This is a genomic window from Spiroplasma platyhelix PALS-1, assembly GCF_021496725.1.
GTDB lineage: Bacteria > Bacillota_I > Bacilli_A > Mycoplasmatales > VBWQ01 > Spiroplasma_D > Spiroplasma_D platyhelix.
Genome location: NZ_CP051215.1, coordinates 57,672 through 115,342, shown reverse-complemented (window position 1 = coordinate 115,342; position 57,671 = coordinate 57,672). Strand labels below are relative to the sequence as shown.

Below are 57,671 nucleotides of genomic sequence, written 5' to 3'. Positions count from 1 at the left end.
ATTTTACTTAGCCTCCCTACGACGATTTACTGACTGAGAATTAGCATTACGACGATTTCTTGGGTTGAAGTTTGTTTCTCTTAAAAGTTTTTCTCCTGGAAGGATTTCACCTTTGTAAACTCAAACTTTAATCCCAATTTTACCTGAAACAGTATTTGCTTCTGCTTGAGCAAAATCAATATTACTTCTTAGAGTTGCTAAAGGTACGCTACCTTCAGAATATCCTTCGGTACGTGCCATATCAGCACCACCAAGTCTTCCTGAAACTTTTGTCTTGATTCCTTTTGCTCCAGATCTAAGAGCTCTACGAATTGCTAGTTTTTGTACTGCACGATGAGATAAACGATTTTCAATTTGTTGAGCAATTGTGTTTGCTAGTATCTGAGCATCTAGATCAGGGTTAGCAATCTCAACAACATTAATCTTTACATCCATCTTGCGATTTTTAATAGTTTTTTGTACTACTTTTTTTAATACTTCAAGGTTTGCTGCACCTTGACCTAGAACTGATCCAACACGAACACAGTGAATAAATAGAGTAATTTGTGTCTTTGTTCTTTCAATTTCAATCTTTGACACACCAGCATTTTTTAAATGACTAAGTAAAACTTTACGAATTTGATTATCTTCTAAGATTCATTTTGCCATTTCTTGATCATTTGCTGCGTATCAACGAGATTGTCAATCTTTATTCACGCCATATCTTAAGGCGTTTGGACTAACTTTATGACCCATATTTTCCTCCTACTTTTCATCACTAACAATAATAGTTACATTGCTTGATCTTTTTAAGATTTGAAATGCTCTACCATGTGCTCGTGGGCGATATCTTTTTAGTGTTGGATCTTCATTCACATAAATTGTTTTAATTCTTAACTTATCTGCTTCCATCCCGTGGTTGTTTGTTGCATTTGCGATTGCTGAATTTAATAAAGTGCTAATTGGTTTTGCAGCTTTTTTTGGTTCATGAGCTAAAATAGTAATTGCTCTAACAACAGTTTGATTACGAATTAAGTCTGTAACTAAACGTACTTTTCTTGGACTCATTCTTAGCTTAGATAGTTTTGCTTTTGCTTCCATACTTAACTCCTACTTCTTCTTCTTGTCGTTTCCATGGCCACCAAATTTTCTTGTTGGTGAGAATTCACCTAATTTGTGTCCAACCATGTCTTCTGTAACATAAACTGGTAAGTGAGTTTTTCCATTATAAACTCCAAATGTGTGACCAACAAATTCAGGAAAAATTGTTGAACGACGTGATCAAGTTTTAATGATTTGTTTTTTCTTTAATTGATTTAGGGCTTCTACTTTTTTGATCAATGATTGATCAGCAAAAGGACCTTTTTTTAATGATCTTGCCATAATTTATTCTCCTTTATTTCTTCTTGGCAGCATGTCTAGTTCTTACAATGAACTTGTTTGATGCTTTTTTCTTATCACGAGTTTTCAAGCCTAGGGCTTTCTTTCCTCATGGAGTTACTGGAGTTTTTCTTCCGATTGGTGCTTTTCCTTCACCACCACCATGTGGGTGATCGTTAGGATTCATAACACTACCACGAACAGTAGGTCTCACACCTTTTCAACGATTTCTTCCAGCCTTACCAATGTTTACTAAGTTAACATCTTCATTACCAACAACACCAATTGTTGCTCTACAAATGCTTAATACTTTTCTTACTTCTCCAGAAGGCATTTTTAGTAAGGTATACTTACCATCTTCATCTCTTCCTAAGATTTGTAAACTTGTTCCTGCACTTCTTGCTAATTGAGCACCTTTATTTGGTTTCAATTCAACATTATGTACAAGTGTTCCTTGTGGGATTTTTGCTAAAGGTAGACAGTTACCAACAAGAATATCAACCTTAACATTCTCATTGTCACCAGTACTACTGATAATTTTTTGTCCTACTTCAATACCTTTTGGTGCTAAGATGTAACGCTTTTCACCATCAGCATAATTAACAAGACAAATGTTGGCATTACGATTTGGATCGTATTCAACAGTCTTAATAGTTGCGAAGATATCGTCTTTATTTCTTTTGAAATCAACAACACGATACTTTCTTTTGTGTCCACTACCTTGATGTCTAACAGTAATTTTCCCTTGATTGTTTCTTCCTGACTTACGAACTAATTTTTCTAATAAAGCCTTTTCTGGTTTATTAGTAGTAATCGTACTTTTATAATCAAGTACTGTCATGTTTCTTTGCCCATTTGTAATGGGATTTTTTGATTTAATTGCCATGTCTTACTCCTTTATAAACCTATTTATCTTGACTTTCATCATTGAAAAGACTTAATTGTTCTCCAGCAGCTAACTTAATAACTGCCTTCTTCACTGCAGAAGTCTTACCAATAAAACGGCCAACTGCTTTAGTTTTTGGTTTGCTGTTGATGATAGAAACTTTTTCTACCTTAACTTCAAAAATTTGTTCGAAAGCTTTTTTGATATGAGTTTTGTTGGCTTTACGATTTACAGAAAATGTGTAAACACCATTTGCCATTTGAGCATATGTCTTTTCTGATAAGATCGGACCTTTAATTACTTCACTTAAATGCATTATCCTAAAGCCTCCTCAATATTTTTAATTGCTTCTAAAGTCACTAAAACTTTATTAGCATTCAACAAGTCATAAATGTTAACGCTCTTAGCATTAATACTTTGTGTTCTTGTTAAATTTCTTGCAGATTTGATTACTGTTTGATGATTTTCAACATCACTAATAATCAAAGTTTTGTTATTTGCTAATTCTAAATTTGTTAGTACTTCTAACATTGATTTTGTTGAAGGTTTTTCAAATTTTAATTGATCAATAACAATAATATTTTCATTCTGTAACTTAGCAGCAAGAGCTGATTTTAAAGCTAATTTACGAACTTTTTTGTTTAATTTAATTAAATAGTTCTTTTCAGGAGTCGGACCAAACACGATTCCCCCACCTTTTCATTGTGGAGCACGGATTGACCCTTGTCTTGCATTTCCAGTTCCTTTTTGTTTTCAAGGTTTTCTTCCCCCACCTGAGACTTCAGCACGAGTCTTAACTTTGTGAGTACCTTGTCTTTTTGTTGCATTGTAACTTAATAAACTATCAAACTGAGCTTGTTGATTAGGAGTTACTGCTCAAACTTTTTCGTTTAATGTAAACTCACTAACTTTCTTACCAGTACTATCTACGACATTAATTTTCATAATTTCCTCCATACTACTACTCAGTTTCTACACTTGCACTAGCAACACTAGTGTTTTCAGTGCTTTGTGCACTTGCTCATTTATGTAAGTTAGCTGCTGCAACTGTTTTAGGATTCTTTACTGCTTCTTTAATCACAACGAATCCTTTTTTTGGTCCTGGAACTGAACCCTTAACTAAAATATATTTTTCTTCAACCTTAATAATTTCTAAGTTACTAATTGTTCGCTTAGCATTACCCATTTGACCTGGCATTGGTTGATTTTTAAAGACACGATTGGCTGCAATTGATCCAGTTGATCCCATCTGACGATGTAATCCTGAACCATGACCCATCGGTCCACGAGTTTGATTAAATCTCTTAATTCTTCCTTGGAAACCTTTTCCTTTAGAAGTTCCCGTAACATCAACAAACTCTCCAGCTGTAAAAACATCACTGGCGTTGATGATATCACCAACGTTAAAGCCTGCCATATTACGAATTTCTTTTACGAAGCGCTTAGGTTGACTATCAACTTTTTTAAAATGACCTGCTACTGCTTTATTAGTTAAATTCAAACGTAAATCGAATGTTGAAAGTTGTAAACTGTTGTATTTTTCATTTTCTCCAGTTTTAACTTGACTAACAAGATTTGGTTGAATCTCAATAACTGTAACAGGAACTAGTTGTCCATTGCTTAAAAACACTTGTGACATTCCTAGTTTTTTTCCTAAGATTCCTTTCATTTCTCCTCCTTGAAGATTTTAAAATATTTTTCTTTTTTCTAATTTTATTCAATAGTATTGAATTATTTTGATTCAAGTACCAAAGAAACACTAACGCTGCTAGGCAACTTAATTCCACTTAAAGCGTTTAAAGCTTTTTGTGACAACTTAGCAGTAATAATTCTCTTGTGAATTCTTCTTTCAAATTGTTCACGTGAGTCTTTATGCTTATGCGGTGAACGTAAGATTGTATAAAGTTCTCTATGTGTTGGTAATGGGATTGGCCCAGACATTTCAACACCTTCTTCTTTTAAAGTAGTAGTGAACTTTTTTACAACGTTGTCAAGTGCTTCTTGATCATATCCTACTATACGAATTTTTACACGATCTTCAATGATTGCCATTGATTGTTTCCTCCTTATTAGAACAAATTCATAAATTTCTTTAAATCAAATTTATGAAATAATTTCAAAGTTAGTCTTAACGTTTCTGCTAACTTTTAAAAAGAACAAGACAAGGTTATTTAATGCTACAACTAGCATCAGTGTATCAGTAAAGACACAAAACAACCATGCCTAGTAAGTATAACATATAGAGTAATAAGAAAGGAAGAGGAAAAACCAATTTTTTTTATTTTTTTTAATATCTTTTTTATATTAAAATCTAGTCTTTTTAAAACTAAAATTAAAAAAATTCTAGATAGTTATCACCTTAGATCTCTATCTAGAATTCAATTTCTTTTTTGTTTGCTAAAGAAATTTTATTTTTTTAATTTATTTCACATAGCTATAAATCAATAGATCAAACAAATTGACATATTAAGAATACTAGTAACTGTTGTTACTACCGTAACATTATCATTTTTTCATACAAATCAATTAATAAATATAAAAATAATATTTAAAACTATTAAAGACACTAAAAAACTAAATATAAATAATCATTCTCTTTTTTCTCATTTGCTATCTGACTTTTCTTGAGTACTTATCACTATACACCTTCTCCTATTATTTTAATTAACAAAAATTGCTTCTCTATCATAGTTAAAGACTAACAAAAAAAAGAAAATTAATATAGTATTAAATTAACTTAAAATTTTTAGTATAATTAATTATTAGTATTAATTATTATACGAGGTAAAAATATGAATGAAGAACAAAAATATATCATTGTTAAAGGTGCAAGAGAACATAATTTAAAAAACATTAATATCAGTATTCCTAAAAACCAATTAGTAGTCATAACTGGTGTTTCAGGAAGTGGTAAATCTTCTTTAGCTTTTAATACAATTTATGCTGAAGGAAGAAGAAGATATGTTGAATCATTGTCAGCTTATGCTCGACAATTTTTAGGTAACAGTGAAAAACCTGATGTTGATTCAATTGATGGCCTATCGCCAGCAATTTCAATTGATCAAAAAACAACAAGTAATAATCCGCGATCAACTGTTGGAACAGTAACAGAGATTTATGACTACTTACGTTTATTATACGCAAGAGTAGGAACTCCTTATTGTAAGAATGGTCATGGTGAGATTAGTAATCAAACTTTAAAAGAAATGATTAAACAAATTCAAACTTTAAAAGACGAAACAAGAATTGAAATCTTAGCTCCAATTGTCACTAGTAAAAAAGGAACTTATCAAGATCTACTAGCACAATTGAAGAAAGAGAACTTTTTACGTGTCAAAGTTGACAATAAAATCTACACTTTAGATGAAGAAATTGAATTAAATAAAAATATGAGACATGATATTGATATTGTGATTGATAGAATTGTTTTCAAAAATGATGATGTCACAATCTCAAGAGTTCATGATGCTTTAGAAGTAGCTTTAGAACATAGTAATGAACTAGCAAAAGTAACAATTAATGATACTAATGAAACATGATTATTTTCTCAAAAATATGCTTGTAAGGTTTGTGGTTTTTCACTACCTAATTTAGAACCTCGTTTGTTTTCATTCAATGCTCCTGCAGGAGCTTGTCCAGAATGTAAGGGTGTTGGTGTTCGTTTAGAAGTTGATGAAGATTTACTAATGCCTGACATGAGTCTATCAATTAATCAAGGTGGAATTGAATATTATAAAAATATTGTCAACACAACAAATTTGGAGTGACAAAAATTACAAGTTCTATGTCATCACTATCTAATTGATTTGAATCTACCCTTAAATAAACTAACAAAAGAACAAATTCAATTTATTATGCGTGGTAGCAAAGAACCAATCAACTATAGTCTAACATCAGCTAATGGTAGAAAATATCCTAACTATGATTATATTGAAGGTGTAGCAACTTTAATTGAAAGACGCTATATTGAAACAACTAGTGATCTAGCACGAGAATACTATCGTAAATTTATGACACAAAGAATTTGTGTTACTTGTAAAGGTTCAAGACTAAATGAAGATGTTTTAAGTGTCAAAATTCATACAACTCTAAAAGATAAAAAACAATTATTAAATATTAGTGAACTAACAAAATTAGATATTGAAGAAAGTTTAGAAGCAATCAAACATATTCAATTGTTACCTCACCAACAAGAAATTGCTAAATTAGTTCTTGTAGAAATTAACAAACGTTTGAATTTTTTAATTAATGTTGGCTTAAATTATTTAAGTCTATCAAGAAATGCACAAACTCTTTCAGGAGGAGAATCACAAAGAATTCGTCTAGCAACACAAATCGGTGCTCAACTAACAGGTGTGCTATATGTTTTAGATGAACCTTCAATTGGTCTTCACCAAAGAGACAACAATAAATTGATTGCCACTTTAAAAACAATGCGTGATTTAGGAACAACACTATTAGTAGTTGAACATGATGAAGATACAATGCTAGCAGCAGATTGATTAATTGACATCGGCCCAAAAGCAGGAATTCATGGTGGCAAAGTTGTTGCAGAAGGTACACCAGAAGAAGTTATGGCAAACCCAAAATCAATCACTGGTCAGTATTTAATTGGAACTAAATATATTGAACTTCCCCATACAAGAAGAAGTGGTAATGGTCAAGTTTTAGAAATTAAAAATGCCACTGTCAATAATTTAAATAACTTATCAGCAAAATTCCCATTAGGAAAATTTATTTGTATCACCGGTGTTTCTGGTAGTGGAAAATCAAGTTTAATTAATGAAGTTCTATATAATGATTTGCATAAAATTTTAATGAAAAAAAATCAAAAACCAAATAGCATAATTAAAGGCTATGAAAATGTTGATAAAATCATCGCTATCTCACAAGAACCAATTGGCAGAACACCAAGAAGTAACCCAGCAACTTACACTTCTGTTTTTGATGACATTAGAGATTTATTTGCTAGTAGCCCTGAAGCTAAAATTCGTGGCTACACAAAAAGCCGTTTCTCTTTCAATGTTCCAGGTGGAAGATGTGAGCGATGTAATGGTGATGGTGTAATTAAAATTTCAATGCATTTCCTACCTGATGTTTATGTTGCTTGTGAAGTTTGCGAAGGCAAACGTTACAATAGTGAAACACTACAAGTAAAATGAAAAGGAAAAAATATTTTTGATGTTTTAGAAATGCCTGTCGAAACAGCATTAGAATTCTTTGCCAACCAAGCAAAAATTTATAAAAAACTATCAGTCTTAGAAGAAGTCGGATTAGGATACATCAAACTTGGTCAACAAGCTACTGAACTATCTGGTGGTGAAGCACAAAGAATTAAACTAGCTGCCTACTTACAAAAACGAGCAACAGGTAAAACAATGTATATCCTTGATGAACCAACAACAGGTCTTCATATCGACGATATTAAAAAATTAATCAAAGTCTTAAATAAAATTGTCGATAATGGTGATACAGTTATTGTTATCGAGCATAATTTAGAAGTTATTAAAGTAGCAGACTATATTATCGATTTAGGTCCTGAAGGTGGAAAATATGGTGGAAAAATTATCGCCACTGGTACACCTGAACAAGTAATTAAAAATGAAAATTCTTACACAGGAGAATTTTTAAAACCAATCATTGCTCGTGATCTAAAGAGACTTAAATAAAAAACGACCGATGACTACAAATAAAATTAACGAATTTCGCTAACGAATTGACAAGACTTTTTCGACATGCTATTATTAATGTACCTTAATATAATAAAGATATATTTCATAATATAATTTTATTATAAAAAGGTTTTTGCCTAAAGTTATTTAATTTTAGGAGTCAGATGTAACCCGTAAGGGATTGTCTTATCTTAAGTATTTAAGGTAAGAAGTTAAATAAATTAAAAATTTGGTTATATAACCAAATTTTTTTATGAAAAAATATTATTAAGTGAAGCTAAAATTTCTTTTTGTAACTCCAAATCTATTTTACTAACTACTTTTTCTTTTCTTCGATAGTATGGATTAATAATATCATTTTTATTAATACTTTGTATATTTCCAATCTGAATAATACTTGGATTATTCAATTCAATATCAAAATCTCATTTTTGTTTCTTATGAATTTTTGTTGATATTGGCAATATAACTAAATCATCACCAATAATACTTATAACTATAACAAGTCGTTCTTTATTTTTCGAAAAATTTGTTGTATATGGCACTTTAGCAGTATAAATATTTCATTTATAAATTTTTATTTTCTCCATTTAATAAACTCCTTTAATAACTTTATAAATCAATATTAACGCTAGTATCTAGATAGAACAAGTACTTAATTTATTTTTTTAAAACTATTAAAATTTTAAAAATAATCTTGTATTAAAAATATATCAGTCTAAAATTATTTATGAAAAATAATTATTAGAAGGGGGACTAATATGTCAGGAAATTGTGACAAACCTTGTTATGGGTGCAATTGTAATTGTACTCAAGCAGGTAATCATCCAGATTGTTCAAATTGTAGAAATTGCTCATCTTATGATAACCATACAAGAAAATAAACCTTATAAAAATAGTTAATAATAAAAATTACTCCCTAGGGAGTAATTTTTATTTGTGCTTTCAACTTTTCAACTAAATCTAAGTCACCAATACCTTGGCAGAAAGCAGTTGCTGCTCCTGCTGCCGAAGCTACTAGTAGACTTTCTCTAATATCTTTAGTTTTGCTGTATGTTCCAACAAACCCTGCAACCATTGAATCTCCAGCACCCACTGAGTTAACTAAAGTTCCTTTAGCTGCATTTGCTAGGTAACTTTGATCTTTTGTAACTAACAAACTACCTTGACCACCATTGCTGATCAAAACATTTTGGGCTCCTGAACTGAGTAACTTTTTTGCTAAGTTAGTCACTTCTTCAATGTTGTTAAAACTCGTACTAGCACTAAATATTTCATTTAATTCTGCTAGATTTGGTTTGATCAACAAAGGATGATACTGCAATGTTGACAGCAACACTTCTTTTGTTGCATCAATCGCAAATGTGATTTGATTTTCAGAACAAAATTGAGCAATTGTTTGATAGAGATTCTTACTACTGCCTGGTGCAATTGAACCAGACATGATCAAGATATCTTCTTTTGTTAGATATTTTTTAATGACATCCATTAGTGCTTTTTCATCAGTATCTGAGATACTAAAGCCTAAACAATTTAATTCTGTTTCTTGATTGTTAGATAAGTCTCTAATTTTTAAATTAAGTCTTGTGTGACCTGCAATTTTATGAAAATCACTCACAACTTCTTTTGTCTTCAAATATGATTCAAATTGTGCTGCTTCACCTTGAGCCATAAAACCTAAAGCCATATTTTTATGACCTAAGTTTTGTAACATCACTGAAACATTCACACCCTTACCACCAAGGATCTGATACTGATCCTTTGCTTTATTAGTTGCTCCTAATTGGAAATTAGGAACACTAATCATTTGATCAATTGCTGGATTTAATGTTAGTGTGTAAATCATTTTCTATCCTTTATTTTAAGATTAAAGTACCATCTTTAATGTTTTTCATTCTTCAGAAACCAAGAATTGCTGCTGAGATTAAAGCTCCTGCAAATAAAGCAACAAAAGCAATTAGAATTGCAATTCCCATTGAACCAGCTTGCGTTGGCATAGTGAATCAGTTACTTCCATTATCTTGAATTCCTAATAGTGGAAAGACAAAGACTCCACCATGAGGTGCACTTAATGTCACCCCAAATCCTGTAAGAATTGCTCCAGTTACTGCACTTCCTGCAACACAACTTGGAATCACTCTTTTTGGATCTTCTGCTGCATAAGGAATTGCTCCTTCTGTAATGAAACAAGCTGATAGGAATCAATTAGTGTTTCCACCTTCAACATCCTTTTTACTTCAATATCTTTTAAAAATTCTTGTTGATAACGCAATCGCTAATGGTGGTACCATTCCTGCAATCATTGCTGTTGCCATAAAAATTGTACCATTGTTAGTTGATCTAATTGAATCAAATGCTGTGTTAGATGCATCAATTGTTGCTGTACCAAAGACATAAGCGGCTTTGTTAATTGGACCACCCATATCAACAGCCATCATAACTCCAACAATTAATCCTGCTAGTGCACTTAGGTTATGCTTAGCCATTTCTGTTAGACCTAAACCTAAACCATAATTTAAATATCCTAACGGAATATTAATTACGAACATAATAACTCCTGCTGCTAGAGCACTAATCACAGGAATGAAAACGATATCTCTTACACCTTGTAGTGATTTTGGCATTTTTTTCATTCCTTTTGTTAGCCCATAGACAACAAAAGCTACTAAATAGGCACCGATAATAGCGCCAAAAAATCCCGAGTTGAAATTCTGAATACTAGGAAAAATTCTTCCTCAAGTATTAGTTCATCCAGTACCATCTGTTTTATAAAGCATTTCTGGTGCATTGGCAATTAACCCTGCCACCATCCCCGGTAGTAGACCTTGTGGACCAACAATAGCGTAACAGATATAAGCTCCTAAAATTGGAATCATCATTGAAAAGATAACTTTTCCTAATCCAGAGAATCATGCTGCAACTCCTCTAGTTACACCAAAATCTCCACCTGAATTTCCACTATCTAATAAGAAACCAATTCCTAGGATTATTCCTCCTGCAACCACAAAAGGTAGCATACGAGATACTCCTGCTAGTAGGTTACGAGTAATATATTTAAAGTTCTTAAATGAAAACTCAATATTTTCTCCGCCACCACCAGATTGATTAATCACTGTTAGTTTTGCTTTTCCTTCAGTTTTACCTTCAAGGTAATTGTTGATTAATTTTTTACTATCTAGGATAGCATCTTTTGTTCCTACTTCTAGTACTTGTTTACCATTAAATCGTTCTACACCAATTAAAGCCTTATCAGCAGCAAAAATAATCACTTTAGCATGATTAATTTCTTCAGCAGTCAGAACATCTTCATTTCCACTTCGGCCTTGTGTTTCAACTTTACATGTCATCTTTAATTCTTTTGCTGCTTCAAGAATTTTTTCTTTTGCCATGTAAGTATGAGCAATCCCAGTTGGACAAGCAGTAATCGCAATGACTTCAGGAAACTTTACATTTGTTTCTTCTTTATGATCTTGCTTCTTACTTGTTGCTTTGCTAGCCATACTTTCCTCCTTATAAATTATCAATTTAATACATTTACTAGTATAGTACTACTAAATCTCTTATTTTGTAAAGTTTTTTAAATTTTTCTTAACACTATTTTTGTTTAGTTAATATCTTTAATTCATTGATTAAATTTGCCAAATTCTCAACTAGTGGATTATAAACATTTATATCTTCTAAATTGACACCAGCTTTTTTTAGAATTTCTAATGGATAGTCACTTCCTCCAGATTTTAAAAACTTTAGTAAATTATCTTTTTTTCCTTGCTTGATATCTTCATAAAGTTTATAAGAAACTGTAATTGAAGTTGCATATTTATAAACATAAAAGGGTGAATGGAAAAAATGAGATACTCGTGGTCAACTATAACTCTTTTGCTTGTCATCAGCAAGATCCAAAACATCTTGTCCATACTTATCAGCAATCTTACGATACAAATCTGCTAGAACATCAGCATTCAATGGTTCTTCTTTTTCAACTAATTTATGAGCTTCTCATTCAAACTCAGCAAATTGAATTTGACGGAAAAAAGTTCCAATAATTGTTTCAATATGACTTTGTAACAAATAAATTTTTTCTTCATCACTTTTAGCTTTGTTATATAAATAGTCAAAAATTAAATGTTCATTAACAGTTGAAGCAACCTCAGCTAAAATAATCGGATAATTATTATTAGGGTAAGTTTGATACTTATCTGCTAGTAATGTGTGAACTGAATGACCTAACTCATGACCTAAAGTGTTGATAGCATTAATAGTATCATCTCAATTCATTAAAATAATTGGTTCAACACCATTTCCTCCAGAAGAATAAGCTCCTGTTCTTTTGTTAGTATCTTCAAAGTAATCAATTCTACCAGGTAGCAATGCTAAATTTAATTGTTCTAAATATTCATTTTCTAAAACACTCAAAACTAATTTAATAATGTTAATTCCTGTTTCAACATCATATTTTTGATTTGGTAATTTTGCCATTTGTAAACTAGTATCTGTTGGATAGAATTTTTTCAATTTAAAGAATGACTTTTTAATCTGATAGAACTCTCTAACTAAATCAGCATGCTTTTGTCCAACTTTAATTAAATTTTCATAGACTGGTAAACTAACATTGTCACCAAGCAAACTATATTCTAAAGAGCTAAGACTTTCTTTTGGGTCACGAATTTTTGTTTCTTCAATTCCCACTTCAATAATTCCTTGATAAATTTGTGCTAAGGAATGTTTTTTGTTTACGATGTCTTGATAGAATTTTTGATTTGTTTGAATTCTAAGTTCTTGATCTTTAGTTGGATGAGTATTTTCTAAAATATCTAAATATAAAGTTTGAGTTAATTCTTGCTCTTTCTTCTTATATTTAATTGAAACCTTTTCTTTGTCAGCATACACTAAAGTATCATACAAATCACCAACTGCACCACGAGACTTACTAACTTTACTTAATAAGTTTTCATCATGCTCACTTAAAATATATTTTTCAAATTGAAAAAATACTTTCATAGTATGTTGATAGTTTTTTAACTCAGGATTATCTGAAACTCATTTATCAATTGTTTTTGAACCAATTGCTTTGATTTCTGGTTCAATTCATGAAAGTTGTTGATTGATGTTAGTAATTTTAATAGCAAATAAATTATTTAATTTTTGAAAATTTAAATTAGTCTGATCTAAATCACTATAATGCAAGTATTGTCCTAATTTCATTAAATTTAAAGAAAGTTCCTTACTCAACTCTAAGTAATTTTTAAAGTTTTTTAATTCTTTTAATTTTCCTTTTAATTTTACTAACTTACTTGCAACTTGATCTAAATCATTTAAACCTTTAATTCAATGTTCATCATTTTTAAATAAATGAGAAAAGTCTCAACAATATTGTTTTTTTTGTGCTGACGTTAATTCACTACGTTTCACTGTTAATCATCCTCCATATGTCAAAGTTTCTTATATTATATATAATAACATCTATTAGAATTAGCAAAAGTATATTATAATAAAAGGCATACTCTAATCAAATATTAATCAAAGGAGAAAATAATATGGATAGTAACATTCAAATCAGTACTAATAACTCTTATCAATTAAAATTAGTTGCTGTAACAAAAAATAGTCTACCTAATGAACTGATTGCAAAAGTAAACAATAAAATTACTTTAATTAGCGAAGCAAAAACTTACTTCTTATACTTAGGTGAAAAAAATCAACTAACAAGAACAAGTTTAGCAAAAATGTTTATTAAAATTATTAGAAGTAAAGAAATTCAAAAAGACGTTGATATTGATGTTAAGTCATTTGTTAGTGAAAAGTTTAGTGAAGCCGAAGCTTTACAAACAATTTATGAAGCAATTCTTTATGCTGACCATACACCTTATACTTTAAAAACTAAGCAAGAAACTACTGAAGCAAAAATTAAATATAACTTAGTATCATCAAGTAAGTTACCAGAATATACTTCTGAAACACAAATTAAAACTCAAAGTGAGTTTCTAAACTTTGCTCGTGACCTACAAGATATGCCACCTAATATTTTATATCCTGAAATTTTTGCTAACCACATTAGTGAAAAAGCAAAAGGAATTCCTAACTTAAAAGTAACAATCTTAGATAAAAAAGCAATTCAAGATTTAGAAATGAATTTGCTACTAGCAGTTAACGCAGGAGCACACTACGAACCTCGTGTTGTTGTGCTTGAATATCATGGTGACGACAGCAGTAAAGAAATTCTAGGCTTAGTAGGAAAAGGAATCACTTTTGATAGTGGCGGCTACTCACTAAAACCTAGTCAGTTTATGAAAGGTATGAAATTTGATATGTCTGGAGCAGCAATTGTTTGCAATAGTGCTCTAGCAGCAGCTAAACTAGGATTGAAAACTAACTTCGTTGCTGTTGCCTGTCTAACAGAAAACCGTATTGGTGGTCATGCAACATTAGTTGAAACTGTTGTTAAGTCAATGAATGGTAAGACTGTTGAAATCAACAACACTGATGCCGAAGGTAGATTAGTGCTTGCTGACGGGATGACTTATGCTTTAAGAAAAGGAAATGCCACAAAGATTATTGAACTTTCAACACTAACTGGAGCAATCTTAATTGCTCTTGGTCACTACATGACTGGTGCCTTTAGTTACACTGATGAATTATTCAACGGCTTTAAAACTGCTGCCGATCAAGCAAATGAAGAAATTTGAAGAATGCCAATTCATGAAGAAAACGTTGCAGGAATCAAAAGTTCTCCTGTTGCAGATCTAAGCAACATCACTAAAGATAGCTATGGTGGTTCATCAAGTGCAGCAGCATTCCTACAAGAATTTGCTGAAGACAAACCTTACTTACATCTAGACATCGCAGGAACTGCTTACAACAACGACCGTGGTCAAGCTGTTCACGTTAAGTCACTTGTTCAGTACATGAAAAACAATTAATGAAAAAGAACTAGTTAACTAGTTCTTTTTTTGTTCTAAATTTTGCAAGAAAATTTTTCTTTCTTTGCCCCACCCAAATCTAATGATTTTAGATTTACCAGCTCGAACAACACGGTGACAAGGAATAATAATTGGAATTGGATTCTTGCCTACTGCTGTGCCAACTGCACGAAGTGCATTGGGGCGATTAATTCTTTTTGCTATTTCTTGATAACTAATTGCTTCACCATAAGGAATCTTAGCAACCTCATTTCAAACTAATTCTTGAAACTCTGTTCCTCTAATTACAAGTGGTATGTCAAATGTTTGCAGTTGCTCTTCAAAATACTGTTGCAATTGTTTAATACATTTGCTAACAATAGGATTATTTGATGAATCTAATGACAAATTTCTATTACCAACATTTTCAATCAATGATATTTTAATTATTTCTTGACCACCAATAACTTCAAGCAAACCAATTGGACTATGATAGTAACCATAATTTTTAGCCATTATTTTCCCTTATCATTCTTTGTGTCATCATCTGATTCAATATTTAAAATTAAATCTCGTAAGGCAGCAGCTTTCTCAAAGTTTAATGCTTTAGCTGCTTCTAGCATTTCTACTCTTAACTCAGCAATAATTTTAGCTTTTGCTGTTAGTCTTTCCTTGCCTTTTGTTGTTCGTAATTTTTTCAAGTCAGTATCTAATTCTTTAGTACTGATGATTTCACTTAATGGTTTCTTAACATTAACTGGAGTGATGTTGTGTTCTTTATTGTAAGCAATTTGAATATTTCTTCTTCTTTCTGTTTCACCAATTGCTTCTTTCATTGCAAGACTAATCTCATCAGCATACAAGATAACATGCCCATGAACATTTCTAGCAGCACGACCAATTGTTTGAACTAATGATCTGGTATTTCTTAAGAATCCACTCTTATCAGCATCTAAAATACAAATCAAAGAAACTTCTGGTACATCCAATCCTTCTCTTAATAAATTAATCCCAACAACAGCATCGTAGACACCTCGTCTTAAATCTAATAAAACTTTTGTTCGTTCTAATGTCTTTAATTCATTATGTAAGTAAGCAACTTTAATTTTTTGTTCTTGTAAGTATGCAGTTAGTTCTTCAGCCATTCTAATTGTTAGTGTAGTGATAAAAACACGTTCTTGTTGAGCAGCACGAGCTTTAATTTGTTCAATGATATCATTAATTTGATTTAAAGAAGGTTTAATTTCTACTGTTGGATCTAATAGTCCTGTTGGTCGAATTACTTGTTGAATTGTTTGATTGAAACCAGATTTTTCTTTTTTAATTAATTCTAATTCATAATCACCTGGTGTTGCAGAAGTATAAACTACATAATCTAATCGTGCTTTAAATTCTTCAAAATTTAAGGGACGATTATCTAAAGCACTTGGTAGACGAAAGCCATACTTAACTAAAGTTTCTTTTCTATGACGGTCAGTAAGATACATTCCTCTAACTTGTGGTAGAGTCATATGTGACTCATCAATAATTGTTAGAAAATCTTTTGGAAAGAAATCAAATAAAGTATAAGGAGCAGAACCTGGGCTACGTTTTTCTAAAAAACGAGCATAATTTTCCATGCCATTACAAATTCCAAATTCTCTTAGAGACTCTAAATCATTATTAGTTCGTTGCTCTAGTCTTTGTGCTTCTAATAAAAAATTGTTTTTTCTTAATTTAGCTAGCGTAACTTCTAGTTCTTTAGCAATTTCTTGAACAGCATAGTCAACTCTTTCTTTAGTACTAATGTAATCTTGCGCAGGAAAGAGTGTTAAGAAAGGATATCTTTCTAAAACATTAGCATTTAAAGTATCCACCTTAGCAATTTCTTCAATTTCATCACCAAATAAACTAACTCTTAAAAAATACTGATCAGTTCAAGAAGGCGCAATCTTAATCACATCACCTTTAGCACTAAATGTTCCTGGCTTCAATTCTAAATCATTACGCTCATAACCCATCAATACTAAACGATGCAATAAATCTTGACGATTAATTTTTGTATCTTTTCTTAACTCAAAAAATGTCTGTTTATACTGTTCTGGATCTTGAGCACCATAAATTGCTGCTACTGATGCAACAACAATCACATCTTTACTTGTTGATAAAGCATTTAATGTACTTAAACGTAACATTTCAATTTCTTGATTGATTTTTGAATTCTTATCAATATAAACATCAGTTTTAGGAAGATAAGCTTCTGGTTGATAGAAATCAAAATAAGAAACAAAATATTCAACACGATTTTCAGGAAAAAAAGTTTTTAGTTCCCCATAAAGTTGCATTGCTAGCGTTTTATTGTGAACTAAAATTAATGTTGGTTTTTGGACAGTTGTAATAACATTAGCCATAGTAAAAGTCTTACCAGTTCCAGTAGCACCTAGTAAAACTTGATTCTTAATATTATTTTCAATCCCACTAACAAGTTCTCGAATTGCTTGTGGTTGGTCACCTGTTGGTTGATAAGGCGCAACTAACTTAAACATAAATTCACCTTTTTAATTACTATTTTCTTTTTAATTATAGTACATTTTACTAATAAAAATGCGATTTTATTAAGATTAAATCTAAAAAAAGATTGTTTTTCTAAAAATTATCCGTTATCATTTAAAGATATACTTATTTAAGGAATGTGACTTATGAAAAATAAGCAAACAATCTCAGCTTGAGGATTTATCATGTCAGTTTTAGGTGCTGCTGTTGGTCTTGGTGGAATTTGGGGATTTCCAACAAAAATGAACCAATATGGTGGTACTTTTTTAATCCCATTTTTTATAGCGCTAATTATTTGCGCTGTTCCAATTTTATTAATTGAAATGAATCTTGGAAACAAATACCGTAAAAATCATGTCATGATTTTTGAAGAATTAGCTAATAAACCTGGTAAATTCTTTGGTTTCTTACAATCAGCAGTTGTTTGATTAATGGGAATCTTTTATAGTGTTCTAGTTGCTTGATCACTATTAGCTTTAATAATGGGTTTCTTACCAGGATTAACACAAAAAGATTATTTTCTTGATGTTATTATTGGGCAAACTAATCCTAATCCAACTAGTTTTTCACAATTAGGCAATATTAGTATTTGAGTTTTATTAAGTTTAATTGGTGTTTGAGTTCTAACTGGTGTAATTGTTTTAGGTGGTGTTACTAAAGGTGTTGATAAAGCAAATAAAATTTTTGTTCCAGGATTATTTTTAATTATCTTTGCTATGATGATCTACACTTTGACTTTAGATGGCGCAGGAGATGGACTAAAAAGAATGTTTAGTTTCCATGGTAGTGTCCTTGCTAAAACAAACATTTGAACAGATGCTTTTGGACAAGCTTTCTTTATGTTGTCTACTTGTGTGGGAGCAATTATTATCTTTTCAAGTCATGCACCAAAAAATCAAGACAACACTAATAAAACCTTAATCATTACAGCAGGAACAACTATTATTGCTTTAATTACAAGTTGTATTGTTTTTGCAACTATTTCTGCAATTGCTAAAAATCAAAATGTTGGAATTGATGAAGTATTCAAACCAGGTCCAACTTTAATTTTTCAAGTCTTTCCTCAAATTTTTGCTATCATTGGTCAAGGAACTGCTTTATTAGTTTTTAGTCATATTCTTGCAATCTTCTTTTTCCTATCAGTATTCTTTGCTGGAATCTCTTCACTAATTGCCATGCTTGAAGGAGTTGTTAATCCTTTAGAAACAGAATGAAAAATTAAACGTTATAAAATAATCATCGGAATTATTGTTCTTAGCATTCTAGTTGATATTGTATTTATTTTTAATAACAGTGCTGCTTTAATTGATGGTCTAGCTATTTGAGTCGCTGGAATTTGACAAATGATTATTGGAATTTTTGAATTAATTGGTGTTATGTGACTATGAAAGTGCTACCCTGAAATAGCACAACACAACAACGAAACTTCATGATTTAAATGAAATAAATATATCTTTAGAATTCTTTGTTTAGTTGTAATCCCAATTATCATTGCTGTAAATCTTGGTTTTGCTATCTATCAATTAATTCTTAATATTGAAGCCAATATGTTCATTTTCTTAACAGTTGGTACGACCATTGGTGCCTTTGTTACATTAGCAGTTACTTTCATCTTTACTTACTATCAAGAAATTAAATCTCACTCACAAAAACTAAAAGCACGAATAACAAAACAACCTTTAAAAGAAGCAGAAGAAATTGAAACAATTGAATAGTAATTAAAAACCTGCAAGATTAATTGCAGGTTTTTAATTTAAAATGTCATATTTGGATAAATTGGAAATTGTTTCAATAATTCTTCAACTTCAACTTTTAAAGCAACCAGTCCTGGATCTTCAATCCCTTTTGGTAGACTTCAAGCTTTGATGATGATTTGTCCTAATTTTTCAAAATCTTGTTCTTTAAATCCTCTTGTTGTCATGGCAGGAGAACCAAATCGTACACCACTAGTAATTTTTGGTGGCAACTTATCAAATGGAACAGCATTCTTGTTAGCAACGATATTAATTTTTTCTAAAATGTTGACAGCAGTCTCACCATTTAAACCATTAATTGCTAGAACATTAATTGTGAACAAATGAGTATCTGTTCCTTGTGCTACAACATTAAACCCTGCATCACTAAACACTTTAGCAAACGCCTTAGCATTCTTAATAATCTGCTTTTGATACTCAACAAATTCTGGTGTTAGCGCTTCATAAAAGGCTTGCGCCTTAGCAGCGATAATATGTTCTAATGGTCCACCTTGATTACCTGGGAAAACTGAACTATCAATTTTTTTTGCTAATTCAGCAGTTGATAGAATTGCTCCTCCTCTTGGTCCTCTTAAAGTTTTATGGGTTGTTGTTGTGATGATGTCGGCATGACAAACTGGTGTTGGATGTTGCTTTGCAGCAATTAGTCCAGCAATATGTGCCATATCAACCATTAAGTATGCCCCTACTTCTTCAGCAATGACACGAAACTTAGAAAAATCAATTGTTCTTGAATAAGCACTTGCTCCAGCAATAATAATTTTTGGTTGACATTGTTTTGCGAGTTCTAAGATTGCATCATAATCTAATTGTTCATCTTTTTCACTTACTCCGTAACCGAATCCATGATAAGTCTTGCCAGAAAAGTTGACACGATAACCATGAGTTAAATGCCCACCTGCGTCAAGTTGCATTCCTAAAATTGTATCTAAAGGTTTTAGAACTGCACCATAAGCTTCAGCATTTGCTTGACTACCTGAATGTGGTTGTACGTTAGCATGAGCATTTGCTTGCTTACAAGTTCATTCTCGGCCATTTTCATCTTTAAATTTTTCACCCGGCTTGTGACCACAAGCAAATAATTGTTTGAATCTGTCTCTTGCTAGTTCTTCGCTAACATCAACATACTCACAACCATTATAGTATCTTGCTTTTGGATAACCTTCAGCGTATTTATTTGTCAGTACTGTTCCTGCTAACTTCAAAACTGCTTCAGAAACATAATTTTCTGAAGCAATCAACTCAACATGATTTTGTTGGCGTACAATTTCATTTTGAACAACTTCAGTTAGTTGTGGATCCAACCCTTTATTAAAAGCAGCATCTTGTTTAGTTTTACTATTGATTATTGTTAAATCAGGTTTTTCATCTTTCATTAAAAATTGCTCCTTATCATAATTCATTTTGTTTCCTTCTTTCTTTAATCCAATTTTTTAATTCTATTTTGATGACGAGTTTCAGAACTAATTGGTGTATCTAAAAATATCTTTACTAACTCAACTGCTTTATAAGAAGAAATAATTCTTGCTCCTAACGCAATCACATTAGCATTATTATGTTGTCTTGCTAACCTTGTTGTTTCTTCTTCATACACTAAAGCACATCTAACGCCATGAAACCTGTTAGCTGCAATACTAATTCCAATTCCTGTTCCACAGATAGCAATCCCTAATTCAGCTTTCTGTGCAACAATTGCTTTAGCAATTTTGACACCAAAATCAGGATAGTCTACTGGTTTGGAATCTTTTGTTCCTAAATCTAAAACTTCATATCCTGCTTGCTCTAAATATTCAATAATTGGTTTACGAAATTCAGATGCGCTATGATCGTTAGCAATCGCAATTACCTTTTTATTCACTAAGACACTTCCTTATCATTCTAATTCTTTACCTATAATTCTAACAAAAAATAAAAGACATAATTAAATAAAATGCAAATTAAGTTTGTTGTTATCGCTTAGCAGTTCATTTAAAAGTAAAGTTAGTGATTACAAAAAAGAAAATAATAAACAATAATCCACCAACTATTAATTGTCAAACAGCTGTAAAATCTTGATGATTTGGATTAGCATTGTTAAATTCTCCTGCTAGTCCTTTAACATCTTGAGCCATTAAAATTAAGAAAGATGCATATTTTTGAGGAATTAAATAAGTAAAGATTCTAATAAATTCACTTGTTTCATATAAAGTTGGATACAACATTATCCCTGATAAGAAAATTGATAAAAAATAAATCATCATTGTCAGTCCTTGCATTACTCCTTCATTACTAAAAAGTCCGCCTAATAGAGTAGCAATTGCTATTGCTAAAATAATTGTGTAGAAAACTCCTAAAATAAAGTATCCTCATTGAATCGTTGGCAAATGTTCGATAAAAATTTTATTCCCTAAAGCTAAGGCGATAAGAAATTGAAAAAAGATGCCACTTAATCCAACTAAAAAGTAAAAACTTCACAATGCTAATAAAAATAAAGATTTGTTTACTCCTGTGCTGTCAATTCGCTTTAAAAAAACTGAATTTTTTCATTCAACAATTGCTGGAGCTAAAGAAGTTAAAATCGTTAGCCCTGGTAATAACAAGTAACTAGACAACAAGCTAACTTTACCTGCATTGTCCATCCCATTACCCAGAACAAAATAAAATAGTACTAAGAAAAAAACAGGAACAATATAAAGAAAAAGTGGTCCACGAGGATTACGATAAAAAGATTTACCAATTAATTTAAAGAGTCCTCAATAATTTTCACTTTTACGTTTGAAACTAGAAAATCTATTTTTTGCCATTTTTTAGTTCCTTTCTAAAATAATTATCCATTAAATTTCTTACCCCACCATAATTTTTTTGAACATTTTTAATTGAGTCATCAAAGAAAATTCCTTGATTTCCAATGATAATCATTCTTGTGCACAACATTTCAACTTCTTGGGCATTATGAGAAACAATTAATAAAGTTTGCTTTTCTTCTTTAGTACTTTTTTTAAAGAAGTTTAAAATTTTAAATTGTAACTCCATATCTAAACCAACTGTTAGTTCATCTAGAATCACAATCTTCGGTTTGTTTAAAACTGAAAGCATTGCATTAAAGCGCTGCTTCTGACCACCAGATAATTTAGTTAAACTAGTTTTTCTAAATTCATTAATCTCAAAAATCTCTGCTAATTCTTTTTCTCTTTTTTCACTGAACTCAGGAAAAAGGTGATGATAAAATTCTAAAAGATCTTGCGCATTTAACCCTGGAATTCAATCACCTTGTTGAAATTGAATTCCAATTTGTGATTTAATATTTCCATCTAAATTGATTTTAATTTTTCCTTTTGTTGGTTTAGAAACTTGGCTAATCATTTCGACAAATGTTGTCTTACCAGCACCATTAGCTCCTAAAATTGCTACTCGTTCTCCTTCTTCAACACTTCAGTTGACATCTTTAAGAATAACTTTGCTAGCAAAAGTCTTTTCTAAATTAGTAATCTCAATTATCTTTTTTTTCACAAAAAACCTCGGAACTTTTTTAAAGTTTATTTTTGTTTAATTGTAACAAAAAAAATAAAAATAATTTAATTGCTGTTATTTTTTTAAATAAAATGTTACTATAAATTTGTAAGACATAGAATTATGTAGCAAAGCTTAACCGTGATGTAAGCACGGACAGTTCTATGCTGGAGGGGCAACCCTCTTTTTTTATAAATGGGGGTTTATATCTTTTGAAATGATTTATTAATTTTTATTTAGATGAAAGTGGAAATACTACATCAGCGTTTTTTACTATCGCTGGGTTTTATAATATTTCTAATGACCACACTCAAATTCAAAAAATAGAAACTAAAATTAAAGCTAATATTTTAAAAACAGAAAATTCTATCAAAGCATATCGAAAAAATAATGAGCAAAATTTAGCGCAATATATCTTGTCAGAAAATACAAAAAAAGACAGAGAACTAAAATGACATACACTATCATATGATAATAAAAAATTTTTAATTGAAAATATAAAAAATTTTAATCAACAAAATATAAGCATCCATTGTAATTTAAAAAAATGAAAAGCAAAAAATAATAGAGCTTTAAATTTGGACGCAATATATAATATGATGGTTTATTATCTAGTAGACAGAACTTTAAATAAATCAAATATCAATTTTAATGAAGAAATTGCGATAAAAATATTTATTGATCAAAGAAAATCTACACCGAAAATAAATCGTAAAAATAATCTTGAATCGCTTGAAGGCTATATAAATACATCACTATATATAAATTCTAAATTTAATAATGTGAAAATAATTGTAACACAATTAGATTCATCAATATCACCTTTAATAAGATATTCTGATTACTATGCTGGTTTAACTTCCTCTATGTGTAGAATCATTATAGGTTCTCAAAAAGATTGAGATAAAGACATAGATATGTTTTTTGATACTATTCATAAAAAAATTTCTTGTTTTTGTCACTATACTATAAAAGAACAATGTCAAACAATATCAAAATTGTGTTTAAAATGTGAAGCAATAAATCCCATTTAACGAATCTACTTTATTGTAGCTGTTCAAAATGGGATTTAATCATAAAAAATGCCTAAATGGTTCCGCGTTTACACCGCGGTTAGATTCCAAAGCAAACTAAGCTTATCTGTCATCAACTAACATTTAGGTCTTACATATTAATTTTATCATGAATGTATCATTGATAATCTAAAAAATAATCACTTATAAATTATTTTTAAAACTATGACTTACCTAAAGAACCAAATTCTGTCAGTAACTCTTTTGCTGTATTCTTAATTGCATCCATTGGTGCACGCATAATTTTTCTTGGATCGTAACCTTTTTTAGTCTTATCCTTATCTGCAACAATGTATTCTCTAATTGCTGCCGCAAAAACTTCTTGCAACTCAGTGTTCACATTTACTTTACAAATTCCTAAACTAATTGCTTTGCTAACTTGTTCTTTTGGAATTCCTGAACCACCATGTAAAACTAATGGTTTATTGCTTACTTGCGCAATTTTTTGTAAAGAATCAAAGTTTAGACCTTGTCAACCTTCTGGGTAAGGTCCATGAACATTATTAATTCCTGCTGCTAAGATATCAATCCCTAAATCAGCTAATTGCTTACATTCATTTGGATCAGCTACCTCACCAAGTCCAACAACGCCATCTTCTTCTCCACCAATTGAGCCAGCTTCTGCTTCAACTGAAGCATTATATTTTTTAGCTAGTTCAACAACTCTTTTAGTTATTGCTAAGTTTTCTGTAAAACTTAAATGTGAACCATCAAACATCACTGAAGTGAAACCTGCTTCTAAAGCTTGTTGACATGCTTCAAATGATTGCCCATGATCTAAATGTAAGGCAATTGGAGCAGTAATTTTCAAATCTTGCATTAAAGACTTAACTAAATTGCCAACAACATGATAGCCACCCATATATTTAGCTGCTCCTTCTGAAACACCAATAATAATTCCTGATTGTGTTTCTTGCGCTACTTCTAAAATGCTTCTTGTTCATTCTAAATTATTGATATTAAAATGAGCAACAGCATATTTTCCTGCTCTAGCTTTATCAACTAAAGACTTAGCATTAATAAAATTTTCCATTATACACCTTCTAATAAATTAAATATTTTAATTTCTAAGAGCAATTATACACGATGATTAACTCTATAACTACCCAAATTTAAATTTTATTTAGTCACAGCCTTGATAAATCCTAAGAATAATGGATTAGGGCGATTGATTCTTGAAGTAAACTCAGGGTGAAATTGACTTGCAATAAAAAATGGATGAACCTTACTTGGCAATTCAATAATTTCAACTAAATCTTGCTCTTGATAGGTACCACTAAAAATCAAACCTTTATCACTTAACTCTTGACGAAAATCATTGTTAAATTCATAGCGATGACGATGTCTTTCTTCAACAATTGATTTCTGATAAAGTTTGCTTGCTAGTGTGTTACTTTTTAAAGTTGCTGGATAATTTCCTAAACGTAAAGTCCCACCCATTTGATCACTATAAGATTTTCCTCTTAGTAAATCTAAAATTGGATAAGGAGTTTGCAAATCAAACTCAGTTGAGTTAGCATTTTCTAACTTACAAACATTTCGAGCAAATTCAATACATGCTAACTGCATTCCCAAACACAATCCTAAGAAAGGAATCTTATGAGTTCGAGCATAATTAATTGCTAAAATCTTACCTTCAATTCCTCTTGCACCAAACCCGCCAGGAACTATAATCCCTTCATACTTACCTAATGTTTCTTTAAGATTTTTAACAGTTAGTTTTTCTGCATCAAGAATGTCATACTTTACTTTAGTATTGCAATTAAACCCAGCAATTTTCAATGATTCAATCACTGATAAATAAGCATCAGTTAAGTTAGCATACTTAGCAATAATAGCAATTCTAGTCTCATTTTTAATGTCATCAATTTTATTGTTGATTGTTTGTCATTCTTTCATATCTAATGAACTTATTTTTAACTTTAAAAGGTTAGCTAAAAATAAATCAATTTTTTGTTCTGCTAGCACTAATGGAACTTGATAGATATTGCTGCAATCAGGAAGTGAAAGGACATATTCTCTTGGAACATTACAAAATAGTGACAACTTATCTAAAATTGAACTTGGGACTTGTGCATCACTACGACACACTAAAATATCTGGTTGGATTCCTAAAGAAAGTAGTTCTTTAACCGAATACTGACTTGGCTTTGTTTTAAATTCTCCTGCTGCACCTAAAAATGGAATCAAAGTAGTGTGAATAATAGCAACTTGTTCCTTACCTTTTTCGTAACGAATTTGTCTGATTGCTTCAATAAAAGCTAGTGATTCAATATCACCCACTGTTCCACCAATTTCAGTGATGATGACATCTGCCTTGCTTTCTTGCGCTACTTTAAAAATTCGTGCTTTAATTTCATCAGTAACATGAGGAATCACTTGGACAGTTGTTCCATTGTAAAGACCTTTTCGTTCTTTTTCAATTACTGATTGATAAATTCTTCCTGCTGTAACATTAGATTGTTGCGTTAAATTTTCATCGATAAAACGTTCATAGTGTCCTAAATCCAAATCAGTTTCAGCACCATCACTAGTAACATAAACTTCACCATGTTGATAGGGACTCATTGTTCCTGGATCAATGTTGATGTAAGGATCAATTTTTTGCATGAATACTTTTAATTTTCGTTGCTTTAAAATTCTGCCAACTGATGCTGCAACAATTCCTTTTCCTAACGAAGAAACAACTCCTCCAGTAACAAATATATACTTAGTTTCCATCTTTTTTCCTTAACCTTGAAATTCTTCTTGTAAAGCTTTTTTATTTAAATCTAAATCAAGTTCTTGATCACCATCATCATAACTATCTTCAGCAATATAGATGGTGTCGTCATCCTCTTCATCATCTTCAGTTTCTTCTTCAACAAAACTTTCTGATAAATCAGTAATATCTTCTGATAAATCAAACTCTTCATCATGATCTTGAGCAATTGAAGTAACTTGTGACTTAATTTCATCTAAAGATACTTGACTTCTTGGGTATCATAATTTGTCACTCTTTAAAAAGAAATGTGTATCTAAAATCATTCCTGTATAAAGATTTCCAATTACTTTTTCTTCATGTTCGGGGCTGATATTTAATTCTTTCTTAACATGCTTTCAAATATCACTAAAACTAGCCTTTTTACGCTTCTCTAAATACTTATAAGCAATTTCTAATAAGTTAGTTTCCATACTTTCACCTCTAATTTTCCCTTCTTACATTTTATTTGGTGCAGAAACACCAATTAAATTTAACCCATTAGATAATAGATATTTAACTGCCCAGACTAATGTTAGACGTTGATTAGTTAACTCTTTATTATCAATGTTAATAATTTTACACTCATTATAATAAGAGTGAAATGTTTTTGCTAATCTTTGCAAATAACTAGCTAATAAATGTGGTTGAAATGTACTAACAACGCGATTTAAAGTTAAAAGATACTCATCAATTAAAATTAATAGTTCTTTTTCTTTTTTATGAGTTAGCAAATCAATTGATTGAACCATTTTAAAATTTGGTACTTGACTGATAATTTGATTAATTCTTGCATGAGCATATTGCAGATAAAATACTGGATTATCTTGATTCTTACTTTTTGCAATATCAATATCAATGTCTAAATGTGTTTCAGATGCACGAGAAATCATGAAATAACGTAAAACATCCTTGCCAACAGTTTGAAGTAAATCTTTCATTGTGATAGCAGTTCCTGCACGCTTTGACATTTTATGCTCAACACCATTTTGCACTAAACGAACCATTTGTGTTGGAACAATGATTAATTTATTAGGATCATCTGATAGTGCCGCTAAACCTGCTTTAATTCGATTGATATATCCTGAATGATCAGCACCTCAAATATTGATTAATAAATCACTACGATGATATTTATTATCATGATAGGCAACATCTGGCAACATATAAGTATAAGTACCATCTGACTTAACAATCACACGATCTTTATCATCACCAAATTGCTTACTTTTTAATCAAGTAGCTCCTTCAAGTTGATAACTATTATTATTCTTTGCTAGAATATCTAACACTTTTTTAATTGATCCATCTTGATAGACACTTGATTCATGAAATCAAACTGCCATCTCAACACCAAAATTTGATAAATCAGTCTTGATTTCATTTAGCATGTAATCAATCCCAAACTCTGCAAGTACTTTATTTATCTCAGAAGAAAACTCTTTTTGATAAAATTCACTTCCGTGCTTATCTTTAAAAGTTTGTGCTGCTGCAATTATTTCTGGACCACGATAACTATCTTCAGGTAATTCTAACTGTGCTCCACAAAGATTTTGATAACGAATAAAAATTGATATTGCTAAAATGTTGATTTGATTGCCAGCATCATTGATGTAGTATTCTCTTATTACTTGATAGCCTCTATGCTCTAAAATATTGGCTAAACTTGAACCAATCGCTGCATTTCTTGCATGACCTAAATGCAACAACCCTGTTGGATTAGCGCTAATAAATTCAACATTATACTTTAAATTATTAGTTTCTAACTTAGCATAATTTTCTTTTTGATCAAGAATCTCAACTAGAATTTGATAGAAACTACTAGGACTAAGATAGAAGTTAATAAATCCTGCTCCTAAAATATCAATCTTTTCAATTAAATTATTTTTTTCAATTTTGCTAACTATTTCTTGTGCGATATCTGCTGGTTTCTTATGATACTTTTTAGCTAACTGCAAAGCAATTGTTGAAGCATAGTCACCAAAATTATTTTTTTGTTGATTAAGTTCAACAGGAATATCATTTTCTTCAACTTGATACTCTGTTAGTTTTAATGCGCTAACAAGCATTTTTTGAATTGTACTAATTATGTAACTACTTTCTTTCACTGACTGACTCCTCTTAATAAAAACATTTTATAAAAATATTTCTATTATACCTAATTAATTATTGTTTTTTTATTTTTTTAAAAATTGACTAACTGCTTGATTAATTGATTTCATAAATCCAATTCTAATTAAAAAACGTAAATCAGTTAGTTCTTCATAACTTAAGTTAACTAATTCTTGATAATCTCCAAAAATTTGATGATCTAACAAATTAAGTAATTTGTTATTAAAGAGATTCTCATCATCATTAAAGTTGGCTCCAATTAATTCTGCTAAATTTTTATCCAAAGCATTGCTTTCAAAATCATGCTTTGCTTCTGATTCTTTACTATCATAAATTTCAATTAATTTTATATACAACTGTTGCAACAAAGTTAAAGCTTGAACAAAGTTCTCTAATAGTTCTCTTTCATTAATAAATGAGTAACTCTTCTCATTAAAATAATTATTATTGGGAGTTGCTTCATATCTTGCTGCTTGACCACCCGGATTAATTTTTTCAAAATAACGTAAATATTCTCTTAAAGATTTTAGAATTTCAGACATTTCAGAATCAGTCACTCTGGTAGTACTAATTAATTTAATTAAACGAACTAAATTATGAAAATTAATTTGTTTCTTTTGGGCACTTGGTTCATTATCAATATATTTTTTTAAACAATGTTTCAACTTTAATTCCAAAGATTGATAAATAGTAAACAATGTAATATGGAAATTATCAATACCCAGACCTCGTTTAATATTTAAAAGTGCGTTAACAGCAAACATATTAGCTCGATCGTTATCATTTCCTAAAGCGCTTGAAAGATGAAAAATCCGACTTGAATCACTAATTAAAGTATTTAAAGTATCAATAAATAACTTACGTTCTTCTTCTTGTAAGTTAACTTTCAAGTGACTGATTGTCATACGATCATTGTACTCATCACCAATAAAGATATAAGCAAAAATTGCAAAAGTAATTACTACTTCTTCTTTGAAATCATTTGCTACTAATTTTAATTGTGCTTTTGTTTGATTAATAACTGCTTTATTTAAAATAATTCCTAAGATAATTACTAATTCTTCATAAGTAAATTGATAATGACTTATCTTATTATAAAAATCATTTAACGGCATGTCTAAAATTTTATCATCAGGATACATAAAAACTTTATTCATACATGGAAAGATGTTCATAATAGATACCTCATTCAAATTAAAAAGTTAGTAAACTTTTACTAATTTTTAACATAATATTAGAATTATCGCAATATCTTTCTTTTAAATTAAACTAACAGCAAAATTAATTAATTTCTGCTAAAGAATAAAAGATTTTTTGTTCTTTTGTTGGATTTTCAAAAAGTTGTGAAACTTTTTCTAAAGGTAGAACTTTATTGTCAACTGTTTGAATCATAATTGGATCTTTTTTGGTATCATAAATAAAATTATTTAAAACTTTTGCATTTGAACTAACTTTTTTTCTTTCTAGAACAATTTTATATTTTTCTTGATTGTATAAAATTGCTTTTGCTCAAATAATTAAGGTTTCATCAGTTTCATAAGCAATAATATCTTTGATTAAGTTAATTAAAGTAACATCACTTAATTCTAAATACTGACTAACTTCAATTTTCTCTTGCTTTAAAATTGGCATGATTTTTTGGATGTCAATTTTTCATTGATAGTTTTCTTTTCACAATTTAACTAATTGTTGAAACAACTTTTGTAACTTTAAATCAAAAAAGATACTACTTTTATGAAAATAAACTTGGAGATACATATGAAATCTTGTAATCAAATAATTCTCAATTGCTGAAAGAGCCTTGTAACTAAATAAAATTCCTTCTTTCTTGTCAAGAATCATATTGCTGATAACTCAATCCAAATCAATCGCACCATACTTGGCACCAGTAAAATAAGCATCTCGCATTAGATAATCAATCCGATCACAATCAAGTTGTGATGAAACTAATTGAATTTGATACTTTGGACATTTGCTACGATCTTTTTTAATAATGTTTGTAACTTGATTGATGTCAATGTGATACTTTTTTAAAATTTGGTTAACTTCAGTTTTTTCATCACTAATGATGGCACAAGTATAGAACTCATGGCTAAAGGGATAATCTTTATCTTCATTTAAATTTAAAACTTTCTCAAAAGTATGAGAAAAAGGTCCATGACCAATATCATGTAACAAACCAGCTATTCTAACAACTAATTTTTCTTTGTCACTAATTAAATTAGCGCCCTTTACTTCACTAAAGACACGATTCAACACATGATAGACTCCTAAACTATGAGTAAACCTTGTATGAGTTGCACTTGGAAAAGCAACTTGAGCTCCTGCTAGTTGACTAATTCATCTTAATCTTTGAAATTCCTTACTAGCAATTAATTCTCTAATTACAGGTTCATTGATGTTGATATTTTTATGAATTGCATCACGAATAAATTCTTGAGCAAACATTTTCTTATTAGTTTTCATAATAAACCTCTATAACTTTAAGTCCGTTAGTCTTGTCAGCACTTGTTCTTTGCCTAATAACTTAATTGTTTTGGCTAATTCTGGTCCATGTGTTTGTCTTGAACAAGCAATTCTAATTGTCATAAATAGCATTTTGCCAGTAATCTTAGTATCTGCCTTAACTTGTTGAATAATGTTTTCAATTTCTTGAAGTGATCAATCATCAGTTGTAGCAAGCTTTGCTTTAAAATCATCAAGTACCTTTTTAGAAGCATCTGGATTAGTTTGTAAAAAATCTTGTGCTTCTTTTGTTAATGGTGGTTTATTCTCAAAGAATAAACTAATCAATTCATTAATCTCAGCTCCATACATTAACTGCTTTTGATAGATAAGTAGCAACTCTTGTCATCACTGCTCATCTTTACTTTCTCAGTCATGTTCTGACTTAACAAAAGGAACCACTAAATTTAAATATTGCTCTTGCGTTAAATTTTTAATGTAGTAATTATTCATTCATAATAATTTGCGAACATCAAACATACTTGGAGCTTTACTAAAATAATCACTATTAAAAATCTTTATTAGTTCTGATTTTGTGTAAATTTCTCTTTCTTGATGAGAACTTCAACCTAATAAACTAATAAAATTAAATAAAGCTTCAGATAGGTAACCTTGATTACGATATTGTTCAATAAATTGCATCAAGCTACCATCACGCTTTGATAGTTTCTTGCCAGTTTCACTAATAATTAAAGTCAGATGACCATATCTTGGTGCTTGTCAATTAAAGTAATCATAAATTAATAATTGCTTTGGTGTATTTGATAAATGCTCTTCACCACGAAGAACATGAGTAATTTTCATTAAATAATCATCAATAACAACAGCAAAATTATAAGTTGCAACACCATTTGATTTAATGATGACAAAATCACCAATATCTTTAGTATTGAAACTTACTTCTTCTCTTACCATATCGTTAATAGTAAAAATTTTGTTTTTTGGTGTTTTCAATCTGATTGCAAAACTAACCTTATCAGCTAAATTTTTCTTAACTTCTGCTGGCGATAGTTTGGCACAACGACCATCATATTGAAAAGAAAAAATTCCTACTTTTTGTTGCTCTGCTTTCATTTTGTCTAATGCTTCATTAGTACAAAAGCAGTGATAGGCATGCTTGTCAGCAATTAATTTATCAGCGTGACTACGATAAATATCTAATCTTTTAGTTTGTTGATAGGGCCCATATTTTCCTTCATGATCAATTGTTTCATCTATTTCTAATCCCAATCAACGTAAGTTATCTAATTGTGATGAAATTCCATCAGCAATATTTCTCTCTAGATCAGTATCTTCAATTCTAACAATAAACTTGCCATTATGATGCTTAGCAAATAAGTAATTAAAAACTGCTGTTCTTGCTCCGCCAATATGTAAGTAACCTGTTGGACTTGGAGCGTATCTAACACGAATTTCCATTTTTAACATATCCATTCTTTATTATTTTTTTGTTTTTTTCTTCTTTTTTATTTTATCCTTTTTCTTAGGAGTTTTCCATGGTGTCAACTTATCTGTATCAAGCGTTAGAGTAATTGTTTGAGTTTCATTTGGATCAAACTCAACATTACTTGGAAAAGGAGCTGTAATTTCTAAATTTAATTCTTGAGCATTTTCTTTTTTGTCGTATTTTAATCATTGAATATTTAAGTAATACAATTTAATTATGATCACAATTGAAGCAATAAATAGCACAAAAAATACTGCAAAAACAATTCAAATATCTGCTAGTGACATTCAGTAACTATAAAATGTATTTGCCACAACAGGTGACTTACCTGTTTCTGTAATCATCACTGAAGTATCATTTCATTCATTATAAAATAATTGACCAATAAAATCGAAATAGAAACCAATAATCAAGACAATAAAACTTGTTGATAAAGCAATTAATTTACTTTTTGGTGTACTTGATTTTAAGATAAAAGATTGACTAAGCACTGCTGCAACTAAACCAAAAAGAGAAAATAAAGTACCAAGTGTTGGTAAACCATAAACTGCAAAAGAATTTGAATAATTAAATAAATCTTTCCCTGGTCCTGAAACTTCAAAACCATTGTTATATAAATTAAGTAGGTCTCTGTTGCTTCAGATGACTCCTAAATAAGCCAAATCGTAACAAATAAAAATAGCTAAAATGATATAAAAAAATAAAAATCAAGTAATTCGACTTTTCATATTTTTTCTCTCCATCCTAAAATAAATATATCATTTTATGATTTTTTATTTGCTAATTTAGCATTTTGTTTTTTCAATTGCTTTTCAGCTTTTTTAGCTTTCTTATCAATTGATCTTTGAGTGTAAATTTCGTAATCAGTTGGCATAAAAGCAAACTTACGACGCATAGTTCAAAAAAAGATTTGAATCCCAAACAAAGCAAAAACTGAAAGAAGAATAACTATCTTAGCAAAAACAATGTTAACTCAATGATACAAAGTTTCATGAGCATAAACTTCCATATATGTTAATTGTACTTGTCCATTCAACATCACACTAATTACTAAAAATCAGAAACTACAATAAAATAAAATACTACTATGCTTTGGACTTTTATAAGCTCTTTTAGGAGCAATCAACAATAGGACTCATGAAGCAGTAACTAAGATTAAGTTTAAAATTGGTGTAAAGAAAAAATTGATTTCATTAATATCACTAGTAATTTGATATTTACCATTTTTTGCTAAATTGATAATAAGAAAAAGACTAAAAATATACACTAATAAGCCTAAAAATCAAAATAATCCTGAGTAACTAAAATATGCTACTTTTACCTTATCTTCATAAGGCAAAAAAGGTTCCTTTTGATTAACAGAACTTTTTTTAAAATGTAAAAAAATCTTTTTCATTTTCTCACCTAATTAGGTAATGCTTCAACAACTAACATTAAATAAATTGCTGCAATAACCTCAAATACTCATACAATTAATGTTATCACAGAATAAAATAACAAAGTTGGAATTCCCCAAAAAATAAATGAACCACTTAAAATTAATGTTGAAAGAATTAAAGTTAAGATTGCCATAATACGAAATTGTGACTTCTTATTTGCTTTCTTTGCTGGAAACATAAAAAGTAATAGATCAACTAAAACTGATGCTCCAATATAAGAGAATGCTAAAGCTGATTGAGTTGAGTTTAAAGTAAATCCTAATTTATCTTTCGCAAGTAAACCAATAACTAAAAGAATTAAGAAAACTGCACAAGCCCCTAAATGAACTATTGGTGCAAAAAATAACATTATTTTTCCTTGTCTTAATTTCTTAAAAGCTGGATCAACTTTTTCAACATGCGGAGCATATTCTTCTCTTTCTTTTTGATATTCAATTTGCTTATTTTGTTTATCCATTTTAATAAACACATCCTTACCTTTATTAATACATTTAATCATTTAATTATAATATATGCTAAATCACTTGTCTACTCAATTTTAATTAATGATTGAAAGAATTATTTACTAGATTCTGCGGTAAAAATAAAAAATCATTGTATTAGTTACAATGATTTAAAAATTAAAAAGTCAACAATTTAATATAATTTTCTAAATAAAAATTCTTTATTATAAAAAATATTAAAATAAATTACTTTGAATATACTTCATATTCAAATTTCATTGCTTCAGTTCAAAAATTTCTAACTTGATTAGTAAATCAAAGAAATCTACCGATTGGCATAACTTTTGGTTCTTTATTTTCAGAAGAAGTAAAAGTTAGATTTACTATAAGATAACTAAATCCTTCACCTTTATTTTCTCAAACTCGAGCTATAACTTTATTAATACTTAAGTCATCTTCTCTTAAAACAGTTTTTAAACGACTTGTATCAGACAAATCATTTAATCAATCATGTGATTCATTATTTTTATTTGTTAAAGTTATACCAGTTTCATATACTGTTTCATTTGGATTAACATTATCATTTACTAATTTTTTTAAATTAGGTAATTCCACTTCAATTGCAGCACCTGATGAAGGTAATCTTAAATCTACCATATCAAGTGATTTAGTATTAATCTCATTTTGTTGTAAATTTTCATTAATTTCTGCCATTATTGGACTAATAACAACAGAAGAAAGCATCAAACTTTCGATTAATAAGAATAATTTTTTCATAATAAACCCCTTATATTTTTTGCCCCTCTTTTTAATTTTCAACTTAATTTTACATTTTTTTAAAACAAATAACCATCAACTATTAATGTTTTTTTTATTTAAATTCTCTAATTTTTATTAATACTCTTCGCTTTAATTTTCTACCCTATATATTCATTTATCTTAATTAAACATTAAAACGAAAATGACAAATGTCTCCATCTTGCATTTGATAATTTTTTCCTTCAATTCTTAATTTTCCAGCATCTTTTACTTTTTTTTCATCGCCAGAAATAATTAAATCTTGATAGTTATAAATCTCAGCTCTAATAAATCCTTTCATAAAATCAGTATGAATAATTCCAGCACACTCAGGTGCTTTCATTCCTTTAATAAAAGTTCAAGCATGAACTTCTTTTGGTCCAGCAGTAAAAAATGTTGCTAAATTTAATAATTTATAAGTTGCTAAAACAATTTGTTCAATTCCTGACATTTCAATATCTAACATTTTTAGATATTCAGTTTTTTCTGCATCTTCAAGTTCAGCAATTTCACTTTCAATTTTGGCACAAACTGAAATTACTTCTAAACCTTTTTCTTTTGCATAATTTTCTAAAGCTTCAAGATGTTTGTTATCTTTATTAGATAAATCTCTTTCACCAATATTTGCAATAACAACCACTGGTTTGATTGTTAAGAAATTAAATGGCTTAACTAATTCTTGTTCATCTTCAGTTAACTTTTGATTACGAAGAACAACTCCTTGATCAAGTGCTTGATTAATTTTTTTTAATAATTCAATTTCTTTTAAAGCTGCCTTATCATTAGTAACTTTAACTTTTCTAACTGTCTTTTCTAACCGATTTTTAATCACTTGTTGATCAGCAAAAATTAATTCTAATTCAATTACTTCAAAATCATCAACAGGATCAATTTTATTAGCAACATGAGTGATGTTACTATCTTCAAAGCATCGAACTACTTGGCAAATAGCATCAACTTCTCTAATATTTGCTAAGAATTGATTTCCTAAACCTTCACCCTTATGAGCACCCTTAACTAACCCGGCAATATCATGCATTTCTAAAACTGTTGGCACAATTTTTTCAGGTTGAAAAATTTCTGTTATTTTCTTTACTCTTGGATCACTAACAGGACAAGTTGCAATATTAGGTTTAATAGTAGCAAAAGGATAATTCTCGATTAAAACTTGAGAATTAGTTATTGCTTTAAAAAGGGTTGACTTACCAACATTAGGTAAGCCAACAATTCCTGCTGTTAGCATAATTGTCTCCTTGATTATTTAAGATTTTATTTCATATACTATGCTAACATAAAATCTAAAAAAAGAATATTTTTATTAAAACAAATAATAAACTAGTCTATATTTGTTTTTCTTAGTATGTTAATTACTTTTTTCATTCCTTCAACATCAGTAGATTCAGGAATAAAACTGTTGTATGTTTTGTCATTTGAAATAAAAAATTCTTTCATTTGTTGTTCTTTTGATTTATTAGAATTAAAAATATATTTTTCTAATCCATTGCCCGATAAAAAATAATAATATGTTACTTGCTCTTTGTCTGGAAGCATCCCGTATCTATGAATTCTATCTTTTGATTGAAAATAATTTGTAACATTATAATTAATATCAAAATATATCGCGTTCTGACAAGCTTTATGAAGTGAAATTGATTCTGCAACTGAAGCTGGATTTGCTATTAAAACCATTAGTTCATTGCTTTCAAGGTTATTAAATTTATCAATAGTTTTCAATTTTTCTTCATATTTAATTTTTCCATATAATAAACCAGAATTTATACCTTCATTTTTTAAGAGTCTATGAATTTCATTAATAGTAAAAATTCAATTTGTTCAAATTATAATTTTTTGATTGTTATTCAATAATTTTTTAACTATTTCTATTAATTGAATATATTTTTCAGGTATTTTCTTTTGGTTAACATAAGTATTTAATTTAACTTTGATATCAGAAGAATTAAGTGCTAATTCTTCTATTTCCTTTTCAAACGATTTATTTTTTAAAAGATTTTTTATTTCTTCAAAATCATTATCATCTAAATCTTCATCATTATCATTTAAATTAGTATTTGAATAAATAATATTATCTACTGGCTGTGATATCATTCTAAGATCTGTTTGTATTTGCATTAATCTAATTAATTTACTTCTATAAAAATTTAAATGAATTTGAATATCATTTTCTTTATCTCAAGAATCAATTAAATTCTTTCGAAGTCTGTCAAATAATTCATTTTGGAATTCATCCATACTACAATCTTGTAACTTTTCAATAGGAATTTTAAAATTCTTCATTTTTTCTTTTTTTAACTTATAAAAAAACGGAAAAATTTCTTTTGTAAGTTCAGCAATTTTTAATAAATCAGTATTCTCAATTTTTCTAAGTTCGTGAAATTGTTTAGAAAGAATTTTAGGTTCTTCTTTTCTTATTAAATCAAAGTAAGAATGAAAATTTTCGTATCCGTTAGGAATTGGTGTACCTGTTAGTATAATCTGATAAGGAATTTTAATACCTGAAGCATTTAAAATACAATTCAATGCTTTAAATCTTCTTGATACTGGATTTTTAAGTCTATGTGCTTCATCCAAAACTAATAATATTCTATACTTTTGAAAGAATTCAATTAATTCTTCCTTATAAGAATCAACTCTATCATAATTTAAAAAATATACTCTGTCTAAATCTTCTATATTACTAATTTTAAGACGACTCGCAAAACTTTTTGCTTTAAAATCAATACAATTTGGAACTCTTCAAAAACATTCTTCATATTCTTTTTCTCAAGAATGAAATGAAGACAGTGGACCTATAATAAAAATAGCATCAATTTCATCTTCTTCTTTATTTTTTAATCAGTTAAATAAACTATAAACTATAGTTGTTTTCCCAGTTCCTGGATCAGAAAAATTACAAGATTTTTTCATTTTTAAATGAAAAAATGCGCTACGCAATTGATTTGGATATGGGATATGTTCTTTTTGGAAACTTTTTTTAGTAAATTTTTCAAAATCTTTATATTCTCAAATAAATTCTTCAGGAATTATCTCTATATTCAATTTTAAATTTTCACCAATTTTTTTCAATTTAAAAAAATTATCTTTAACTAAAGTTTGTTTAGATTCAAATTTTTTAATAGTTTCTCCTAAAATATATTTAATTCTACTTTTATCTAAATATTTTTTTATTTGAATTAAAGAATATGATAAATTTTGAGTATTAACTTGCGTATCATTTTTTATAGTTAAAAAATTTTGTGCAATTCTTGAACTAGAACCTAAAAAAAGATCTAAATTTCTCTTATTATCATCTGATAAGTAACTAGCATTTAAAATTATAATCATATTATCATTAGAAATCTCTAGTTTAATCATCTTTTTTACCTTTTTCAATTAATTTTTTATCAATATTTAAAATTATTTCTTTTATTTTTTTAAAATCTTTTTTGAGTTCAGACGTTATATATATTTCTTCAAAAATATTATTTATTTCATTTATAGACTGCAAACAGGATTTCATTAATTTTTGACCTTTGAAACCATCATTCTTAATTTCTAATATACGAGATATATCTCTTAAAACTTCATTATATTTATCTTTTAAATAAATTTTATTACTATCATTTTTATAAACAGCTTCTTGATCTTCTTTTTTCATTAAATCAATTCTATGCATCATTCGTTTTTCAGCTTTATTATTCTCTTCCAAAATTTCTTCTTTAAATTTATCTCACATTTTTTTATTAGCAAAAGGACCATTTCTTTGAGTTGCTGAACCTAATAATTTTCTAAATTTTTTCCCTTCATATCCTGATCGAACAAAACAAAACGCTATAATTTGAAAATCAAAAATATCTGTATCATCATATTTTCAATCCGCACTATAATTTTCGTTTCTCATATAATTTAAAGTTTTATTTAAATTAATAAAATGATCTTCCATTCTTTTAATAAATTCAAATTGATTTGGAGCATTAATATAATCTAAATAACTATTCATTAAATTATAAACTTGTTTATATTCTCTAATATCTTTTACTTCTTTTTTTATTAAACTGGCAATTTTTTCTTCAGGAAATCCTTCATTCAATAATTTATTAACTTTTAAATATTTTTCAATTGGTTGGTAATCAATTTTACCATCTTGACCCATCTGAATTTCTGTTTCAAGTTCCATAACTTGATTTTTATTCAAAGGCTCCCAAATTATTATAGTTTTTAACTTATTAAAAAAATTAACATTAAAATTTTTATAATTTATTTCCGAACAAATTTTTTTTAAAATACATACACGACGATTACCATCTATAATTAAACCATTCTTATCTATAATAGCAAAAGTATGCTGTTTATTTCTTAATAAATCTTCTTTAGTTTTATCATTACTATTGACATCTGATTCTCATAAAAAATTTGCTATTAATTTTTGTCCTTCATCAGAAAATCAATAATTTATATCTTTATTTTTATTTTTAAATTCATAACTTCTAATATATGACGCTATTCTATCATTATAAGGATTAAATTTTAATCATTCTAATGGAACTTCATAAACATCAAATTTTTTATTTGGAAAAGAAGGAATTATCATTCCAGTCTGAGAAGGATTGTTAAAAGAAATTAATTTTTCTAAATTTTTTTGGATAATATAATTTTCAGTTTCCATTTTTTACCCCTTTTTTATTCTTTATTTAAAATCTTTTGTTAAATATTTAAAATTTTCTTGAACAAACTCTTTATTTAATCAATAACATTGTCTAGTTATTTTTTTATCACAAGGAATTCAATATTCATTATTTTTATCTTGAGCTCTTGGTCTAATATGACCAATATAACCATTTTTTTTAGAAATTAAATTATTAGTTGTAATAATTTTACCTTTTTTAGTATATTTTAAATTTAATATAATCTCACCTTGAAACTTTCTTCGTGTATCATTTCATATAGTTTCTAATTTATTTAGATATTTTTCAGGAAACTCAAAATAAGAAATTTTTGCAATATAAGTATTATCATCATCTTTCTTAAACCCCACAAAAATAAATTTAGTATTAATAAAATAATTATAAAGTTCAGAATCATAAAAAGAATTCTCATTCTTATATTCAAATTCATGAGGATTTACTATAAGAAAAGGAAATTCTTCTTGTATTACATTATTTGGTTTAATTGTATAAGTACGGATTTTAATATTCTCTTTTAATAATTCTTCAACATTATTAAAACTATTAATACCAAAAATCTCTTTTAAAATTGCGTAGTGTTTATCTTTCCTTTTATAATTAATATTGAATTTCTTGCATAATTCTTTAGCAGTCAAATTAATATAAGGAAAGAGTTTTTGAAAAATAAAATCAACTAAATTATCATTTTCATTAATATTAAATTTTATTAATTTATCTTTATAGCAATCTTGCATTAATAAATATTTCAAATAATGAGGTTTAAAACTATAAGCGCGTCTCATTGCTTTAATATCTGAAAAAGGTTGAGTAACTAAACTATTACTTTTCTTATTTCCTTTTGGACAGGCTCCTAAATATTTAGTTAAACGTTCTGATAATTCATGCGCTCTACCAGTTTTAATTTTATTAACAATAATCTCTCAGTCTTTTTTAATTATATTCAAATCTTTTAAAGAAATTTTTGATAAATCATGATAATTAATAGTATGAATAAAATAATTTTTATCTGAAATTTCATTATTAAACAAATAAAATACCATTAATATTTTTTTATTTTTAATAAAAAATGATGATTGATAAAAATCTTCTAAATTTTCTTGATGAAAATTAATAATATTTAAAACCATTCTTTCTTTTACAGAAAATTCGTTTTTATTCTTTAATTTTTTAAGTGGAGTAGTCTTAATTTCAATTCCTAAATGACTAAGGTCTGGTTTGCTAGAATTATTACGTTTAACACCAAAATAACTTTCTATAACATAACCTACATAACCTTTATCTTCTAAGTTAACATCATTAGTATTACTTAATTCTTTAATAATTTGATTAATTGATTTGTTTTTTATTCTATTAGCTAATTGAAGTACCTGTTCTTCTGTTTTTACTTCCATAATCTATATCCTTGATCTTCCTATAAAATTATTTATAATTAATTGTGTTTAACATCTTGATCTTTTGCATCAAATTTATTAATATTATATTACAAATAAAAACAGTAGACAAGATTATAAAAGAAGGGAGCTTTTTACTTTATGAAAAAAATTAAAGTAGTTGAACTATTTGCTGGTGTAGGAGGTTTTAGATTAGGATTAGAAAACTCTTCAAAAAAAATTTTTCATACTGTATGAGCTAACCAATGAGAGCCTAAAAAACAAAAACAACATGCTTTTAATTGCTATAACCATAATTTTGGTAATAGTAAAAATCATAGTAACCAAGATATTGCTGTTGCTAAATTTGAAATGCCTAATAATATTGATTTATTGGTTGGAGGATTCCCTTGTCAAGATTATTCAGTAGCTCGAACTCAAGCAGCCGGAATTCAAGGGGAAAAAGGAGTTCTTTGATGAGAAATTAGTTGAATTATTAAAGAAAAAAAACCAAAAATGATTTTATTAGAAAATGTTAATCGTTTATTAAAATCAACTAAAACTCACAAAGGTCGTGATTTTGGAATAATATTAAGAGATTTATATAATAACGGATATTATGTTGAGTGAAGAGTAATTAATGCAGCAGAATATGGTTTGCAACAAAAAAGAAGAAGAATTTTTATATTTGCATATAAAAAAGATATTAATTTTTTTAATATTAAAAATGCTAATTTTGATAATGCATTAGATTTAATTCAAAAAAATGGTTTTTTTGCTAAAAGTTTTAAAATAATAAAAGAAATAACTTTAGATAATATAAAAGAAATCGATATCAAAGAAAAATTTATTGATTTAGCAGATGTATCTGATAATTTTAAATTTGATTTTGAAAATAGTGGTTGTATGATTGACTCAAAAATTTTCACTACTAACGCTACACCTTATAGTAACCAACCTAAAAATTTAGAAAATATTATTTTAAATACAGAAGTTGAAGAAAAATATTTTCTAACCAAAACACAAGAATTAAAACTAAGCCTATTAAAAGATAGAAAAAGAATTCAAAGAACCAAACCAAATGGTGATATATATTATTATTCAGAAGGAAAAATGTCATTTCCAGATAGAATTGATTCTCCAGCAAGAACAATGCTAACAAGTGAAGGAACTATTAATCGTTCTTCTCATATAATTGAAGATCCAAAAACAAAAAAACTAAGATTCTTAACACCAATAGAAACTGAAAGAATTAATGGCTTTCCAGATAATTGAACTAATACTGATATGCCTGAAAGATTCAGATATTTTTGTATGGGTAATGCATTGGTAGTTGATTTAATTAAAATTATGGGTGACACTATTCAAGAAATTTGAAATCAAAAATATAATCAAGCTAAAGCAAATAAAAAAATTAGCATTGTTGAAACAATGCTAATCAATTAATTTTAATAATTCTAACAAACGATTTAAATCTTTATCGTTGAGATAACTGATAATTAATTTTTGATTTTTGATTTTTACTTTTGCACTTAATTTTTTGCTTAAACTATTTTCCAACTCAATCAAATAAATATCACTATCTTTGATATTTGGACTTTTTTTTGTTCCTAATAATTGTTGAACTCTAACCATGTCTTCAACTTTACGAACGCTTCATTTTTCTTTAAAAGCACGATGAGCAAGAGCAACAATTAAGTTGCTGTTTGGAGTTAGTTGCAATAAAGGTCTAACATGACCCATAGTTAATTTATTATCCTTCACCATCTTAAGAACTTCAGCTGGTAGATCTAAAATTCTTAGAGTATTAGTAATATGAGGACGAGATTTATTTATTTTTTTTGCTAACTCTTCATGAGTTCATTTCATCTTGTCAATTAAAGTTTTATAAGCTTGAGCTTCTTCAAAAGCATTTAAATCTACTCTTTGAATATTTTCAATTAAGGCAAACTCCATCATTTGTTGATCTGTTGCATCAATTGTTACTGCTTTAATTGTTTTTAAACCAATCATCTCAGCTGCTTTTTTTCTTCTTTCTCCGGCAATTAATTGATAGAAATTGCTATTGCTAATTTTGCTAACAATAATTGGTTGAATCAATCCATGTAATTTAATTGACTGACTTAATTCTTCTAATTCTTGAGTGTTGAAGTGTTTTCTTGGTTGATGGGGATTGGCAATAATTTTATTAATTGGAACTTCTTGTGCCAAACTTTGTTGCACTTCAGGAGAATTCTCAATATTAGTAATCAAATCATTAATCCCATCACCAAAAATTGTTTCTAAACCCTTAACACCAATACGATTCTTTTTTTCACTAGCCATTATTCAAGACCTCACTAACTAAATTACGATAAGCTATTGCCCCTCGACAATTGGGACGATAATTGAAAATACTTTTGCCATGCGAAGGAGCTTCACTTAAGGTAATATTTCTTGGAATATAATTTTTGTAGACCTTCTCTTTGAAGTTCTTTTTAATTTCTTTAATTACTTCTACTGAAGAGTTAGTATGGATATTTACCATCGTTAGTAATATGCCTTCAATTTCTAAAGATGGATTAAATAATTGTTGCACTAAACGAATAGTCGCAAGCAGTTGTACTAAACCACCAAGGGCATAAAACTCAGCTTGTAAGGGAATGATAACCGAATCAGAAGCTGCTAGTGCATTACGATTAAGTAAACCTAAACTTGGAGGACAATCAATAATAATATAATCATAACTATCCTTCACACTTGCAAGTTTTTCTAATAAAACATTTTTTTTAGTTTTTGAATGCTCTAAAAGAAATAACTCTGCTCCTACTAAAGAGATACTTGCAGGTACTAAATCTACACCTTTACAAACATTAGCTTTAGTAACTTCTTCAATTGTTGTATCTGCAACAATAACATCATAAATATCTTTTTTGATACTATTAAAACTAAAACCCATTGAGATTGTTGCGCTACCTTGAGCATCTAAATCTACTAATAAGACTTTTTTGTTTTCTAACCCCAAACCTGCTGCTAAATTAGTAGCAGTTGTTGTTTTTCCAACTCCGCCTTTTTGATTTGCAATGGCAATAATTTTACCCATACTTCACCTGATTATTTCTACTTTTACTATATAAAAATTGTAACAAATTATAATTATAAAGGTTTATTCTTGATTTGCTGATATATTCGTGGATATTTTAATGGTGTTAGTTTCTGTTTCTTAAAAATTAATAAATTTCTTGTTCCATAATTTTTTGGTAGTTGATAAGTTGCTTGTTTGATTAATTCTGCACCAATAATTTTTAAACCTGATTTAATACTTTGTAACTCTGATTCAATATTCAAACCTTTATAAGCAATAAAAAATCCCGATACTTTAACTAATGGTAAACAAAGTTCATTTAGAATATTTAGTGGTGCCACTGCCCTTGCGACAACTAAATCAAAAGTTTCACGATACTTATGAGCAAATTCTTCTACTCTTTGATTAACAATATAAACATTTTCTAATTTTAATTGCTGCACAACTACTTCTAAGAACTGACATTTTTTACTATTAGATTCAATCATTGTAAGTTGTAAATTTGGAAAACAAATTTTTAAAACTATCCCTGGAACACCAAGGCCAGACCCAACATCACAAATAGTTTGATCATTTAAAGCAACTTCGTTACTAATTAATAAAGTATCATAAAAATGCTTATAGTAAACTTCTTCTTTTTCTGTTATTGTTGTTAGATTAAATTTTTGATTGTATTCAATTATTAATTCATAGTATTTTTCTAGTTTAGTTTTAATATCATTTGTAAGTTGAAAGTTTTTCAAGTTCAAACTTCAATCAGAATTCATTAGTACTCCTTAAAAAAACTTAGATAGTTAATTTATATAAAATTATATAATATAAATCTTTAAAGTTAAATTTTATTTAATCTGACCTGTTTTGATATAGGGGACATTTCAACTTAAAGGTAGCGAAGTATCGTAACGGAAAATCATCATAAATAGTAGCGCTGCAAGATAAGGAATCATCCCTAAGAATCATCCTGGTAGGGCTGCTTGCACTTGACTAATTACTTGCAAACTAATACTTAATTGCAGTAAGAAAGCAAAGATAATGCAAACAAACGTTGTAAAGACAAACTTACTACGACCAATCATCCACATGATGATCACTAAAAATCCAAGCCCAGAAAAATTATTATTGGCAATGAAAAGATTAGGGTTGATGTAAACTAGTAAAGCTCCTGACAAACAAGCTAAACTTGAACTAAAAGAAGAAATTAAATATCTTGATCTAGTAACTTTAATGTAACTAAAAGATGCAACAGTTGGATTTTCTCCAAGAGCTCTGATGTACAATCCAAATCTTGTTAGCAATAAAATAATTGCAAACAAATAAACTAAAATTAATGTCACAACAATTGCCAAAACAGCATACAATTTAATATAAATTGAAGATATTGAGAAATTTAAAGAACCAATAAAAGCAATTGGGAAAACAATTGCTAATCCGTAACCAAGAAAGTTAATTGCCATTGAAGTCAACATTTGATTAGCTTTAAAAGTCATAGTTGCAAAACTATAAATCAAACTAAAAATTAGACCCATTAAAATTGTTAAGAAAAAGGCTAACAGCACGACACTACTTCCTAACGAAGGTTTCAACAATGAAACTATCAAGCAATATAAAGATGCTCCAGCACACATAATGCCATCAAACCCAAAATTTGCAATCCCAGCACGAGTGTTTAAAATTCCACCTGTTGATAGCAGAATTAAAGGACAAGAAATTAATAAGGTGCTAACTAGAATGCTACCAATATCTAAACTCATCTTGCTTACCTCTTTTTCTTTTCTTTTGTTTTATTTCTCTTTAAATGTCATCTTCTAGAATGATCTTTTTTTCCTGCTAAATTAATATTAAGTGTTTCAACTTGTTGATTTTTTCTACTTCGCTCCAGACCAGGAATTTCTTCTTCAATTGGTGTCGCAATTTTAAATAACTTTCTTTTAATTTTAAATCATTTTTCTTGAATAAATGGCGATTGATCTCAAAGATATCAAACAAAGGGAAATAGACCCATTAAATAAACTGCAACACCTAACATCACAACAACTATTGCTGGATTTTTTAAATAAGCAAAACTACTAAAATTAATTGGTCGAATAAATAAAGTAAAAATAAAATTACTTAGCACCATCACTCCTGGTTCATAAAATGCTAACGCAGCAATCGCAATTGCATAAAATCCTTCTTGCGGGATGCTATCAAGTTTTGGCAAACTATTATTTGTTGATAGAAAATAAAGATAGCCTGCAACACCAGCAATCGCACCAGAAATTGGTAGCACTTTCAACATTTGATGATTAGGATCAATTCTTGCTTGCTTAGAAGCTAACGGATTTTTTGCTACAGCATTTAATTTAAATCCAAGCGTACGATTATTAAATAATAAAATTGTAATCACTAAAATAATTACAGCAATGATAATCCCAGCAGAGAAAAGATTGCTGGCACTAAAAGGACCACTTGTTAATGAAAAGCGTAAACTTAAAATTTCTGGCATCGCTTGATTTTGATAGTTAGGACTAGTGATTAAACCTTTATATCCTTCAAAAGCAATAAAATTAAATAAGATTGTGCTGATTATTTCGTTAATTTTAAAATAATTCTTTAAAAAAGCAATGACAAACCCAGTAAATGTTCCAACAATAATTGCTATGAATAGTAAAAAAAGTACAATAGCACGATTAGTGCCTCCACCATTAGTTATTGCTACTGCGATAACATAAGTCACAATCGCACTAATCAACATTTGTCCTGACACACCAAAGTTGTAAATTTTATACTTAAAAGTAATTCCAACTGCCAAACCAACTAACAATAGCACTGAAAAAAGATTTAGAAAACCACTAAAGTAACTTATGTTTTTAAATGGTTCAAGAAAAACAACATCTAAAAATGTTAGTGGATTAGTTTGCGATGCTAGAAGAATCAAACTAATAATCAACAACATTAGTACTGTTAGAGCTAAAGTAATCATTCAAAAACTGACTTTTTTAAAATTAACTGTCATTTCTACCCCAACCTTGAATTTATTTCATCAATTTGATCTTTAATTCATTTCTTAGCCACAATAAATGGTTTAAATACTTTTTTAAAGAATTTCTTAATTGCTTGTTTCTTAACAAATCATTTTGTTTGTGGTAATTTTGACATTTTTTCTGATTTAATAAATGTCTCATTAGTCAACGCAAAACTAGGTCATAGTGCAGGATTAATCATATTACTTGCCTTTACTTGCTTACTAACCATTTTAGCAACAAATTCTTTATGATATAAAACTGCTACTCTGTTACATAATAATTGTAAAAGAAAAGGATCAGTATCAATAATTAAAATACCTTTACCTTTTTTAGTTAAGGAAGTCAAACGTTTAATTACCACCTTAGCTGAATTGTAATCTAGATCAGAAAAAGGATTTGAAAGAATCAAAAATTTTGGTTCTTCTTCAATACTTCTTGCTAGTACAAATTTTTGTAACTCACCTTTTGAAAGTTTGTTAGCAGTAACTAAGCCATCTCTACTGTTACTAATATTATAAGCCTTAGATAAAATCGCAACTTTATTTTTTACTTCAAATCGTTTTACAATGCCTGATTGAGTAACATATTTTCTTTTATTGTAATTTCAAAACGTAAAGTTATTTAATAAGGTGTCATCTTGCAAGACAGCTTTTTTACCATATTGACCTGGTACTCAATTGATATTTAATTTTGAGAATCTCTTGGCACTATAAAAAGTGATCTCATCTTCTTCAAATCAAATTCTTTTAGTAGCAGACTTAACCAACCCAACTAAACTATCAGTCAGAACTTCACTATATAAATTTTCATAATCATAAATACCATAAATTTCACCTGGTCGAATAGCAAATTCTAAATTAAAAAAACTTGGTAACTTAGCATCATCTAAAGAAAAATTATTAACATATAATAAAGGAACTTGATTCTTAATTTCAGGCTTTTGATACTTTATCTTACTTCATTCATCATTAGTAAATAATTTGATGTTTTCTTTTAGTTTCATTGTTTTAGTACCAGTAATTTTAGTTTTTTTAATTCATGAAACACGATGAGCAACAGCTTGAGCAAAATCTTGATCTCTTGTTGTAAAGACAACCGTAATATCTTTTTCTCTTAATGTCTTAAAAATCAATCAAAATTCTGCCTTTTGACTATATGATAAACCAACTGTTGGTTCATCTAACAACAAAATTTTTGGTTCTTTAAACAAAGCACGTAATAACGATAGTTTTTTTAATTCCTCAATTGCTAAGTCCTTAACAAACTTATCTAAATTTAATTTAATTTTAAATTGTTCCATTAGTTCTTTAATTCGAAATTCCGATTCTTTTGGATTAGAAAAGAAATAAGCTCTTCTAGATTCAAGACCTAGAATAATATTTTGTTTGACAGTTAGTGTTTCAAGGAAGTTGTCATCTTGTCCTGCATAAGCCATTTTAAAATCAAGCATCTCACTAGGATTATTGATGCGACTGTAAACTCCACCACTATCACTAATCAAAATTTCTCCTTTAGAAGGACTTTCAAATCCTGCTAGCATTCTAATTAATGAGGTCTTACCAATTCCATTTGGCCCAACAATCGCATGAATTTCGTTGCTAATTTCTAAATTGGTATTATAAAAAATTAATCTCTGATACTCATCATAATATTTAGTTAAATTTTTTAGTTTAATAACTGGATGTTCCATGATTTTCTCCTTAATTACCGTCAACAAAATTTAAATTACTATTAAGTCCATAAGCATGAAATTTTTCTGGTGCATCATCAATCACTTGTAAAGTTTCTGGAAATGAGTTATCAACTGTGTAATCAAGAATTGCTAAATCTAAATTATAAGCAAACATCAGATAATTTCCACCCTTATACTTATAATCATCTTTATTCACAACACTATTAGCAATGAATTTAGTTGTTTTTGTTTGATTAGCACTACTTGCTGCATGAACAATTTCGTTATTGTATCAATAATTACTATTGAAAACAAAGTTAACATGATTATATTGATAGAGTGTACTAGCAGCTTGTTCAATAATTTGGACATTAGCATGATTATAAGAATTAGTTATCTTAAGATCAACCGCATAATATTCATATTTTGTATTTAAAGGAATATTATTTGCTAAACTTGCAATAAAATCATCAACAACTTTTTGTTGATAGACACTACCAATATTATTAAGTACTCCCACACGAACAATTCACTTACTATCACTAGTGTCAACATCAAAATTATATCTAGTAGTGTCAATGTTGCCACTACCATCAGGTAATGTTAATTGATCATAAAAATGCTTTGCTGCTGCTGCACCATATGTTAGTTCTGGAGTTGGATGTTCTTTATTTGGTGTATCAAAACGAAATTCATAGATATTATTGGTAACTTTAATGCTATCAGCAATTTGATTATTAAAAAAATAAAAATCAACATTAGTAAATTGCTGTAAGACTCTAATTAAATTAGTATTTGGTGTTACATCAGAACTAGTCTTTGGCAAGTAGTCAACAAATTTCGGATCTAAAATAAAAATCTTTTTTAAATTAAATCTTGTAATTAAATTACTTAAAATGTTGGCATAAGTGTTGTCATCAATTGCACTAAAGATTGCCGTAACTAAATTATCACCATAAATTGAACGCAATTTTTGATAAATTATCTTATCTTCAGAAGATTGTTGCTGAGCATTTTCATAACTAGTTACTAATAAAACTTCTGGGACTAAATCCCATTGACATGCAACTATTTTGCTTGTAAAACCCAGTAATGTTGGAATTGTTACAACTAAAAGCAAAAAACGCTTAAACATAAAAACACCTATCTATCTCTTATCTCATTTAATTATACAAAAAATTAGGCTAAAATTTGATAAAAGTATTAAATAGCATTTATTAAAGTTAACTCTATTTTATTAAAACTAATAAAAAATGCCAATCAATAAATTAATTAGCATTTAAATAAGGATATTTATTTTTTAAGAAAAACAACAACATTTGAATATCTGCTGGACTGATTCCTGAAATTCTTGTTGCATGTGCAATAGTTAATGGTCTGATTTTCTTTAATTTTTCTTTTGCTGCTAGTGTAATATTGTCTACTAAATCATAGTTGATATCACTAGGAATTTGTTTACTTTCTAAACTTAGCATTTGTTGAGCAACTTTAATTTGTTGATTGATGTAACCAATAAATTTAATTGAAATTTCTAATTCTAAAATTTGATGATCATCTAACTGACTAATCTCAATAATTAGTGGTTTAAAGCAAGCTAATTTAATTTCTGGTCGCTTCAATAATTCATAACAACTAATACTATTTTCAGGGATTGTCATTTGATGATTCTTAATTAAAAGGTCAGCAAACTCAGTATTTGGTTTAACTTTAATCATCTTCAATTTATCTTCAATCACTTTCATTAACTCTTGCTTATGATTGAATTCATCTCATTGGATTTGAGAAACTAATCCTGCTTGATAACCATACTTAATTAATCTTGTTTGGGCATTATCATTGCGAAGTAACAAACGATGTTCTGCTAGTGAAGTTAGTAAACGATAAGGTTCGCTACTATTTCCTTTTGTTGTTAGATCATCAATTAGCACACCGATGTAAGCTTCATCACGCTTTAAAATTAAAGGCTTTTGCTTAGTTAGTTTTAAATGAGCATTAATCCCTGCCATTAAACCTTGACAAGCAGCTTCTTCGTAACCACTAGTACCATTGATTTGACCTGCAGTAAAAAAATTCTTAATTAATTTTGTTTCTAAAGTTGGTCATAATTGAGTTGGCTCAATGGCATCGTATTCAATCGCATAAGCTCATTTGACAACTTGACAATTAACTAACCCTGGTAGTGTTCTTAAAATTTGATCTTGCTCTTCAATCCCTAATGAAGTTGAAAGACCTTGAACATAAATTGTATCTAATTCTTTTGATTCTGGTTCTAAAAAAATTTGATGTCTTGGTTTATCGGCAAAACGAACTACTTTATCTTCAATACTTGGACAGTATCTTGGACCTTTAGAATCAATTGTGCCATTATACATTGGTGACTTATCTAAATTATTGTTGATAATTTCATGAGTTTTTTCATTTGTGTAGAGTAAATAGCAAGGTCATTGTTCTTCAAACGATAAGAATTTTTTAGTTTGATGAGAAAATGCTAAAGGTAAGTTAGTTCCTAATTCTAACTGCGTTTGAGAAAAATCAATACTACTAGCAAGCAATCTTGGTGGTGTACCTGTTTTTAAACGTACTAATTGAAACCCTAAGTTAGCAAGTTGTAAAGAAATGCCATTACTTGTTCGTTGTTGGTCTGGACCTTCACTTTTTTTAGTGAAACCTTGTAATGTTAGCGAACGCATGTAAGTTCCTGTTGTTAGGATGACAACTCTACTTAAAAAAGTTTGCTTGTCTTCACAACGAACACCAAACACTTCTTGCTCATCGCTAACTAATAGTTCTTGAACCAAAGTTTCAATGATTGTTAGATTTTCTTGCTTTTCAAGCACATTTTTCATATATTCTGAATAAGCAATTTTATCTGATTGTGCTCGCATTGCTCAGACTGCTGGACCACGAGAATTATTTAATAATTTCATTTGTAAGGCAGTAGCATCAGCTGCTTTAGCCATTTCGCCACCTAAAGCATCAATCTCACGAACAACAATTCCTTTTGCTGAACCACCAATTGATGGGTTGCAAGGCATCAAAGCAATCTTGTTCTTATCTAAAGTCATGATTGCTGTTTTATGGCCTGCTCTTGCTGTTGCAAGGGCTGCTTCAACACCAGCATGTCCTGCACCAATGACAAGAACATCATAATCGTATTTCATTTTCTCACCTCCTACTAGCATTTTTAGCACTAATAATTGTATCACAAAAACTCAAAAATTTAAAAAAGGCTTAATTATTAAGCCTTTTTATTTATCCTATTTTAGTTTTTGTTTCAGGGTTACTTGCTAGAACTGTATCAAGAATTTTTTCTTCACTACGGACTTGTATTTGATCTGGATCAATACTATGCAACATGATCAATACTTGATGAGCAATGTTAATTGTCATTAAGCTAAATAATTTTGAAGCTTCTTCAATATAAGCTTGCAAAGGATTTAATTGAGCGTAACCACGTAAGTGAATTCCTGCTCTTAATTTACTTAGTCCATCAATATGTTCAGTTCAAAAACGATCAAAAACTTGCAATAAAGTTGCATACTCAATTTGGTTGATGATTACTTCATTTAATCTAGCACGCTTTTCTAAATAAAATTCAAAAGCTTTTTCACTAATCAAGTCGATCACTTCTTCAGGAAGCATTTTTTTCAATACTTCAGGTTCTAAAGTACCTTGTTTTAAAAGTTTATTTTGTGTTCCTGTAACTAAAGCTTGATAGTCAATATACTGTTCTCTACCTTGAACTTTGCTGAAGATTTTTAATAAATCTCTTGCAACAGTACGATGCATAGTTTTCAAAATATCTAACACACTTTCAGATGTTAGAATTTTATCTCTTTGCGCATACATTGCTTCACGATGCTGAGCAATAACATTATCATAATCTAATAAATTCTTTCTCGCATCAAAGTTCAATCCTTCAATTTTTTGTTGAGCTCTAGTAATTGAACGAGTTAGCATTTTTGACTTAATAAAATCATCACCCAAACTAGCAAAAATCTTTTTCAACTTTTCGCCACCAAAACGCATGATCAAGTCATCTTCAATTGAAACATAAAAACGTGAAAACCCTGGGTCTCCTTGTCTTCCTGCTCTACCTCTTAACTGGTTGTCAATTCTTCTTGCTTCATTTCTTTCAGTACCTAGAACTGCAAGACCACCAATCTCATTAACTCCTGGTGCTAATTTAATATCAGTTCCTCGACCAGCCATATTAGTTGCTAAAGTAACAGCATGAAATTCTCCTGCCTTAGAGATAATCTCAGCTTCACGAGCATGATTCTTAGCATTTAAAATCTCATGTCTGATTCCTTCTAAACGCAACATATTAGAAATTCGTTCTGAAACATCAACATTCGCAGTTCCAATTAAAATCGGTTGACCTTTATCATTTCTTTCTTTAACTTCATTAATTAAAGCTTTAAATTTTGCATTTAAAGTTGCAAAGACATAGTCAGGCATATCTTCACGAATGATTGACTTATTTGTTGGAATACAAATAACACGCATATTATAAATCTTCACAAATTCTTCTTCTTCAGTCTTAGCAGTACCTGTCATCCCACTTAATTTATTATAAAGACGAAAGAAATTTTGATAAGTAATTGTGGCAACTGTAGTTGTTTCTTGTTGGATATTTACTTTTTCTTTCGCTTGAATTGCTTGATGCAATCCGTCACTATAAACTCTTCCTGCCATTAGTCTTCCAGTAAACTGGTCAACTAAAACAATTTCGCCATCCTTCACAACATACTCAACATCAAGTTTAAAAACATAATTTGCTCTTAAAGCATTTTGAATATGATGAAATAGTTCAGAATTTTCAATATCAAATAAATTTTTTAAATTAAAATAAGCTTGCGCTTTTCTTACTCCTGTTACTGTTAGAGCAATTTGTTTACTTTCTCAATCGATCTTATAGTCTTCAGGAACTAAAGATTTAGAAAAAGCATCACTTGCTTGATATAACGGAGTACGATTTTTTGAACCACCAGAAATAATCAATGGTGTTCTTGCTTCATCAATCATAACTGAGTCAGCTTCATCAACAATAGAAAAATTTAATCCTCTTTGAACTTTATCTTTAAAACTACGCACCATGTTGTCACGTAAGTAATCAAATCCTAATTCAGCATTAGTAGTATAAGTTACATCTTTAGCATATGCTTCACGTTTAAATTGTGGTGTGTAATCTCTTAAGTTAACACCAATGCTTATGCCTAAAAAATCAAAAATTGGTTTATTCAATTCAGCATCTCTTTGAGCAAGATATTCATTAACAGTAATAATATGAACACCCTTACCACTTAAAGCATTTAAATAAATTGGCATAACAGCAGTTAAGGTCTTACCTTCACCAGTTCTCATTTCTGCAACATCACCGTTATGTAACACAATCCCACCAATTAATTGCACAGGATAAGGATGTAATCCTATTACTCTTCTTGAAGCTTCTCTTGCCACAGCAAAAGCTTCAACTAAAATATCATCTAATGTTTCACCATTAGTTAGTCTCTGACGAAATTCTTCAGTTTTTGCTGCAAGTTGTTCATCTGTTAACTCTTGCATAGTTTTTTCTAAAGCAAGAATTGCTTTAACTTGTTTTCTAATTTTTCGTAGAATTTTACGATCTCACATTGATTAAATCACCATCAATTTTTAAAATTTATAGTTTCTTATTTTTTTTAAAAACATCAAAAAATAAGATAAACTCTATAATTAATTATAAAGTGAATCACGTTTTTTTGCAAGATAAGAAACTTTTAAACAAAGTATTATAAAAGTTTAAGACTCTAATCTAATACCTTGACCAATATTAATTGACATATAGCCACCCGACATTGAAATTCAACTTTCAGCATATTGATAACCAAAAAGTTGCATATGATTACCATTTTGATCAGAATAATAAGAAAAACCAATTTTTTGAACTGATTCCATTTTAGCCATACCGTGTACAGCATGAACATTAAGCATCTCTATTTTACTATTATTAATAATATCTGCAGTTGTTTCAACTCTTCTATTGACGAAACCACTGCTAATACTTCTATTTTGTATGCTTTTAAAAGTATCACCAAAATAATTATCACTGCCTCAACTAGTTTTAGTGTATGATTGATAATTTAAATCCAATGCACTAAATGTTCTATAATTTGATATGCTATCCTGACCTAAATCCATAATATAACTAAAAACTTCAGTAGTATCTATAGCTCAACTTACTTCAATTTCTAATTCTGTTTGTCCTTCATATCAATAAAGTTCTTTTGTTTGATATGCTTGATTTAACTGTAAGTTATTGTTACTACTAATACTTTGATTAATTAATGGTGCAGCAATAGTTGTTGATAATGATGCTATTGCTAATGCACTTAATAAATTTTTCATAAGACACCCCTTTTTTTTAATTACTACATTTTTATTATACTATTAAAAATAACTATGATTATCAAATTTTAAAAATTAAAAAAGGTCTTTGTAAAGACCTTTTTTAATTAAACTTTTCAAATGTTGACTAAATTATTTTTAATGTTTCCTACTTCTAATCCATAGATAACTTGAACTGAGTTACCTTTCTTAACAACTGCAATTGCACCTGTTGTTTTTAAGATTGCTTCATCAACTTTATTGATGTCAACAACAGTAACTCTTAATCTGGTTGCACAGTTATCCAGCACAGTAATATTTTCTCTGCCACCTAAACCTTTAAAGATTGTTTCTAAACGTTCATCTTGAGTATTAGAATTAACTTCTTTATTAGTTTTAGGGATGTTTTTCATTTCATCTTGCAACTGCTTCTGCATTGCTTGTGCACCATCACTATAGATAATCTCAATTTTTTGATCTTTTTCCTTAATTGATTTTGTACCACTTAATCGAATTAAAGGTTTTGAAATTAATTTAACATCAATCAAAGTTGCAAGTAAGATTTGATCCTTAACTTCGATATCAACGATATTACTTTGTCCTCCTAAACCATTTAATAAGTTTAGCGCTTTGTTACCTGATTTTTTAGTACTTTTATCTAAAGAAGCTTCTACACCTTGTAAAGCTAATTCACTTGCTAGTGCTCCTTCTTCTCTTCCTAAAGTTTTATAATTTCTTCATTTAATCAGACCATAGAAACCAAAGAAGTAACATGGTGCCATGACTAATCCAGTAACAAAAACTCAATAGAATCCAGTAGCCTTACCTAATGCTTGAGGCATGATGCCAAAGAAAGAAAAGTCAATAAATCCAGCAGCAAATCCTTGTCCAACAACAACATTTAAACAATATGCCATCATGAAACTAATTCCTGCTAAAATTGCATCTAATAAGAAGGCTAATGGTGCCACAAATAAGAATGAGAATAGGATTGGTTCTGTAATTCCTGTTAAGAATGATGTCAGAGCAGCAGAACCTAAGATACCAGCAACAGTTTTCTTGTTTTCTGGTTTAGCTAACATTCACATTGCTAACGCAGCAAATGGATAACCATATTGCATAAAAGCAAATCGTCCACTCATGAACATTGTTCCTGGTGTTTGCATTAAATGAACTCCAGTAGCACTAGAACCAAATTGTGCAAAGAATATTGAATATGCACCACTAAAAACATCACCACTAGCATTCATTCAAGTTCCGCCAACTGCAGTGTATCAGAATGGTGTGTATTGCACATGATGCAATCCTGTTGGAACTAGTAGTCTTTCAGTCATCCCAAAGAACATAGCAATAAAAGCGCCACCAACAGTTGGCTTAAAGTCTGCACCGTTTATTTCTCCTAGTCCAGCTTCAGTTTTAAGATTCATTGCCGCTCCCATACCTTGTCCAATTGCTTGGAATCCTTTTAGTAAGGCTGGTCATAGGAAGAAGAATCCAATTCCCATCCCTAACCCTAAGAAAACAGCTAGAATTGGAACAAATCTTTCGCCCGCAAAAAAAGCAAAAATTCTTGGCATACGAATGTTATAAGAGTGATTATGGATAACTGAAACTAATCAACCTACCAAAATTCCACCTAAAACAGATGTGTCAAAAGTATTGCTTATTCCTAAAATATTGGCAAAAAAACCTGAATATTTATTATCATTATCAGCAAATGACTTACCATTGGTTAAATTTCATGGATCAAATCCAGCATATAAACCACCGTCTCTTGTTACTGGGAAAAATAATCCTGAAATAACTGCTGTCATAACAGCAAAAGTAATAAACCCAGATAGAGCAGCCACTCCTTTACTTGCTTTAGCAAATCCAAAAGCAATTGATATCGCAAAAACTACTCCTAAATTAGCGAAAACAACATTCCCAGCAGCTTTCATAATAACAAATATATTAATCAAACCAATTGGAATATGTGCTCCTTGAGTATCATTTAAATTTTGAAAAGCAGCAGATAAACCACCACCTATTCCTAATAGTAACCCAGCAATTGGTAATACCGCGATTGGTAAGACAATAGCTCGAGATAAGTTTTGCAACCTACCAAATAAATGCCCACCAATTTTATTGAAGTGCATTTTAAAATTAAACTTATCACTACCATCAGAAGTATTTTTACTTTTTCTGGTAAAAAGTTTAGTCATTACAACTTTCCCCTTTCTTAAGATATACAATATTTAGTTTTCTTATAAAAACTAAATTTCTCTCTTATTATATTTAATTATTGGAAAAATAATATGTTTATTTAAATAAAAAAAATAATTTAAAATTTTATTCACATATTGCGATAAATTTCTAAATTAC

The 57,671-nt window shown here is 29.1% G+C and carries 50 protein-coding genes (1 of these 50 only partly in view); 5 read left to right on the top strand and 45 right to left on the bottom strand.

All coding sequences use genetic code 4. The annotated features are described in order from the left end of the window. From rplP to rpsJ, 9 genes are all read right to left on the bottom strand, one after another. Nucleotides 1-2, bottom strand: partial view of a 50S ribosomal protein L16 gene (rplP, locus tag SPLAT_RS00510; RefSeq protein ID WP_168105131.1) — a 2-nt sliver only. It extends 469 nt beyond the left edge of the window; just 2 of its 471 coding nucleotides fall inside the window; the start codon is cut by the window's left edge — 2 of its three bases fall inside, at nucleotides 1-2; its stop codon lies off the left edge, out of view. Between the two features lies 1 nt (nucleotide 3). After that, the gene (gene rpsC, locus SPLAT_RS00505; protein WP_168105130.1) at nucleotides 4-735 is read right to left on the bottom strand and encodes a 30S ribosomal protein S3; all 732 of its coding nucleotides are present in this window, start codon (nucleotides 733-735) and stop codon (nucleotides 4-6) included. Nucleotides 736-744: 9 nt separating this feature from the next. Beyond that, nucleotides 745-1,080, bottom strand: a complete 336-nt coding sequence (rplV, locus tag SPLAT_RS00500; RefSeq protein ID WP_168105129.1) for a 50S ribosomal protein L22 — start codon at nucleotides 1,078-1,080, stop codon at nucleotides 745-747. Between the two features lie 9 nt (nucleotides 1,081-1,089). Then, on the bottom strand, nucleotides 1,090-1,362 hold the full coding sequence (gene rpsS, locus SPLAT_RS00495) for a 30S ribosomal protein S19 (protein ID WP_168105128.1): 273 nt from the start codon (nucleotides 1,360-1,362) through the stop codon (nucleotides 1,090-1,092). A 13-nt stretch (nucleotides 1,363-1,375) separates the two neighbouring features. Next, a complete protein-coding gene (rplB, locus tag SPLAT_RS00490) occupies nucleotides 1,376-2,245 on the bottom strand; it encodes a 50S ribosomal protein L2 (RefSeq protein ID WP_168105127.1) in 870 nt (289 codons plus the stop codon). A gap of 19 nt (nucleotides 2,246-2,264) precedes the next feature. Then, on the bottom strand, nucleotides 2,265-2,561 hold the full coding sequence (gene rplW / locus SPLAT_RS00485; protein ID WP_168105126.1) for a 50S ribosomal protein L23: 297 nt from the start codon (nucleotides 2,559-2,561) through the stop codon (nucleotides 2,265-2,267). Next, the gene (gene rplD, locus SPLAT_RS00480; protein WP_168105125.1) at nucleotides 2,561-3,190 is read right to left on the bottom strand and encodes a 50S ribosomal protein L4; all 630 of its coding nucleotides are present in this window, start codon (nucleotides 3,188-3,190) and stop codon (nucleotides 2,561-2,563) included. The genes rplW and rplD overlap by 1 nt, the downstream gene beginning before the upstream one ends. A 16-nt stretch (nucleotides 3,191-3,206) precedes the next feature. After that, complete coding sequence (gene rplC / locus SPLAT_RS00475; protein ID WP_168105124.1) at nucleotides 3,207-3,914, bottom strand: 50S ribosomal protein L3; 708 nt, start codon at nucleotides 3,912-3,914, stop codon at nucleotides 3,207-3,209. Between the two features lie 62 nt (nucleotides 3,915-3,976). Further along, nucleotides 3,977-4,297: a 30S ribosomal protein S10 gene (gene rpsJ / locus SPLAT_RS00470; protein ID WP_220190961.1), complete on the bottom strand. Its 321-nt coding sequence runs from the start codon at nucleotides 4,295-4,297 to the stop codon at nucleotides 3,977-3,979. Nucleotides 4,298-5,037: 740 nt separating this feature from the next. On the opposite strand from rpsJ, the gene uvrA reads away from it, so the two are divergent. Beyond that, nucleotides 5,038-7,914 (top strand): excinuclease ABC subunit UvrA, encoded by a 2,877-nt coding sequence (gene uvrA, locus SPLAT_RS00465; protein WP_168105123.1) that lies wholly within the window; start codon nucleotides 5,038-5,040, stop codon nucleotides 7,912-7,914. Between the two features lie 254 nt (nucleotides 7,915-8,168). Here uvrA and SPLAT_RS00460 read toward each other — a convergent pair whose 3' ends face one another. The 4 genes from SPLAT_RS00460 to pepF all read right to left on the bottom strand — a co-directional run bounded on the left by SPLAT_RS00460 (nucleotide 8,169) and on the right by pepF (nucleotide 13,326). Continuing rightward, nucleotides 8,169-8,507 carry a type II toxin-antitoxin system PemK/MazF family toxin gene (locus SPLAT_RS00460; RefSeq protein ID WP_168105122.1) on the bottom strand — a complete coding sequence of 113 codons (339 nt, stop codon included), beginning with the start codon at nucleotides 8,505-8,507 and terminating at the stop codon, nucleotides 8,169-8,171. Between the two features lie 329 nt (nucleotides 8,508-8,836). Next, complete coding sequence (gene pfkB / locus SPLAT_RS00455; RefSeq protein WP_168105121.1) at nucleotides 8,837-9,763, bottom strand: 1-phosphofructokinase; 927 nt, start codon at nucleotides 9,761-9,763, stop codon at nucleotides 8,837-8,839. 10 nt (nucleotides 9,764-9,773) lie between these two features. Then, nucleotides 9,774-11,417, bottom strand: coding sequence for a fructose-specific PTS transporter subunit EIIC (locus tag SPLAT_RS00450; protein WP_168105120.1), 1,644 nt, complete (start codon nucleotides 11,415-11,417; stop codon nucleotides 9,774-9,776). Nucleotides 11,418-11,511: 94 nt separating this feature from the next. Continuing rightward, nucleotides 11,512-13,326, bottom strand: a complete 1,815-nt coding sequence (gene pepF / locus SPLAT_RS00445; RefSeq protein WP_168105119.1) for an oligoendopeptidase F — start codon at nucleotides 13,324-13,326, stop codon at nucleotides 11,512-11,514. Nucleotides 13,327-13,451: 125 nt separating this feature from the next. Between pepF and SPLAT_RS00440 the strand changes: the two genes are divergently transcribed. Then, nucleotides 13,452-14,834: a M17 family metallopeptidase gene (locus tag SPLAT_RS00440; RefSeq protein ID WP_168105118.1), complete on the top strand. Its 1,383-nt coding sequence runs from the start codon at nucleotides 13,452-13,454 to the stop codon at nucleotides 14,832-14,834. An 18-nt stretch (nucleotides 14,835-14,852) separates the two neighbouring features. On the opposite strand, the gene SPLAT_RS00435 is transcribed toward SPLAT_RS00440, so the two are convergent. Both SPLAT_RS00435 and uvrB read right to left on the bottom strand, forming a co-directional pair. Continuing rightward, nucleotides 14,853-15,329, bottom strand: coding sequence for a methylated-DNA--[protein]-cysteine S-methyltransferase (locus tag SPLAT_RS00435; RefSeq protein WP_168105117.1), 477 nt, complete (start codon nucleotides 15,327-15,329; stop codon nucleotides 14,853-14,855). Beyond that, nucleotides 15,329-17,338, bottom strand: a complete 2,010-nt coding sequence (gene uvrB, locus SPLAT_RS00430; protein ID WP_168105116.1) for an excinuclease ABC subunit UvrB — start codon at nucleotides 17,336-17,338, stop codon at nucleotides 15,329-15,331. The genes SPLAT_RS00435 and uvrB overlap by 1 nt, the downstream gene beginning before the upstream one ends. Before the next feature lie 153 nt (nucleotides 17,339-17,491). On the opposite strand from uvrB, the gene SPLAT_RS00425 reads away from it, so the two are divergent. Continuing rightward, nucleotides 17,492-19,060 (top strand): sodium-dependent transporter, encoded by a 1,569-nt coding sequence (locus tag SPLAT_RS00425; RefSeq protein WP_168105115.1) that lies wholly within the window; start codon nucleotides 17,492-17,494, stop codon nucleotides 19,058-19,060. A 38-nt stretch (nucleotides 19,061-19,098) separates the two neighbouring features. Here SPLAT_RS00425 and SPLAT_RS00420 read toward each other — a convergent pair whose 3' ends face one another. From SPLAT_RS00420 to SPLAT_RS00405, 4 genes are all read right to left on the bottom strand, one after another. Further along, nucleotides 19,099-20,475: a serine hydroxymethyltransferase gene (locus SPLAT_RS00420; RefSeq protein ID WP_168105114.1), complete on the bottom strand. Its 1,377-nt coding sequence runs from the start codon at nucleotides 20,473-20,475 to the stop codon at nucleotides 19,099-19,101. 44 nt (nucleotides 20,476-20,519) lie between these two features. Beyond that, nucleotides 20,520-20,957: an RpiB/LacA/LacB family sugar-phosphate isomerase gene (locus SPLAT_RS00415; protein ID WP_168105113.1), complete on the bottom strand. Its 438-nt coding sequence runs from the start codon at nucleotides 20,955-20,957 to the stop codon at nucleotides 20,520-20,522. A gap of 91 nt (nucleotides 20,958-21,048) precedes the next feature. Continuing rightward, on the bottom strand, nucleotides 21,049-21,882 hold the full coding sequence (locus tag SPLAT_RS00410) for an ABC transporter permease (RefSeq protein WP_168105112.1): 834 nt from the start codon (nucleotides 21,880-21,882) through the stop codon (nucleotides 21,049-21,051). Continuing rightward, nucleotides 21,869-22,588 carry an ABC transporter ATP-binding protein gene (locus SPLAT_RS00405; RefSeq protein WP_168105111.1) on the bottom strand — a complete coding sequence of 240 codons (720 nt, stop codon included), beginning with the start codon at nucleotides 22,586-22,588 and terminating at the stop codon, nucleotides 21,869-21,871. Before SPLAT_RS00405 ends, SPLAT_RS00410 begins: the two co-directional genes overlap by 14 nt. 164 nt (nucleotides 22,589-22,752) lie before the next feature. Here SPLAT_RS00405 and SPLAT_RS00400 point away from each other — a divergent pair, with 164 nt between their 5' ends. Further along, nucleotides 22,753-23,622 carry a DUF3800 domain-containing protein gene (locus SPLAT_RS00400; protein WP_168105110.1) on the top strand — a complete coding sequence of 290 codons (870 nt, stop codon included), beginning with the start codon at nucleotides 22,753-22,755 and terminating at the stop codon, nucleotides 23,620-23,622. A 202-nt stretch (nucleotides 23,623-23,824) separates the two neighbouring features. On the opposite strand, the gene fba is transcribed toward SPLAT_RS00400, so the two are convergent. The 15 genes from fba to SPLAT_RS00325 form a co-directional block, all read right to left on the bottom strand. Continuing rightward, nucleotides 23,825-24,694, bottom strand: coding sequence for a class II fructose-1,6-bisphosphate aldolase (gene fba / locus SPLAT_RS00395; protein WP_168105109.1), 870 nt, complete (start codon nucleotides 24,692-24,694; stop codon nucleotides 23,825-23,827). Between the two features lie 86 nt (nucleotides 24,695-24,780). Next, nucleotides 24,781-26,382, bottom strand: coding sequence for a CTP synthase (locus tag SPLAT_RS00390; RefSeq protein ID WP_168105108.1), 1,602 nt, complete (start codon nucleotides 26,380-26,382; stop codon nucleotides 24,781-24,783). 9 nt (nucleotides 26,383-26,391) lie between these two features. Continuing rightward, the gene (gene rpoE, locus SPLAT_RS00385; protein WP_168105107.1) at nucleotides 26,392-26,835 is read right to left on the bottom strand and encodes a DNA-directed RNA polymerase subunit delta; all 444 of its coding nucleotides are present in this window, start codon (nucleotides 26,833-26,835) and stop codon (nucleotides 26,392-26,394) included. A gap of 24 nt (nucleotides 26,836-26,859) precedes the next feature. Continuing rightward, nucleotides 26,860-28,509: an arginine--tRNA ligase gene (gene argS, locus SPLAT_RS00380; protein WP_168105106.1), complete on the bottom strand. Its 1,650-nt coding sequence runs from the start codon at nucleotides 28,507-28,509 to the stop codon at nucleotides 26,860-26,862. Between the two features lie 69 nt (nucleotides 28,510-28,578). After that, nucleotides 28,579-29,688: a hypothetical protein gene (locus SPLAT_RS00375; RefSeq protein WP_168105105.1), complete on the bottom strand. Its 1,110-nt coding sequence runs from the start codon at nucleotides 29,686-29,688 to the stop codon at nucleotides 28,579-28,581. Nucleotides 29,689-29,794: 106 nt separating this feature from the next. Further along, a complete protein-coding gene (locus SPLAT_RS00370) occupies nucleotides 29,795-30,979 on the bottom strand; it encodes an HD domain-containing protein (RefSeq protein ID WP_168105104.1) in 1,185 nt (394 codons plus the stop codon). Between the two features lie 9 nt (nucleotides 30,980-30,988). Beyond that, nucleotides 30,989-32,437, bottom strand: coding sequence for a glutamate--tRNA ligase (gene gltX, locus SPLAT_RS00365; protein WP_235083227.1), 1,449 nt, complete (start codon nucleotides 32,435-32,437; stop codon nucleotides 30,989-30,991). 21 nt (nucleotides 32,438-32,458) lie between these two features. Further along, on the bottom strand, nucleotides 32,459-33,193 hold the full coding sequence (locus tag SPLAT_RS00360) for a hypothetical protein (protein WP_168105103.1): 735 nt from the start codon (nucleotides 33,191-33,193) through the stop codon (nucleotides 32,459-32,461). Nucleotides 33,194-33,228: 35 nt separating this feature from the next. Further along, nucleotides 33,229-33,861, bottom strand: a complete 633-nt coding sequence (locus tag SPLAT_RS00355; RefSeq protein ID WP_168105102.1) for a hypothetical protein — start codon at nucleotides 33,859-33,861, stop codon at nucleotides 33,229-33,231. 8 nt (nucleotides 33,862-33,869) lie between these two features. Then, nucleotides 33,870-34,361, bottom strand: a complete 492-nt coding sequence (locus SPLAT_RS00350) for a hypothetical protein (RefSeq protein WP_168105101.1) — start codon at nucleotides 34,359-34,361, stop codon at nucleotides 33,870-33,872. A 232-nt stretch (nucleotides 34,362-34,593) separates the two neighbouring features. After that, nucleotides 34,594-35,124, bottom strand: coding sequence for a hypothetical protein (locus tag SPLAT_RS00345; RefSeq protein WP_168105100.1), 531 nt, complete (start codon nucleotides 35,122-35,124; stop codon nucleotides 34,594-34,596). Between the two features lie 166 nt (nucleotides 35,125-35,290). Then, nucleotides 35,291-36,391, bottom strand: coding sequence for a redox-regulated ATPase YchF (gene ychF / locus SPLAT_RS00340; protein ID WP_168105288.1), 1,101 nt, complete (start codon nucleotides 36,389-36,391; stop codon nucleotides 35,291-35,293). An 89-nt stretch (nucleotides 36,392-36,480) separates the two neighbouring features. Further along, the gene (locus SPLAT_RS00335) at nucleotides 36,481-38,517 is read right to left on the bottom strand and encodes an SNF2-related protein (RefSeq protein WP_168105099.1); all 2,037 of its coding nucleotides are present in this window, start codon (nucleotides 38,515-38,517) and stop codon (nucleotides 36,481-36,483) included. Further along, on the bottom strand, nucleotides 38,510-39,808 hold the full coding sequence (locus SPLAT_RS00330; protein ID WP_168105098.1) for a hypothetical protein: 1,299 nt from the start codon (nucleotides 39,806-39,808) through the stop codon (nucleotides 38,510-38,512). The genes SPLAT_RS00335 and SPLAT_RS00330 overlap by 8 nt, the downstream gene beginning before the upstream one ends. A 21-nt stretch (nucleotides 39,809-39,829) precedes the next feature. Next, a complete protein-coding gene (locus SPLAT_RS00325; protein WP_168105097.1) occupies nucleotides 39,830-41,218 on the bottom strand; it encodes a Sau3AI family type II restriction endonuclease in 1,389 nt (462 codons plus the stop codon). 141 nt (nucleotides 41,219-41,359) lie between these two features. On the opposite strand from SPLAT_RS00325, the gene dcm reads away from it, so the two are divergent. Further along, entirely contained in the window at nucleotides 41,360-42,643 is a 1,284-nt protein-coding gene (dcm, locus tag SPLAT_RS00320) for a DNA (cytosine-5-)-methyltransferase (RefSeq protein WP_168105096.1), read from the top strand. Here dcm and SPLAT_RS00315 read toward each other — a convergent pair. The 11 genes from SPLAT_RS00315 to SPLAT_RS00265 all read right to left on the bottom strand — a co-directional run bounded on the left by SPLAT_RS00315 (nucleotide 42,632) and on the right by SPLAT_RS00265 (nucleotide 57,511). Continuing rightward, on the bottom strand, nucleotides 42,632-43,522 hold the full coding sequence (locus SPLAT_RS00315) for a ParB/RepB/Spo0J family partition protein (RefSeq protein ID WP_168105095.1): 891 nt from the start codon (nucleotides 43,520-43,522) through the stop codon (nucleotides 42,632-42,634). The two genes, dcm and SPLAT_RS00315, sit on opposite strands and share 12 nt — an antisense overlap. Next, nucleotides 43,515-44,279 (bottom strand): ParA family protein, encoded by a 765-nt coding sequence (locus tag SPLAT_RS00310; protein ID WP_168105094.1) that lies wholly within the window; start codon nucleotides 44,277-44,279, stop codon nucleotides 43,515-43,517. Before SPLAT_RS00310 ends, SPLAT_RS00315 begins: the two co-directional genes overlap by 8 nt. Nucleotides 44,280-44,332: 53 nt before the next feature. Beyond that, on the bottom strand, nucleotides 44,333-45,028 hold the full coding sequence (rsmG, locus tag SPLAT_RS00305; protein ID WP_168105093.1) for a 16S rRNA (guanine(527)-N(7))-methyltransferase RsmG: 696 nt from the start codon (nucleotides 45,026-45,028) through the stop codon (nucleotides 44,333-44,335). A 72-nt stretch (nucleotides 45,029-45,100) separates the two neighbouring features. Further along, a complete protein-coding gene (locus SPLAT_RS00300; protein ID WP_168105092.1) occupies nucleotides 45,101-46,012 on the bottom strand; it encodes an ABC transporter permease in 912 nt (303 codons plus the stop codon). A 5-nt stretch (nucleotides 46,013-46,017) separates the two neighbouring features. Continuing rightward, nucleotides 46,018-47,256 carry an ABC transporter permease gene (locus tag SPLAT_RS00295; RefSeq protein WP_168105091.1) on the bottom strand — a complete coding sequence of 413 codons (1,239 nt, stop codon included), beginning with the start codon at nucleotides 47,254-47,256 and terminating at the stop codon, nucleotides 46,018-46,020. 2 nt (nucleotides 47,257-47,258) lie between these two features. Continuing rightward, the gene (locus SPLAT_RS00290; RefSeq protein WP_168105090.1) at nucleotides 47,259-48,956 is read right to left on the bottom strand and encodes an ATP-binding cassette domain-containing protein; all 1,698 of its coding nucleotides are present in this window, start codon (nucleotides 48,954-48,956) and stop codon (nucleotides 47,259-47,261) included. Nucleotides 48,957-48,966: 10 nt separating this feature from the next. Further along, nucleotides 48,967-50,073: a hypothetical protein gene (locus SPLAT_RS00285; RefSeq protein ID WP_168105089.1), complete on the bottom strand. Its 1,107-nt coding sequence runs from the start codon at nucleotides 50,071-50,073 to the stop codon at nucleotides 48,967-48,969. 133 nt (nucleotides 50,074-50,206) lie between these two features. Next, a complete protein-coding gene (mnmG, locus tag SPLAT_RS00280; RefSeq protein WP_168105088.1) occupies nucleotides 50,207-52,099 on the bottom strand; it encodes a tRNA uridine-5-carboxymethylaminomethyl(34) synthesis enzyme MnmG in 1,893 nt (630 codons plus the stop codon). 91 nt (nucleotides 52,100-52,190) lie between these two features. Then, nucleotides 52,191-54,575 carry a preprotein translocase subunit SecA gene (gene secA, locus SPLAT_RS00275; RefSeq protein WP_168105087.1) on the bottom strand — a complete coding sequence of 795 codons (2,385 nt, stop codon included), beginning with the start codon at nucleotides 54,573-54,575 and terminating at the stop codon, nucleotides 52,191-52,193. Nucleotides 54,576-54,722: 147 nt separating this feature from the next. After that, the gene (locus SPLAT_RS00270; protein WP_168105086.1) at nucleotides 54,723-55,328 is read right to left on the bottom strand and encodes a hypothetical protein; all 606 of its coding nucleotides are present in this window, start codon (nucleotides 55,326-55,328) and stop codon (nucleotides 54,723-54,725) included. A gap of 107 nt (nucleotides 55,329-55,435) precedes the next feature. Further along, the gene (locus SPLAT_RS00265; RefSeq protein WP_168105085.1) at nucleotides 55,436-57,511 is read right to left on the bottom strand and encodes a PTS transporter subunit EIIC; all 2,076 of its coding nucleotides are present in this window, start codon (nucleotides 57,509-57,511) and stop codon (nucleotides 55,436-55,438) included. Between the last annotated feature and the right edge of the window lie 160 nt (nucleotides 57,512-57,671).